We start from the raw sequence: 55916 nt of genomic DNA on the forward strand, positions 1-55916 counted from the left end.
GGATCCTCTATATCCCCAAAACACTCGATAAACCGTTCCAATCCGTGATCCTCTCCATAACGGGTGGATCATCTCAAGAATCCAAAAGTGGGCTGCTGGCAACAACAATATCGCGCCAAACATGCAGCTCCATATGCGATTCGCCTGCCCTTGAGGGGGAGATGCCTGGCAAGGCAGAGGGGGGTAAGCCGTGTATGAAAATGTATGCGTCGTGTACTCTGGATTCCGATTTAAGGAATTATGCAGCAGTTTCTACATTTGCCGCTGGGTGTCGCTTTAAGTGCGGGCACCAGCCAGTTTTTCGGCAAGATCACTGAAGGCTTTCTGAGCGCTTCTGTCGGCGGGATAGACATCGAGATAGTCTTGCCATGCCTTCATGGCTTTTTCATCGCTGCCGGAATCGGCGAGAATGGTCGCCAGCATTTGTAGGGCGGGGAAATAGCGGGGCTCAACTTTCAGCACTTCATTCAGATCGCTGACCGCTTTGCGCACATTGCCCAGACTGTAATTGAACGTGGCGCGTTTGGCCCAGCCATTGGGATTATCGGGCTCCAATACAATGACTTGATCCAGAAAATCCATGGCTGCTGCATTGCGCTTTTCCCGGCGCGCCTTGTCGGCCCATTGCATCAGCAGATCCGCAGTCGCACTGCCCGTATCGGCCCATTGGGTGACAAGATTGGCGGCAATGGTTTTGGCAATATCCGCGTTACGCTCACGCTTGAGATCCTCCAGCAGCTCTGCGGTGGATTTCGGCGTGCTGGAGCGGTCTTGCAGTCGCTCGACTGGTGGAGATGCGGGTTTGTTATCGTCAGCCCAGGCATAACCAAGGGTGCTGATCACAAGGATACAGGTCGATAGAATCAGAGAATGAACAGCATAAAAAAAGCGCATGAGAGATAATCTATCTCGCATGCGCTTTTAATCAAACTGAATTCTGCATTTCAGAGCCAAGCTGCGTGTTTGTTGGATAACGCAGCATCCCATAAAGGAGATAATTGGCAATCAGCCCTGACGAGCCTTGAAACGAGGGTTCATCTTGTTGATGATGTAAACACGGCCCTTGCGGCGAACCAAACGGTTGTCGCGGTGACGAGCCTTAAGCGCTTTCAGCGAATTCTTGATCTTCATTTTACGATCCGCACGGTTGCCAGGGAATGATTATATTCCGCCGGGAAGTAATAGATTGAAAGCACGCCTTGAGGCGCGCTGGTTCAGGGTTGGTGGCACATACCCCGGCTAAACCCTCTGTGTCAACCGCAAACGCTGCAAATCAACAGGGTGAAGCCGGTTTTTTGGGCTTATAACAGTTCGGTCACATGTCCCATTTTGCGGCCAGGGCGCGCTTCGGCTTTGCCATAGAGGTGCACAACCACGTTGCGCTTTGCCAGCCAGTCGGTGAGTGTGTCGATATCATTACCAATCAGATTGGTCATGATGCAATCCGAATGGCGGTTGGTGGCACCCAGCGGCAGGCCGGCGACGGCGCGGATATGCTGCTCGAACTGGGAGATCACGCAGGCGGCTTCCGTCCAGTGGCCGGAATTATGCACGCGCGGGGCCATTTCATTGGCAATCAGCGTGCCATCTGCCATCAGGAAAAACTCGATGCCGACAACACCAACATAATTCATGCCGGTCAGCAGCTTGGCCGCAGCGCCACGCGCTGCCTCTGCTGTTTTGGCAGAGATGTGAGCGGGCAGGGTTGATGTGTGCAAAATGCCATTGCGATGTACATTTTCAGCCGGGTCATAGCAGGCAATGTCGCCGTCTTTTGTTCTGGCAGCAATGATGGAGATCTCGCGCTCAAAGGCAATAAAGCCTTCGAGAATGAGCGGCACAGCACCGAGGGCCTCATAACCGCCGGTGGCGTCATCGCCTTTGCGATAAACCCGCTGACCTTTGCCATCATAGCCAAAACGCCGGGTTTTCAACACGCCTTGACCGCCAAAGTCAGCAAGGGCTGCTTCCAGATCGGCCTGACTGTCCACCGCGCGGAAAGGGGCAGTTGTAATGCCATTGGCGTTGAGAAACTGCTTTTCCAGCAGGCGATCTTGCGAGACTTCCAGCGCCTTTGCAGGCGGATAGACGGCAATGGTGCGCTCAAGCGCAGTCGCGGCCTCCACCGGCACATTCTCAAATTCATAGGTGATGACATCACATTGCGCGGCGAGCGCTTCAAGCGCGGCAGGGTCGGCATAATCTGCAACGATCTGCTGATTGGACACCTGTGCTGCCGGACAGTCGGCCTGCGGTTCCAGCACGATGGTCTTGATACCCAGTTTGGCGGCGGCCATGGCCAGCATGCGGCCAAGCTGGCCGCCGCCGATGATTCCAATTGTCTGAACGCTCATGGTGCCTCGTCGGTGGGGTAGTCTGCAACGGCAGCGGTCTGGGCAAAGGTCCAGTCTTCGAGCCGCTCAAAAAGATCTTCGTCATGCAGGGCCAGTACGCGGGCGGCCAAAAGGGCGGCATTGACGGCGCCGGCGCGGCCAATGGCCAGCGTGCCAACCGGAATGCCAGCCGGCATTTGCACAATCGAATAAAGACTGTCGAGGCCCGACATGGTTTTGGATTGCACCGGCACGCCAAACACCGGCAGCGAGGTCATCGAGGCCACCATGCCTGGCAGATGGGCAGCACCACCGGCACCGGCGATAATCACCTGAAAGCCCTCATCGCGGGCTCCCTTGGCAAAAGCCACCATACGATCCGGTGTGCGATGGGCGGAAACAATGCGCGCTTCATAGCTGACGCCAAGGGCATCCAGCGTGTCTGCGGCGTTTTTCATGGTTTCCCAGTCGGACTGGCTTCCCATGATGATGGCAACAGGTGGTCTTTCGTCGTGCATGGGCGGCCTTCTCCTCCTTAAGCACTTTGTGTCGGGCTCAGGCAATAATGTCGGGAATGATCTGATCTTCCAGAGATGTCAGCCTGTCTTTGATCGCAAGCTTCTTCTTCTTCATGCGCTGGATTCTTAGCGCATCACAGCCAACCGTGATCATCGCGTTGATGGCCGCGTCATAATCTTCGTGCTCCTGACGAAGACGTGCGAGCTGAAGCCTTGTATCTGCCTCTTCCTGATCCGCCATTGTGCTGTCCCCAATCTTGCTCTGCTGCATCTTCATCCGATGCAAATTGTGATCGCGCAAGCTCCTATCATTAAACAGCGGTAACGGGAAGTTAGCCGTAACCACGAAATTGCCGCTGTTATTCCTTGTTTTCACCTTAGACAATCGAAGCGGATCGTGTCACACTCCTGTCGTAAACCAAAGAGCTCCAGCGATGGAAGCTGGAGGTGGAAAAAAGGAAGGACGAAATCAGATGACCATTCAGGCTCATATTGAATCGCTTGCCAAGAAACATGAAGATTTGGAGGATAAGCTTCATGTTGCCCTTTCCTCACCCTCGACCGACGATGCCGAAATTTTGGAAATCAAGCGTAACAAGCTGCGCCTCAAGGATCAAATGCAAAAACTGAAGTCGACACGACATTGATCGTGCCGCATTTCGCATCTTGAATTGCGTTATGTCTTCTGGGTGCCTGTTGCAGTCTCAGTGTAATAAACATCAGGCACAAAGCTCTATTATAGCCGCAGTGGCGCTTATCATCATGACGGGTGAGCGCTTTTGGAGAGCATGACGCAACAGGCGAAAAATCGAGTTTAAATTATCAGGCTTCGAAGTGCTGATCGCCTTCGGAGCCTTTTTTCATTATCATGATCGATGACAGAAAATCGCGTCAGATGGCGTTGGTCAGGCCCAGAATTGATCGAGCCAAAGGTTGAGGCGGTTAAAGCCGGTATTGTTCACCGAGTAGACCCGCTTTGTGCCGTCATTGGCCACGGTGACCAGATTGCAATCCAGCAAAGCCTTGAGATGCTGCGACACAGCCGGGCGGCTGATGGGCAGGCCTTGCGCCAAGTCATTGACTGTTTTGGGGGAACGCCGCAACTGTTCCAGCAAGTAGCGGCGATTGGGGTCGGCAATTGCTGCGAAAGGATCTGTTGTGGTCATGCCGAAAAGCTACGCCAGGATATTTTATTAAGCAAGTCTAATTGTGTGAAATTCTAAATACAATTTTACCTCGATTTTTGCCTTTTTATGGTATGATGTCCTTCAGGCACAGCGGACAGAGGCGGGATGAAATTCTCGAGCCAATTGAAGGTGTTACAGCAGGGCCAATCCATCCCACAGCAGCTTCAGCCCGGCCAACAGTGTCGCACCATAAATCAGCGGATAAAAAACCTGCGGCTTGAGACGGCGCACAATGAAGGCTCCCGCCATGGCGGACAGAAAGGCAAGCGGTAAAAGCGTGAGCGATGCGGTGAAATTTTTAAGATCAAGCTGCCCCAGCGCCACATAGGGAATGATTTTAATGGTGTTGAGGATAGCGAAGAAGCGCACGCTGGTGCCGGTGTAGGCTCTCGGATCGAGCTTGAGGGGCAGGGCGTAAATCTCAAAGGGAGGGCCGCCTGCATGGGAGATGAAGCTGCCGTAGCCTGCAATCGTGCCCCACAGCCCGGCGCGAACGGGCCGCTGCGGTGCGGGTTTGATGTCATCGTGGCTTAAACCCTTCAGCCGATTGACAAAATAGCGGCCAGCGAAAACGACGGTGATGGTGCCCAGCACCAGCCGCATGGCATCCGCAGGAACGATGTTGGAGGTCATCCAGCCAAGCGCAATGCCGATGATGCCACCGGGCAGGAGTAAAAACAGGGTTTTGCGGTCATTGTGCTTGCGCCATGCATAGAGCGCCACCCAGTCCATCACGATCAGGATCGGCAGGAAAATCGCCGCCGCCTGCATGGGAGAAACCGCCAGCGCCAGAAGCGGAACACCCAGAAGACTGAAGGCACCACCCAGCCCGCCCTTGGAAAGGCCCACGAGGATGACGGCGGGAACAGCTGCGAGAAAGAAAGTCAGATCATGCAGCATCGGCGGTTTTCTTGGTTTTCGCTGGCATTGTATCGGTGTCCTGCGACTGAGGAGCGCTATGGCTTTTGCAATTCATGTTTACGGAATTATGCAAGAGTGTTGATCCTTGCGTCAGTCCGGTCTATCGAATTCCAACATGTGTGGCGAGACCTTTCGCCGACGCCAACAGAAAAGAAGACGGAAACCACCATGAGCAAACACGAAGACCGCTGCCGCCTGGTTCTCATCACCCCCCAGATGAGTGACGGGCCTGCGCTGGCCACGCTGGTGGGCGATGCTTTGCGCGGCGGTGATGTGGCGTCGGTGATTATTCCGCAATATGACCTCGACGATGGTGCCTTTCAGACGCTGGCTGAGGCGGTGGTGCCGGTGGTGCAAGCGGCGGGTGCCGCCGCACTGATTGTTGATAACAGCCGGGTTGCGGGCCGGGTGAAGGCCGATGGCCTGCATGTGATTGGCGATCGTGAGACTGTTACCGAGATGGTGGAAAAGTTTTCGCCCAAGCTGATTGTCGGGGCAGGGGGGGCTTCCGAGCGGCACACGGCGCTGGAAGTGGGTGAGGCCAACCCGGACTATATGTTCTTCGGCAAGCTGGATGGCGACATCAAGCCGGAAGCCCATTCGAAAAATCTGGCTTTGGGCGAATGGTGGGCGGCCATGGTGTCCATCCCCTGCATTGTCATGGGTGGTGCTGATCCTTCCTCTGCTCTGGCGGTTGCCGAAACCGGGGTTGAATTTGTGGCGCTGTCGAAGGCGGTTTTTGCCGATCCGGCGGCGGCGGCAAGCCTTGTGGCCAGAATAAATGCGGAGCTTGACGAAAAAGCGCCACGGTTTGCAGATTGAAACTCTGTATGACCTTTGATCCTGTCGGTAAATTGATGAGACTGTCTGCCTGCGCTGGCTTTTTGCTGGCGGCTTCAGGCATGGGCGCGATGGCGCAAAAGGCGGATGATCATGCAGGCCCGGCTGCAGGCCCGGCTACTGGGGCAGATGCCGCAATGGCGGATAAGGCAACGCAGCCGACAACGGGTGCCGATGCGGGCCGGATGCAAAGACCGGGCGCGGGCGAGGATAAGCCTTCCGCAGGTATCACGCTTATGGAGCGCATGGGCATTCCCCTGCCGCCGCTGCCGCCGGAAAAGCCTTACACCGGCAAGGTTGATCTGGCCTATGGTGCCTTTCAGCGCGGATTGTTTGGCACGGCATTTGATTATGCTTTGCCGCTTGCCGAAAAAGGCGATCCGGCCTCGGAGACTCTGATTGCTGAATTGATGAGCCGTGGCCTTGCGGTGAAAAAAGATATGAAGGGGGCTGCCTTCTGGTACGGCAAGGCCGCGAAAGATGGCGATCCGGCCGCCATGTTCAAATATGCGCTGATTGTGCTTGAAGGCGTGTATGCGCCCAAGGACACTGCGCTGGCGTATGATTATATGCATAAGGCCGCAGACGCTGGCAATGCCTCTGCGCAGTTTAACTGGGCGCAGATTCTGGTGTCGCAAAACCCCGGCGTTAAGGGGCTGCACCTGGCTTTGCCATATTATGAAAAATCGGCTGAACAGGGCATTGCGGATGCGCAATATGCCGTTGCCCAGATCTATCGCAATTTGCCGGATTTGCCGCAGGAAAAACGCGATATGGCCCGCGAATGGCTGGTTCGCGCCGCCCGCGCTGGTTTTGATACCGCGCAACTGGACATGGGTATCTGGCTGATCAATGGCATTATGGGGCCACAAAATCTTGACAATGGCTTCAACTGGCTGCGCATCGCGGCCAACCGTGGCAATGTTGCGGCCCAGAATCGTTTGGCCCATGTGTATGTTGCAGCCCTTGGCACACGGCCCGATCCGGTTGAGGCCGCCAAGTGGTTTATTCTGTCGCGCCGCGCTGGCCTGAACGATCCCAGCCTGGAAGACTTTTATATGGGCCTGCCGACAGCCCAGCAGAAACAGGCAATTGAGGCTGCCAACAAATATCGGGTTGGTCATAAATCGGCGCAAGTACAGGCCCCCGCCAGCAAGAACAAGGTACCTGCGCCAAAACCCGAACCTGCTCCGGCACCATCCAATGCCGCAGTGGGGCTTCCGGGTGTTTCTGTGCCGCCTGTTGGAGGCTATATGCCGGAAAATGATGCCCCGGATGATGAAAACACCAAGGTTGAGCCGCAAGCGCCCGGTGCCAAGTCTGCTACCCCTTGAATTTCGCCTTTTTTTGTGGTCTTGAACCGGCCAAACAACAGAAGCCACAGATGCAGGCTTTGGCTGCGACCGCTTTTTGCACGATGGTGGTCGGCGGCATATTTGCAAACAAGTTCTAAGGATACAATGTATGGCCCGCTCAGCCCTCCTTAATGTCATGGTTCAGTCGGCCATCAAGGCCGGTAAATCGCTTTCAAGAGACTTTGGCGAAGTTCAGAACCTTCAGGTTTCGGTGAAAGGCCCTGGCGATTTCGTCTCGCAAGCCGACATGAAGGCTGAAAAACTGCTGCGCGAAGAGCTGTTGAAGGTTCGCCCTACGTATGGCTTTCTGGGTGAAGAGAGCGAAGAAATCAAAGGCACCGATGGCGCGCATCGTTGGATTGTTGATCCGCTGGATGGCACAACCAATTTCTTGCACGGTATTCCGCATTTTGCTGTTTCCGTGGCACTGGAACGCAATGGCGAAATCGTCGCTGGCGTGATCTTCAATCCGGCCACCGATGAACTGTTCACCACGGAAAAAGGCGGCGGCGCGTTTATGAACGACCGCCGTATTCGCGTCGCAGCCCGCAAGGCGCTGTCGGATTGCGTGATTGGTTGCTCGGTGCCGCATCTGGGCCGGGGTAACCACGGCAAATCGCTGGTGGAAATCCGTCACGCCATGGGCGAAGTGGGTGGCATGCGCAGCTTTGGGGCGGCGGCCCTTGATCTGGCTTATGTTGCGGCAGGCCGTCTGGATGGCTATTGGCAGAGCGGTTTGAATGCCTGGGATATTGCTGCTGGCATTTTGCTGATTCGGGAAGCTGGCGGCTTTGTCAGCGATATGGCGGGCGGTAACGATGCCCTGACACGCGGCGATATTGTCGCTGGCAATGAATATATCAAGAAAGCTTTGCTGGACGTGGTTTCACGCCCGCTGCCATCGGCTTGATTTTTGCCAATTGATCGGCGCTCGTCAAAATGTTGGGATTTCGCTTCAATTTTATCCAAAGTTGACATAGCTTCCAGCCGAGTAAAAAAAGCGACAGCGAACCTGTGTGCGCCATATGTCTTGGCGCACGGTGCTGTGGGAGCTAGCATGGAGATGTGGCGCATATGACGGATCTGGATGTGGACGCACCGGAAGCGCGAGAGGCCCGCTACGGCTCGAAATTGTCGAGCCCAGCTCCTATCATTCTGACGATGCTGATTTTTCTGATCATCATCGGCTTCATTGCGGCCATTCTCTTTCGGCAGGCAGAGCATGCCTTCTTTACCAATCCCGGCTTGAACGGGTTGATTTTGGGCGTGCTGGCGGTTGGTATCCTGCTGATTTTCGGCCATGTCATTGGCCTGATCTCGGAAGTGCGCTGGTTTAATCACTATCAGGCTGTCGGCACGCTTGATAAAGTGTCGCGGGAGCCAACGCTTTTGGCTCCAATGCGTTCGCTGTTGGGCAAGCATCGCTCGGTTGCACTGTCTGCGGCTCTGCTGCGCTCAATTCTCGATTCTATTGCCACGCGCCTCGACGAATCGCGCGACACATCGCGCTATCTGATCGGTCTTTTGGTGTTTCTTGGCCTGCTCGGCACCTTCTGGGGCTTGATTGGCACGATTGGCTCGATCAGCGGCGTCATTCAGTCGCTGGATGCAGGCTCTGGCGGGCAGGGGAGTGACGTGCTGCAAACCCTGAAGAACGGCCTTGCGGCTCCACTTTCAGGCATGGGCACGGCGTTTTCGTCCTCGCTGCTTGGCCTTTCTGGTTCGCTCATTCTTGGCTTTTTGGATTTGCAGGCGGGCCGCGCCCAAAACCGCTTTTATACCGAGCTGGAAAACTGGCTGTCGTCTGTCACTGATGTGGGGGCAGAAGTGCGCACCGCACCGGATGGCGTGTCGGAGCAGACCATGAACCGCCTGCTGGAGCAGATGAAAGCCATCTCAACACAGCCAACTGCGGGCAATGATCGCCATGCGGCGGCTCTCGCCGGATTGGCAGAGGGGATTCAGGGGCTGGTGAAAAATATGCGCAACGAGCAGCAGATGCTGCGCGATTGGATTGAAGCGCAGCAAGAAGATGCGCGCGCCATGCGCAAAACGCTGGAGCGGTTGAACGACAAGCTTGGGAGCAAATAGCCATGGCTCTTGGGCGCAACCGCAGGCGTGAGCGCGGCGGCGATTATTGGCCCGGCTTTGTCGATGCGCTTTCGACATTGCTGATTGCCATCATGTTTTTGCTCACCGTATTTGTGGTGGCGCAATTTGTGCTCAGTCGCGAAATCTCCGGCAAGGATGAGGTGCTGAACCGCCTCAACAGTCAGATTGCCGAATTGACGCAAATGCTGGCTTTGGAAAAAAGCGGCAAGCAGGATTTGGAAGACACGCTGGCCAACCTGCAATCTTCCTTATCGTCTTCGGAAAGTGAGCGCAGCCGCCTGCAAGCGCTTTTGGATGCGGGCAGCGGCACGTCAGCGCAAGCGCAAGCGAAAATCAATGATTTGACCGGCAAGTTGAACGACGAAAAGCAGGTCAGCACCCGCGCCATGAGCCAGATTGAGTTGCTCAATCAGCAGATTGCAGCACTTCGGGCGCAGATTGCCGCCGTGGAGCAGGCGTTGCAGGCCTCGGAAGCCAAGGACAAGGAATCGCAGGTCAAAATCACCGATCTGGGTCGTCGCTTGAATGTGGCGCTTGCTCAGAAAGTGCAGGAGCTGAACCGCTATCGCTCTGACTTTTTTGGACGCTTGCGTGAGATTTTGTCGGATCGTCAGAATATCCGCATTGTCGGCGACCGTTTTGTCTTCCAGTCAGAAGTGCTGTTTCCGTCCGGCAGTGCCGATATGAACCCGAATGGTCAGGAAGAAATGACCAAGCTGGCCTCCGCCCTGATTGACCTGTCCAAGGAAATTCCCTCCGACATCAATTGGGTGCTGCGCGTCGATGGTCACACCGACAATGTGCAGATGTCGGGCAATGGTCGCTATGCTGACAATTGGGCGCTCTCGGCGGCGCGTGCGATCTCGGTGGTCAAATTCCTGATTTCCAAGGGTGTTCCAGCAGACCGACTGGCTGCGGCTGGCTTTGGTGAATATCAGCCAATTGCACCGGGCGATACACCCGAAGCGCGGGCGCAAAACCGTCGTATCGAACTGAAACTGACGGAACGATAGAGGCTTTTGGTCTCATGGCGCACGCGGTTTAGGGGTATGTGATAGAACCCCTCCCCAACCCTCCCCACGAGGGGGAGGGAGTACCTTGATTGCTTTGTCACTGTTGTGCTTTTCAATGATTTATGACGAAAATTCATAGTCTTGCGCAAAATTCAACGGACTCTCTCCCCCCCTCGTGGGGAGGGTTGGGGAGGGGCTTTTTTTGAACCACATATTGAACCAGCTCATTCCCTTGACCCTTGCGAAATTTTGACGTTCGCGTAAAAGTCAATCCATCAGGCCTTGGGAGGGGATGATGGACGGATTTGATGTGATCGTGGTGGGTGCTGGCCTTGCGGGGCTGGTGGCAGCGGTGGAGGCGGCGGAACGCAAGTTGAAAGTTTGCGTGCTCGATCAGGAGGGGGAGCAAAACCTTGGCGGACAGGCATTCTGGTCGCTCGGCGGGTTGTTTTTCATCAACAGTCCAGAGCAGCGCCTGATGCGCATACATGATAGCATGGATCTGGCGCGGCGCGATTGGCTTGGATCAGCCGCTTTTGATCGCGATGAGGATTTGTGGCCGCGCCGCTGGGCTGAGGCTTATTTGCATTTTGCCGCTGGCGAAAAACGAAGCTGGCTGCATCAGATGGGCATGCGCTGGTTTCCGGTGGTGGGCTGGGCAGAACGCGGCGGTGAGAAGGCGGATGGGCACGGCAATTCTGTGCCACGCTTTCACGTGACATGGGGGACGGGGCCGGGGGTGCTGGCACCTTTCGTCAAATGGGCACTAGCTTTGCAAGAGGCCGGATCGCTGACCTTCAAATTCCGCCATCAGGTGGATCGTCTCATCCGTCAGGGCGCAGCAGTCACCGGCGTTGCCGGCACCTCGCTCAAGGCCGATCCGGTGCTGCGCGGCCAGCGCAGCAGCCGCGAAGGGGTGGGTGAATTTGAGCTGAAGGCCGGGGCCGTGATTGTCACCTCCGGCGGCATTGGCGGTAACCACGATCTGGTGCGTCAAAACTGGCCTGTGGCACGGCTGGGCACGCCGCCTGCCAGCATGGTTTGCGGTGTGCCCGCCCATGTGGATGGGCGGATGATTGCCATTACAGAAGCCGCTGGCGGCAATGTTATCAACCGCGACCGCATGTGGCATTACACCGAGGGCGTGAAAAACCATGACCCGATCTGGCCCAATCACGGCATCCGCATTTTGCCCGGTCCCAGTTCATTTTGGTGTGATGCCGATGGGCGGCGTTTGCCAGCCCCCGCCATGCCGGGGTTTGACACGCTTGGCACGTTGAAAATATTGCGGGAGCGCGGCAGCGATTACAGCTGGTTCATTCTGACCAAGGCGATCATCAAGAAAGAGTTCGCGCTCTCCGGCTCCGAACAAAACCCTGATCTGACCGATAAAAATATCCCACTGCTGTTAAAACGTCTCGGCAAACAGCCAACGGGTCCTATTCAGGCCTTTATGGATCGCGGCGAGGACTTTGCTGTGCGCGATACGCTTGAAGAGCTGGTGGCCGCCATGAATGGCATCAGCGGCGAAAACCGGCTCAATGTCGAATATATCCGTACCCAAATTGAAGCGCGTGACGCGCAGATGAACAATCGTTTCAGCAAGGATGCGCAAGTGACGGCCATTCGCGGTGCGCGCAACTATCTGGGCGATAAACTGATGCGCACGGCCAAGCCGCATCGATTGCTGGACCCCGGCCAAGGGCCGCTGATTGCCGTGCGGCTGCATATCTTGACGCGCAAAACGCTTGGCGGGCTGCAAACGGATTTGAAAGGCAGGGTGCTGGATGAGCAAGGGCAGCCGGTGCCCGGCCTCTATGCGGCGGGCGAAGTCGCCGGTTTTGGCGGCGGCGGCATGCATGGCTATAATGCGCTGGAGGGCACGTTTTTGGGTGGCTGCCTGTTTTCTGGCCGGGTGGCCGGCCAGAATGTTGATGTTTGAACCGGCTTACTTGGCAGCAACAATGTCGTCTTCAATGGTCGTGTGAAATTGCAGGCGGGCCAGCTTGGCATAAAGGCCGCCCTGCTGGATCAGGCTTTGGTGAGTGCCCTGTTCCACCACCTGACCATCATCAACCACTAAAATGCGATCGGCTTTCAGCACGGTTGCAAGGCGGTGGGCAATCACAAGGGTGGTGCGATTTTCCATCAAGCCGTCCAAAGCTCTTTGCACCAGTGTTTCGCTTTCTGCATCCAGCGCCGATGTCGCCTCATCCAGCAGCAATACGGGGGCGTCTTTCAATATGGCACGGGCAATGGCAATGCGCTGGCGCTGACCACCGGAAAGCGTAATGCCGCGCTCGCCAACTTGCGTGTCATATCCTGCTTCAAGCCGGTCAATAAATTCAGCGGCTTGGGCAGCCTTGGCGGCTTCAATCACGGCTTCCCGGCTGGCGGAAGGATTGCCGAAGGCGATGTTATCGTGAATGGTGCCGGAAAAAATTGTCACTTCCTGTGGCACAATGGCCATGCGGGCGCGCAGGTCTTCCAACGCGACCTCGCGGATATCCATGCCGTCCAGACAGAGCTTGCCGCTGATGGGATCATAAAAGCGCAAGATCAGAGAAAAGATCGTGCTTTTGCCAGCACCTGAGGGGCCAACAATGGCCACCGTTTCGCCAGCGTCCACAGCAAAGCTCAAGCCTTTCAAGGCCGAGCGATTGGGGCGGCTGGGGTAGGAAAACTCAACATTTTCAAACCACACTTCACCCCGTGCTGGCGTGGGCAGGCTTTTGGGCTTTTCGGGCGAGCGCACGGCTGAAACTTCGGCTAGCAATTCGCTCAGGCGCTCGGCAGCACCGCCCGCCTGCATCAATTCGCCCCAGACCTCGGACAATTGCCCAAGTGAGCTGCCCGCCACAACTGAGTAGATCAAAAACTGTCCCAGCGTGCCGGGGGTCAGTGTGCCAGACAAAACGCCTTGTGCGCCATACCACAGCACCCCGACAATGCTGCTGAACACCATGGTAATGGCAACGCCTGTGAGCACGGCGCGCGAGCGCGTCGCAACTCGGGCGGCTTCAAAGGCCTCCTCGACGGCGGCACCATAGCGGGCATCGGCTGCCCTTTCGCCATTAAAGGCCTGCACGATGCGCGATGCGCCAATGCTTTCACCCGCAAACGCCGATGCGGCGGCGAGCTTGTCTTGCGCTGCGCGTGAGCGGCGGCGCACGGAGCGGCCAAATGCAATCAGTGGAAACACAATGATCGGAATGGCCACCAGCACCAGCACCGAGAGCCGGGGGCTGGTGTAAACCATCATGATGATGGCCCCAATGCACATGATGGTGTTGCGCAGCGCAACCGATGCACTGGCCCCGACGGCAGATTTGATCTGGGTGGCATCGGCGGTCAGGCGCGAAACAATCTCACCGGATTGATTGATGTCGAAAAAGGCTGGCGACAGGCGGCTGACATTGGCAAAGACTTCGCGGCGGATATCCGAGACGATCCGCTCACCAATGGTGATGACATAATAATAGCGCAGCGCGCTGGCGGCGGCCATGACAATGGCCAGCACAATCATCATGGCGAAATATTTGTTGATGAAGACGGAATCAGAAGAGGCAAAACCGTGATCAATCATGCGGCGCACGGCAAGCGGCAAGATCAAGGTGGTCACTGCGGCGAGGGCCAGAAAAAACAGGGCTGCAATCACCATGCCCCGATAGCGCATGAGATAGGGCGCAAGGCGGCCAAGAGGCTTGATGGACCGGCGTTTTTGAGGCTCTGATGCAGCAATTTCGGACAATGCGACGTTCTCCTCATCGGCCATGTCGACTGTTGCGTCGGGGGCCTTGTTATCTCCGTGACCTTCATGTATAGGCTGCCCATCAAATTGGGAAGCTTAGACATAAAATGTCTATGGCTTCATGTATTGAATTGGGTCGGCTGACGCAATTGCGGCAAATAGACCCCCCGGCACAGCAGGAAAAGCGTCATGAAGGCTAACATTCATCCAGACTACCACAAGATCAAGGTTGTTATGACCGACGGCACCGAATACGAAACCTTCTCCACATGGGGTTCCGAAGGTCAGGTCATGAACCTCGAAATCGATTGCAAGTCCCATCCAGCATGGACCGGCGGCAACCAGCAGCTTATGGACCGTGGTGGCCGTCTCTCCAAGTTCAACAAGCGTTTCGGCGGCCTCGGCCTCTAATTCTGCTGTTGCAGGATCCTTCTGGATCTTTGTTATTGGCCGGGTTCGTTTTATCGAACCCGGCCTTTTTGTTTCGTGTCACCGCGACAAAGTTGCGGTTTCAGGGGCGTTCTCTTCAGTCTATCAAGACCATGATAACGGGAGACTGAGCGCAATGACCACCATTCCTTTTACCACACTGGATGTCTTCACGGTTGAGCCTTTCAAGGGCAATCCGCTGGCGGTTATTCTGGATGGCCGCGCGCTAACCTCATTGCAAATGCAGGCGATTGCTGCTGAATTTGGCTATTCGGAAACCACATTTGTGCTGCCGCCCAAGGATGCCGCCAACACAGCCGAGGTGCGGATTTTTACGCCAGTCGCGGAAATTCCTTTTGCCGGTCATCCCAATGTCGGCACAGCCATTGCGCTGGCAAAGCAGGGCGAGCTATTCGGAAAGCCCTTAACCGATGAATTGCGCTTTGAAGAAAAGGCTGGCCTCGTCAACGTCCGGCTGACCCGAGATGACACCCAGCATTTGATTGCGACAATCCGGGCACCGCAGGCGTTGTCTGTCAGCGGTGCTCTCCCAACATCTCAGATTGCCAAGGCCATGTCGCTTCAAACAGACGATATTGTGGTGGCAAACCATAAGCCTTCATTTGTCTCGGTGGGGTTGAAATTTATTGCGGTTGAAGTGGCAGGGCTTGATGCCTTGGGGCGGGCCAGGCCAAGTCTTGATGCTTTGGCTCAGCTTGTGAAAGCCCATGAGACAGAGCAGACTGATGGCGCAACATTCCTTTATTGCCGGGTTGGTGATGATCATATTCGCGCCAGGATGTTTTCACCCTTTGATAATGTGCCGGAAGACCCGGCAACCGGCAGCGCATCGGCAGCTCTTGGTGCTTATCTTACCCAGCTATCACCGGTGCAGAGTATGACGCGCACCATTCTGGTGGAGCAGGGGGTGGAAATGGGACGCCGCAGTCTGATCACCATCACCGCTGAAAAGAGGGATGGTCAGATCGCATCTGTTGATATTTCAGGGCAAGCTGTCGCCGTGATGCAGGGGACCATTACGGTCTAAGCAGAAGCGTCAGACACCAGATGATGAAAGCGACAACGGCGAGCCGCCAGAAATCGCGGCGTCTGCGCAAGCCTGGCACGCCGAGAGGTCGAATGATCTGCACAGCCATGGCCAAAATGAAGAAAATTGAGATGGCCTTGATCATTTTTCGTATCCGGTGCTTTCAATAAATCCTTCCTTAGGGAGGACATGTTCTCTTCTTACGCTATATCTCGGTTTTGCGTTACTGTTGCGGTAGCCACGATGCAAGCACATTTGAGAAGTGGATAAAATGGCCAGAAAAATTTTCCCCGTTATCTCCCTATTGCTTGGCACGCTGTTTCTGTTTTTGGGAAATGGTCTGCATGGATTGCTTTTGCCGGTTCGCGGCTCCGCCGAGGGCTATTCCAACGAAGTTCTCGGCCTGCTCGGCACCTCTTGGGCCACCGGCTTTGTGCTTGGCTGTTTTGTGGCACCCAAAGTGGTGATGCGCATTGGCCATGTGCGCGCCTTTTCGAGTTTCATCGCTGTTATCGCTATCATCGCTCTGATGACGGGCATTGTCGTTGAGCAAACTTCCTGGGTGCTTTTGCGGGCGCTGACGGGCTTTTGCACGGCTGGCACATCCATGATTATTGAGAGCTGGCTGAATGAACGGGCCAGCAATGAGAGCCGTGGCGCGATTTTCTCCTTCTATATTTCTGTCACGCTGATGGGGGTTGTTGGTGGGCAGATGATGGTGGCCTTTGGCAATGTGCACACGCCCATCCTGTTCATGATTTGCGGCATACTTTATTGTCTGGCCATGCTGCCGACCACCTTGTCGAATGCGGCCTCTCCACGGCCTTTGAGTTCGGTCAAGCTGGATCTGCCCAGCCTGTTTCGCAATTCGCCCGTGTCTTTTGTCGGCATTTTATTGATCGGCATTGCCAATGGTGCTTTCGGCACGTTGGTTGCTGTGTTTGGCGCGCGCGTCGGCTTGCCGGATGTTACAATTGCAGCGATGCTGAGCATCACGATTTTTGCAGGGGCTGCGGCGCAGTTTCCCGCAGGTCGCCTGTCCGACAAGATTGATCGGCGTTATGTGCTGGCGGGCATTGCGGTGGTTGCGGTGGTTGCGGCGCTGGTTTTGCTGATTGTGCAGCCAGCAACAGCTATTTTCCTCATTCCGATTGTCGCCATTTATGGTGCGGCGGCCAATTCGCTCTATCCCATTGCGGTGGCCCATGCCAATGACTATGCCGACAGCGGAGATTTCGTCAAAGTGTCCGGCGGGCTGCTGTTGCTCTATGGTATCGGCACAATTATCGGGCCGACCATTGGCGGTCCGGTGATGACCCATCTTGGGCCGCACGCCCTGTTTATTGTTACCGCCATTGCCCATGCCTTGCTGGTCGCCTATGCGATTTTCCGAAGCAGATTGCGTCCTGCCTTGTCGCCGGAAGAGAAAGACAATTTTGCCCATGCCCATGGCCCGCTTTCGACCATGACGGCCACGCCGCAATCGGTCAATCTCGACCCAAGGTCAGATCGCGCTGAAATGGGGGATGATACCAAGGAGAATGGATAATGTCATTTGACCCAGATCGACCCATCAAAAAGCCGGAGCATGAGGTGGGTTGTGACCTTTCCCTGCTGTCTGTGGATGAGCTGAAAAAAAGAATCACTTTGCTGGAAGACGAAATAATCCGCCTCAAAATGGCCTGTGACAGTAAAGAAGCAGGTAAAAAGGCGGCAGAATCGCTGTTTAAGGCCTCGAAGTAGTCCGATTTGGATCGAAATATTACAACAGGTCTTGAAGCAGAGATGCGGAAAATCGCGTCTTGGTGGTGCAGAAACAGGCGCTTTCATGCATAGCAGGATACAGTATTAACCAAAAATTATGCATTATATGAGAATTTATAAACTATCCGGTTCTTCTGGATGCAGACTTTTTCCCATTTTAGGAAAATAGTCTGATTTTTCTCCCTGTTTTACCTTGAGAGCCGCTTTTGCGGCTCTTTTTTTACGTCAGCCGACTTTCAGCAAAACTGTGGGAATTAACCTTTTCTTAAGAAACGACTTGCGGATTTGCGCTATTGGTAGCATCTTAAAGTCCAAGCAATGATACTTAAAAAAGTCCAAACAGCGGTGGATGTTTTCATGCAGCGAGGACTGGGCTTTCTTTTAGGTCGCGCTACCTTAATTAGTGATGCGTAGGACAGGGGTTAATGTCGATGTCAGAACTCGGATTGAATACGGTTAGCTTTGCAGGCCGCGCAGCCGCGTCGCCGCAGTTCAAGGTAACCTATGCTGAGGGAATGGGTCTCGTGGAAGAGACCGCCGCCTATCTGGATGGTCCGGGCCGCTCGGCGGCCAAGGTTTTGCCCCGGATGGCATCTGTGCTGTATGCGGCCGAATCCATGCGGCTGACCACACGCCTGATGCAGATGGCCTCATGGTTGCTGTTGCAGCGCGCTGTGAACAATGGTGAGATGTCGCGCGATCAGGTGATCTCTGAAAAGAGCAAGGTGCGCCTGGATGGCTTCAATGTGGATCGCAATGCTCCGGGCTGGAACGATCTGCCAGAAGCGTTTCGGGATCTGATTGAGCGCTCGCTGCGCCTGCAAAATCGCATTGCGCTTTTGGATCGTGAAATTTATCGCCCAAGCGATCCGTCGATCGTTCCTGACAATCAAAACAGCGTGCAGGCCCAGCTCAACCTGTTGCGCACGGCGTTTGACGCCAGCTGATCATCGACAAAACCCCTGTCGGTATAAAACCCGGTTCTGCGAGGCAGTGCCGGGTTTTTCTTTGTTCACGGTGTTCAGATAACCGCCCTGTGTTTGACAAAAGGCAAAAGGGCACCGTGGCAGTTTAAATCTGCTGCATAATTCCTGTAATCGATTCCTGTTCAAGGAATTTTGCAGTCATGCCCGGAATGTATTGGATGTGTTCACAATGCTTCCACAGCCAGGGTATCTTGTAAAATTTTACAGCGTTCTTTGTACTCTTTATGTGATGATATGCGCTGTAATTGTTCAATCAATGGATTTTTTCTTTATTTCCTTTTGCAACCTATTGATGAAGAATCTCAATATTTTGAAAATTTACTTTTTATTAGCTTGAATAATTATAATTAAATTCAAATTTACATCTATTTTGTCGGAGCTGGGGCGCAGATGACAAGTATTAATACAAATACGGCGGCTATTTCAGCTTTGTCGAGCTTGCGACAAACTGATAATAGTTTGAATGGTATTCAAGACAGGATTTCGACAGGTTATCGCGTTGCAAAGGCGGCGGACAATGCTTCCTATTGGTCGATCGGAACGACCATGAAAAGCGATGATAAAGCAATGGCTGCTGTGGGTGACAGTCTGTCGATCGCCGATGCGCTGGTTGATACGGCCTACACGGGTACGAAAGCCGTTATTGGCTATGTCAATGAAATTAAAGCGCGGCTGGTGTCTGCCCGTGAACCCGGTGTTGACAGAGACAAGGTCGGCAAAGAGATCACGGAATTAAAGTCGCAGATTGTCTCGACAATCAAGTCGTCGTCATTCAATGGCCAGAACTGGCTGTATGATGGTACTTCGAACACGGGTCCGGTTACGGACAATCAATTGACTGCCGCGTTTGTGCGTGGCGCAAACAATGTGGTTGGCGTCGGCACCCTGACGGTAAAGGCTCCGATCAATGCCAGCGGCGGCGCTGGTATGTTGATCAGTGATCGTGCCGATTTCAATGGCTTGCTGACATTGCGAAAGTCTGTGTCTCAAGGCGACGGATTTGGCGGCACGACGACCAAGAACTATTTTCTGATTCGGTCGCAGGCGGGTTCTGCGGGCAACGAGGTTACGCTTTCAAACAGCACAGCGGATGTTGATGTTGACGGCATGGTCAGCGCAATCGACTATTACGCGGAAACGTTGACCGATTATGCCGCCGATCTGGGCGCGGCAAAATCCCGTATCGCCTTGCAGACAAAGTTCAATAATGATTTGCGCGATGCAGTCCATATTGGCGTGGGCAAGCTGATTGATGCTGACATGGACAGCGAGTCAGCCAAGCTTAAGGCGACCCAAACGCAAAAGCAGTTGGGCATTCAGGCACTTTCCATTGCAAACAGCGCGGGCGATTCCGTCCTGTCGCTGTTCCGCTAACCGCCTTTTGTTTGAGAAAATCAAAACGCCGCTCCCGTGAAAGAGCGGCGTTTTGATGTAAAGCAATCCGTTGACAATTGGGTTGACGCAGAAAGCCAGTTCTTTCGTCACCAAGCGGAAAAGCCGAATTTGGCTTTCCCGAGGCTCTCGTCGTCAGTGACGTGCAAAAGCCAAATCATCAAGCGGCTTTTTCGAGGTCTTTCTTCCATGTGCCTCTGGCAGCAAGGCTGTTCATTTCGGCGCGATGGGCAAAGGCGCGCTGACCGGCGGCCACATTTTCCGAGCGACCGCCCCAGGCCTTCAATGCGCTGTCTTGCAGGGCGCGGCCGTAAGAATAGGTGAGCACCCAAGGCATGTCATAATTGGCATTCATGGCTGAGAGATGGGCGCTGGCTTCTTCCGTGCTCTGGCCGCCAGACAGGAAGGCAATGCCGGGAACGGAGGAGGGGACCGTGGCTTTCAGCACCTTGACGGTCTGTTCGGCAACCTGCTCAACCGAGGCTTTGCGGGCATTCTTGCCATCAATCACCATGTTGGGCTTGAGGATCATGCCTTCGAGCTTGACGCGGGCGTCATAGAGATCTGCAAACACGGTGCGCAAAACCCATTCGGTCACTTCGGCGCATTTGGCAATGTCATGAGTGCCGGGTGCTCCATCCATCAGCACTTCAGGCTCAACGATTGGTACAATACCCGCTTCCTGACACAGGGCGGCATAATAGGCCAGCGCCTGAGAATTGGCCTTGATGGAACCCCATGTCGGCAGGCCATCGGCAATGGCAATCACACCGCGCCATTTGGCAAAGCGTGCACCGGCCTTGTAATAGGTGGCGAGCCGTTCGCGCAGACCATCGAGACCTTCCGTCAGGGTTTCCCCCGGAAAACCGGCCATTGGCTTGGCACCGATATCAACCTTGATGCCGGGAATTGCGCCTGCGGCCTTGATGATGTCCACGAACGGCGTGCCGTCGGCTGCTTTTTGAAACAGCGTTTCTTCATAGAGAATAACGCCGGAGATGCATTTTTTCATCGCCTCATCAGCGCGGAACAACATTTCGCGATAATCGCGACGGCTGGTTTCGGTGGATTCCAGCCCGATTGTGTCAAAACGCTTTTTGATTGTGGAAGTGGATTCGTCTGCTGCCAGCAGCCCCTTGCCCTCTGCCATCATCTGGACGGCGATGTCTTCAAGTCTCTCACTCATATCCATTCTCCCGAAAACGTTACTACGGAATATCGCGTAACAGAAGATTATGGCATGGGAAATGGGGGCTTAAGTCATTGAAACGATTGAAATGATTTCAATCGTTTTAAAATTCAAACTTTTTTTTAAAAAATTAGACGCGACATTTTGTTCCATGTCGCGTCCAGTTTATTTTCACCCGTCAGGCTTTCAGGCCTGCTTGGTCAAAACCGTCACACCCGGCAATTCCTTGCCTTCCATCCATTCCAGAAAGGCACCGCCTGCGGTGGAGACGTAAGAGAAGTCGTCGGCCACGCCTGCGTGGTTAAGAGCAGAGACGGTATCGCCGCCGCCAGCCACAGAGACCAGCTTGCCGTCTTCAGTGCATTGGGCAGCATGCTTGGCGGCAGAAACCGTTGCTGCGTCAAAGGGCGGAATTTCAAATGCGCCAAACGGGCCGTTCCACACCAGCGTTGCGGCCTTGGAAATCCAGTCATTGACGACAGAGACCGACTTGGGGCCAACGTCCAGCATCATGGCATCCGATGGGATTGCAGAAACATCGACGGTCTCATTGGCGGCATTGGCCTTGAACTCGCGGGCAACCACGCCATCCACCGGCAGCACAATGGTGCAGCCCGACGCTTCGGCCTTCGTCATGATCTGTCTTGCGGTGTCTGTCAGATCGTGTTCGCAGAGCGATTTGCCAACATCAATGCCCTGAGCTGCCAAAAACGTATTGGCCATGCCGCCGCCGATCACCAGTGCATCAACCTTGTTGACGAGATTCATCAACAGATCGATCTTGGACGACACTTTCGCGCCCCCCACAATGGCAACCACCGGATGGGCTGGCTCGCCAAGGCCCTTTTGAAGGGCTTCAAGTTCGGCCTGCATGGTGCGGCCAGCATAGGCAGGCAGAATATGGGCCAGACCCTCGGTTGAGGCATGGGCGCGGTGGGCGGCAGAAAAGGCGTCATTGACGTAAATATCGCCATTTTTGGCCAGCTCGTTGGTGAAGCCTGCGTCGTTCTTTTCTTCGCCCTTATGGAACCGGGTGTTTTCCAACAGCAAGATATCGCCATTGTTCATGGCGGCAACAGCGGTGGCTGCGGCCTCGCCAATGCAGTCGCTGGCGAAAGCTACGGCCTGATCCAGAACTTCTTCCACGGCAGCCACGATCTGGCTCAACGACATGTCGGCAACAACTTCGCCCTTGGGGCGGCCAAAATGGGCGAGCAAAATAACCTTTGCGCCCTTGGCCGACAGTTCCTTGATGGTGGGGGCGACACGTTCAATGCGGGTGGCATCGGTGACTTTGCCCTCGGAAACCGGAACGTTGAGGTCAACGCGCAAAAGCACGCGCTTTCCTGCGATGTCGGAGAGGTCGTCAAGTGTTTTGAAAGCAGGCATGGTCAGTTTCCCGTTTTGAAAGAGATACGGTGTTGCGAGCGGACCTTACACCGGTGACGGTGAGAGGCAAGGTTGTTGCGAGATGATCAGTTCCAGAAATCCGGAATGGTTTCGGCAAGTCTTGGACCAATGCGCAAGGGCGCAATCTTTTCGGCAAGGCCCGTGCTGTCAGAAATTTCCACACCCACGCCGCAAATGGTGGCGGGGCCGTGGGCTGCCTCAAACCGGCCTTTCGGCATTTTGGAAATAAAGCGGTTCAGCGGCTCTTCCTTTTCCATGCCGAGCGACGAATCATAGTCACCACACATGCCAGCGTCTGACATATAGGCGGTGCCGCCATTCAGAATTTGATGATCCGCTGTTGGCACATGGGTGTGGGTGCCCACCACGAAACTGGCGCGGCCATCGACAAAATGGCCAAAACACTGTTTTTCGCTGGTGGCTTCGGCGTGGAAATCGAAAATAATGGCGTCAGCCTGCTCCTTGAGCGGGCATGCGGCCAGAATAGCTTCAGCCGATTTGAAGGGGTCGTCCAGTTCGGGATGCATGAACACCCGGCCCATGATATTGGCCACCAGCACACGCGCGCCATTGCGGGCATAAAACAGGCCGGAGCCTTTGCCCGGTGTGCCTGCGGGGTAATTGGCCGGTCGCAGGAATTGGTCGTGGCGGGTGCAGAAGGTGACGGCTTCTTTTTGATCCCAAACGTGATTGCCGGTGGTGACCACATCGGCCCCGGCATTGATGGTTTCGAGATAGATATCCTCGGTGATGCCAAAGCCGCCAGCGGCATTCTCACCATTTACAATCACAAAATCCAGTTTCAGATCGGCAATCAGGCCGGGCAATTTTTCCCAGACAGTCGTTCTGCCGGTTTTGCCTACCATATCACCCAGAAAAAGCAGCCGCATTCCATCATCCAGTCAGGTCTTGAAGTTTTTATATCCACTTTCCGTCAAAATGGCATGCAAAGCGACGTCATGGGGTTCATGGGGCACATTTGCCACTTCCTGGCAGTCAAATGCAATGCCGATCAGCGTCGGATTGCAACCTTTCTCATGCAAACGGGCAATTGCCCGGTCATAGTGACCCGCACCGTAACCAATGCGATTGCCCCGGCTGTCAAAGGCAGACAGAGGGACCAGCAGAATATCGGGATCAACCACGGCGGCGTCCGGGCCGGGGCCACGGGTACCAAAGCCGGTGCTGACAAGATCCGTGCCGGGCTGCCATTGGCGGAAGCAAATGGTTTGCCGATCCAGCACCACCGGCAGGCACAGGTGCGCGCCCCTTTCGCTCAGCCTGTGCATCAGGGGTTGAAGGTCGACTTCGGAGCGGATGGGCAGAAAAGCCGCAATGATTGTGCCCGGCGAAAAGGCGATGGCGGCCTCGCCATGGGCAGCAATCTCCTTCGAAAAAGCGTGTCGCATTTCGGCCGTGAGGGCGTCTCGACGCATGAGACTGGCCTCGCGAAGAGCGGCTTTTGCGGCTTTCATGGCATTTTTCCCTATTTTTTTATGGGCATTTAGCGCTTTTCTGGTGTGTTGCAGTGCAAAATACAACACTGCATTAAGACTCTGCCGGTACTTTTTTTGATGATTGTTAGAAAACTTCTTGGGGACTCGTCATGAAGATCTTATCCCGCTTCGGTCTCGTGGGGACCTTGACCGCAGCCACATGTGTCATCTTGATCCTCTGTCTTGGTGCTGTTGCCTGGACAAGCTCATCACTGATTGAAGATAAGATAACGGCTGATGCCATCAATAGCCAGAATTCAAATCTGCGGGTTGCCGCGACGATTTTTGCGCGGGATGTGCCTGGCCTTAAAGTGAGCTGGACAGCGTCTGGCGATGTGGATCGGATAACGGCAGATAAATTGCCGAGTGAATTTAACTCTCACGAGATGATCGATTCGATTGGTCGCATGACCGGCGAAACCGCAACCTTGTTCACACTGGACCCTGCGACAAACGGCTATATCCGTCGCACGACGAATATCATCAAGCCAGATGGTGCGCGGGCCGTTGGCACGGCACTGGACCCCAAGGGCGCTGTTTTGCCCGTTATCCAGCGCGGTGAGGTGTATCGTGGCAAGGCTGTTATTCTCGGCAAGCCTTATTACACCGTTTACCAGCCGATTTTCTCCTCCACCGGCACGGTCATTGGTATCCTCTATGCCGGCGTGCGTGAGGCGGAGATTGCCAGTATCGCTGATCAATTTGCCCGCTCGATTGGCCTGACAGCAGTGATTGCTCTGATCTTGTCCATTGTCGTGATGATTGTCCTCACGCGGCGCATCATGGCTCCAATTGAGACCCTGACCGTGACGGCTGAAAACATGGCGGGGGGCGATATCAAGAGGGATGTTCCCCATCAGGATCTGAAAAACGAAATTGGTGCCATGGCGCGGGCCCTGAATGTGTTTCGCCACAATGCTCAAAGCAAGGTGTTGCTGGAACGCGAGGCCGAGGAAAACCGCGCGCTGAGCGAACAGGAAGCAGCCCAGCGCGCCGCTGAGAAGGATGCAGAAGCGGCCCGCCGTCGTGTGTGTGCCGATGCGTTGGCGCAGGCTTTGAACCGTCTCAGCACAGGTGATCTCACGGTGCGGATTGAGCAGCCGTTTACCCCTGAACTGGAACAATTGAAGGCCGACTTCAATAATTCTGTGGCCAAGTTGAGCCAGACTTTTGGCTGCCTGCGTCAGGAAGTGATGTCGGTCGAGGCCAATGGCAATGAAATGCGCAGCGCAGCGACCGAACTGGCTGGCCGCACTGAGCAGCAGGCGGCCTCCCTTGAGGAAACATCCGCAGCCTTGCAGCAGATCACCACCACCGTGCGCAGTGCCGCCGAGCGGGCGCAGGAGGCCTCAAAGCTGGCGGAAGGTGCAAAAAGCAGCACCGAAGGGTCCGCCGAGGTTGTTTCCAAGGCCGTGGACGCCATGGGCCGCATTGAGCAGGCCTCCAACGAGATTTCCAAGATCATCAATGTGATCGACGAAATCGCTTTCCAGACCAATCTGCTGGCCTTGAATGCCGGTGTTGAGGCGGCCCGCGCGGGCGAGGCGGGTAAAGGGTTTGCCGTGGTTGCGCAGGAAGTGCGTGAGCTTGCCCAGCGCTCGGCCAATGCTGCAAAGGACATCAAGGCACTGATTACCAAATCTGGCGATGAAGTGGCTGGCGGTGTGAAGCTGGTGCGCGAAACCGGCGATGCATTGGGCACCATTTCTGATCAGGTTTCCAAAATCAACGGTTTGATTGCTGAAATTGCCACATCGTCGCGTGAGCAGACCACCGGCCTTCAGGAAATCAACACAGCCGTCAATCAGATGGACCAGTTTACCCAGAAGAATGCGGCCATGGTGGAGGAAACCACAGCAGTGACCCATAAGCTGGCAGAAAGCGCCAGCGCTGCCGTTGGCCTGCTGGGTCAATTCACGGTGCCGGGCCAAAGTTTTGCTGCAACACCGGCAAAAGCACCCGGCGTGCCAAGCCAGCGGCCCATGCCCGCCCGCGCCTCAGCTCCTGTTGCGTCCAAGTCGTTGCCAGCCAGCATCAAGCCTGCGCAGCCAACGTCAAAAGCCATCAACTCGCCAGCGCGCTCCATGCTTGGCAAGCTCTCTAGCGCCTTTGGCGGCAGCGCACCGGCCAGTCCACAAGCAAATTCTGCCTCAAGTGCGAACTGGGAAGAGTTTTAAGACATCAAAAGGCCCGGATGGAAATATCCGGGCCTTCATTGATTATAGGTCCGGCTTAGCGGTTGTCGCCTTGCGCACCATTTCGGCCATATCAGCGGCTGAATCACTGCCTTTTGCCTCCAGCCCGGCAATAACGCCGTTGTAATCGGCGGCGTTGCGGTTTTGGCTTACCTTGAGCTTGCCTTCAATCGCGGTAATGCTCAGCTCAATGCCGACGATTCCGCGCATCTGGGCGGCAACAAAACTCTCTGGCGCATCCTGCACCGCCCAAGGCTTTGCTTCATCGGCCTCTTGCTGGTCAGTCAAAGCTGTTAACTGCTGAATGAGCCAGTCCGGGTCTTGATGGATGCTGGCTTTGCCGCGCACCTGCACAGTCTGGTAATTCCAGGTGGGCACGACTTTGCCGGTTTCCTGCTTTGTCGCATACCAGTTGGGGGTGATGTAATGGTGATTGCCCATAAAACTGACCAGCACCTCATCGCCAGCCTCAATGGCTTTCCATTGCGCATTGGCGCGCGCCATATGGGCTAAAAGACAGTCGGTGCCGCCTTCATTCTGGCTGCGTCGGACAATGAAGGGCAGGGGATTGGCAATCAGGCCAGCACTGCCAGCAGAGATCAGCAATCCAAGCGGATGGTGGCTGATAAAGCTGAAGAGCTCTTCCGTGTCGTTTACGCGAAAATGGGGAGGTTGATACATGGTCGTTCTCTTGCACCCGCTCGATGCGGTGTCGTGATGGCTGCTAAAAGGCCATTTTGCCCAAGCTGTGCCAAACAACAAGAAAAACAACGGATCATCAAAACAATGAATAGGTGCGATCCACACAACCGATGGATTTTGTCGATCCTGGGAGCCTACAAAGTAGGTGGGTGCCATATATCCTGACCCACGGGTCAAGACAGGGACAGCTCCCTCAAGATCGGGTATGGCCCCAGGGATTGTGTAATCCTGTCGAGAGGCGCAGATCGCTTCTGATATATAGGCGCAATTTGTGCAATGTACCAGTGGCATCAAGCCTGCGGCGGCGGATTATTTTGTGATGTATCCGCGCGGCTTACATCGTGCTTGTATGGCTGATCAGGTCGTAGGCGCTGCGGGCTTGGCCATCAGCTTTCTGGTAATGCCATTGAGCTGTTCCGTCAGCTCCATAATCGCTTTCAGCAGGGCTTCTTCGCGGTTGCTGGCCCCGGCGGATGAGTTTTCAAAGGCGCTGAGACGGCGCTTAAGGTCGGATAACTCATCCATCACCATGATACCAGCCATGACGGTGACCCGAAGATCACCGATTTCACCAAACTGGCTTTTCAGATGTCCCACATAGCGGTCAAACTGGGTGGCGAGATCAATCAGGTGCTCTTGCTGTCCCTCTTCGCAGGCCATGCGATAGGGCTTTCCATCAATGTTGACCGTGACTTGTGCCATGCCTATCCGGGTTTCTCTCAAGCTGATGCGCAGCTGGACTTTAACGGTCCAGCACCGCTCTGATGGTTTCCATGGCGGTCACCAACCGGCGGGAAACCTCACGGTTGACCTCTTCCAGCCGGTTTGCCCGAAATTGCGACTGATCAAGCTCCTGCGCCAGGCGCTCACGATCAGCATGCACGCGCCGCACCTCGTGCTCAACCTCGCTGTTGCTGCGTTGGGCCTCAAGGCGCATGTCAATGGCATTTTCCAGGCCGGAAATGGCCTGACGCAATGCACTGAGCGCGACTGCTGTTTTGTCCGTTACCATTGTCATTGCCCCGGCTTATTGAAAAAGGCTAGCCGAATCGACCCCTTGGAACACAAACTTCGTTCGGTACACTAGCCATCGGATTTGGCCGCCGTCAACAAAAGCCCGCAATTGTCGGCATTGTGGCTGTGGACGGAGCCGCGTCTTGTGTTCGCCCGGTTTGCTTCAACCTTAGACTCTGTTCAAATTTAAGGCAGAAATAGAAATATTGTCATCAATACAGCCAAGATTTGACCGATTTTATTGACTTGCCTGTCCCAACTGATAAGGATCAGCCGCTTTCTGACGTTCGCCGGGACGGCGGCGTCCATCGAGACCCGGAACAGGCGGAACACTCATGATTTCTCCCGAACAACACAACCGGATGGCCAATGCGATCCGCTTTTTGTCTATGGATGCGGTTGAAAAGGCCAATTCTGGTCATCCCGGCATGCCGATGGGCATGGCCGATGTTGCCACCGTCCTCTTTACACGCTTTTTGAAATTCGACCCCAAAGCTCCAAAGTGGGCCAACCGCGACCGGTTTGTGCTCTCGGCAGGCCATGGTTCGATGCTGTTGTATTCGCTGCTCTATTTGACCGGCTATGAAGACATCACCATCGATGACATCAAGAATTTCCGCCAGATCGGCGCAAAAACCGCTGGTCACCCCGAATACGGCCATATCGAAGGCATTGAAACCACCACTGGCCCGCTCGGTCAGGGCATTGCCAATGCTGTGGGTATGGCGATTGCCGAAAAGAAGCTTGCTGCTGATTTCGGTGCCACTTTGATGAACCACCACACCTATGTCATCGCTGGCGACGGCTGCCTGATGGAAGGGATCAGCCAGGAAGCCATTTCGCTGGCAGGCCACCTCAAGCTGAACAAGCTGATCGTGCTGTGGGATGACAACGGCATTTCCATCGATGGCGCGATCTCGCTGGCCGACAGCACCGATCAACACGCCCGTTTCCGCGCCTCCGGCTGGGAAACCATGGCGGTTGACGGTCATGATCAGGAAGCGGTTGCGGCCGCGATTGCCGCCGCCCATACGTCCGAGAAGCCGACCATGATTGCCTGCAAAACCGTGATCGGTTTTGGCTCGCCCAACAAGGCTGGCACCCACAAGGTTCATGGCTCGCCGCTTGGTGCCGATGAAATTGCCGCCACCCGCAAGGCGCTTGGCTGGGCAGAAGAAGCCTTTGTTGTGCCCTCTGACGTGCTGGATGCCTGGCGCGAAGCCGGCAGTCGTGGTGCAAGCGCCCATGCCGAATGGACACAGCTTCTCGATGCTTCGCCAAAGAAGGGCGAATTCCTGCGCCGTTTTGAAGGCAAGCTGCCTGAGGGCTTTGATGCGGCGATTGATGCCTACAAGAAGAAGCTGGCAGACACAAAGCCTGTTCTGGCCACCCGCAAGTCCTCAGAGGATGCGCTGGAGGTCATCAATGGCGTCGTGCTGGAAACCTTGGGCGGCTCTGCCGACCTGACTGGCTCCAACAACACCAAGACCAGCCAGACGGCCTCCATCACGCCGCATGATTTCACCGGCCGCTATGTCCATTGGGGCATTCGCGAGCACGGCATGGCAGCAGCCATGAACGGCATTGCGTTGCACGGTGGTCTGATCCCTTACTCTGGCGGCTTTTTGATCTTCTCGGATTATTGCCGTCCGTCGATCCGTCTGGCCTCCCTGATGGGCATTCGTGTCATTCACGTTTTGACCCATGATTCGATTGGTCTGGGCGAAGATGGCCCGACCCACCAGCCGGTGGAGCAGATGGCCGCCCTGCGCGCCATTCCAAACCTGATGATGTTCCGCCCTGCGGACGCCACAGAAGTTGCCGAATGCTGGCAGATTGCCCTGACCCATCAGGACCGTCCATCGGGCCTGGCGCTGACCCGTCAGAATCTGATCGCCGCCCGCACCGAATATTCGGCAGAAAACCTCTCCGCCAAGGGTGCCTATGAGCTTTTGGGTGCAGATGATGCCAAGGTATCGATCTTTGCCACCGGCTCTGAAGTGGAGCTGGCGATTAAGGCGCGCGAGGTTCTCACCTCCAAGGGGATTGCGACCCGTGTTGTGTCGGTGCCATGCTTTGAGCTGTTCTTTGAGCAACCAGAAGAATACCGTGCGGCGGTGATTGGCAATGCTCCGGTCAAGATTGGTGTTGAAGCGGCAATCCGTCAGGGCTGGGATGAGATCATTGGATCTGACGGCACCTTTATCGGCATGTCCTCTTTTGGTGCTTCCGGCCCTTACAAGGAGCTGTACAAGCACTTTGGCATTACGGTTGAAGCGGTTGTGGAAGCTGCCGAAGCCAAGCTGGCCTGAGACTCGAGTGGTCTGAGATCCAAGCCTGATAAAAACCATTGCCCCGGACGAAATTGTGATCCGGGGCCGATTTGAGAAGCGGGAGTTACTGTAATGACTGTAAAAGTAGCCATTAACGGCTTTGGTCGTATCGGTCGCAATGTACTGCGCGGTATCATCGAGTCTGGCCGCACCGACATTGAAGTCGTGGCGATCAACGATCTTGGCCCGGTTGAAACCAACGCGCACCTGCTGCGCTACGACAGCGTTCACGGCCGTTTCCCGGCAACCGTTGCCGTTGAAGGCGACAGCATTGTCATCAATGGCGGCAAGCCAATCAAGGTGACAGCGGTTCGCGATCCCAAGGATCTGCCATGGGCTGGCGTTGACATTGCCATGGAATGCACCGGCATTTTCACCTCCAAGGAAAAGGCATCGCTGCATCTTTCCAACGGTTCCAAGCGCGTTCTGGTGTCGGCTCCGGCTGACGGTGCCGACAAGACCATCGTTTACGGTGTGAACCACGGCACGCTGACCAAGGATGATCTGGTTGTTTCCAACGCATCCTGCACGACCAACTGCCTGGCTCCGGTTGCCTATGTCCTGCAAAAGGCATTCGGCATCGAAAAGGGCTACATGACCACGATCCACTCTTACACCGGCGACCAGCCAACGCTGGACACCATGCATAAGGATTTGCATCGCGCTCGTGCCGCAGCGCTTTCGATGATCCCAACCTCCACCGGCGCTGCCAAGGCTGTTGGTCTGGTTCTGCCAGAATTGAAGGGCAAGCTGGATGGTTCTGCTATCCGCGTTCCAACCCCGAATGTCTCTGTTGTCGATCTGAAATTCGTGCCTTCGCGCAATGTTACGGCTGAAGAAGTCAACGCTGCTGTCAAGGCTGCGGCTGAAGGCGAGCTGAAGGGCATTTTGGCCTATACCGAAGAGCCGCTGGTATCGATCGACTTCAACCACGACAGCCATTCGTCGAGCTTCTCTGGCGATCAGACCAAGGTTATGGACGGCAACTTCGTTCGTATCCTGACCTGGTATGACAACGAATGGGGCTTCTCCAACCGTATGGCTGATACGGCTGTTGCCATGGGCAAGCTGATCTAATCTTCTATTCTGTGGATTTATCTGAAAGGCAGATCGGGAAACCGGTCTGCCTTTTTCATTTTGTAATTTTGCCCTACTCTGATCATGATTATTCTTGATGATCGATCTTGGCAATTCTGCCCTTGTTCTTCGCTCGGTTGTGTTGGCGCTGTATTGCTGTGGTCGCAAAACTGTGGCGCGGCGCTGTCGCGTTTGGAATGAAACGTGACGCATCGCGGTGGTCGGGAATATGTTATGGCTTTTTTTGAAATTAATGCAGAAATTTAAGAGTGTTAGAGCATTTCTTAGCATTAGGATATAAGAGGGTCTGCAAAGGGCTTTTGGTGTGCGGCAGGAGTAGGGGGTAAAGAGGTTGGAACACTTTTATATTGTCACGCTGGTTTTGACCGCGCTGATTTTATTTGCTGCTTTTTCCAGCCTGATTGCTTTTCGCTTTGGCGCGCCTTTGCTGCTTCTGTTTCTGGTCATCGGCCTTTTGGCAGGTGTGGATGGCCTTGGCATTCACTTCGACAATCATTCGGTGGCCTACACCATTGGCTCGCTGGCTCTTGCGGTTATTCTGTTTGATTCCGGCTATACCACGTCTTTGCAATCGTTTCGTCAGGCCGCGGCACCTTCCATCACCATGGCCACGCTTGGCGTTGTGCTCACCACCTTGATTTTCGGTTTGATGGCCAGTTGGGCGCTGAATTTGAAGTTGCTGGAAGGCCTGCTGCTGGGCTCAATTGTGGCATCCACCGATGCAGCGGCGGTGTTTTTTCTGCTTCGTGTCGGCGGCGTCAATATTCGCGACAAGGTGCGATCAACGCTGGAAGTTGAATCGGGCACCAACGATCCCATGGCCATCTTCCTCACCATGGCGCTGGTGGAGATGGTTTCGGCGGGCAAGGATCACACCAGTCTCGATTGGAGCGTGCTGCGCCTGTTTGTCGAGCAGATGGGCATGGGCCTGGCGCTTGGGCTGATTGGCGGCGCATTGATTGTGCTGATCGTCAAAAAAATCCCGATTGATCGGGGCCTTTTGCCCATTATTGTGCTGGCCCTGTCCATGGTGGTGTTTTCTTACACCGGCGTGATTGGTGGCAGTGGCTTTCTGGCCGTGTATGTGGCGGGTATTTATGCCGGCAATCGGAATATGCCGGGCAAAGCGGCCATCGCGCGCTTTCAGGAGGGCATGACCTGGCTTGCGCAGATCATCATGTTTCTGGTGCTTGGCCTGTTGGCGACACCTTCGCATTTTCTCAAGATTCTGCTGCCAGCGATGTTTCTTGGGCTGTTTTTGGTGTTTATCGCCCGTCCCATGGCGGTCTGGCTCTGCCTGATACCCTTTGATTATACCCGGCAGGAAAAGCGGTTTATTTCCTGGGTCGGTTTGCGCGGCGCGGTATCCATTTTGCTGGGTATCCTGCCGATCCTTGGTTCGCTCAAGGGCGGTGAAGTCTATTTCAACACGGCGTTCATTGTCGTGATGATTTCGCTGGTGTTGCAAGGCTGGACCATCAAGCCCATGGCCAAACGGCTGGGTCTGATTATTCCACCGCGAATCGGTGCGATTGACAAGGTGGAACTTGATCTGCCGGGTGCCGCCAACCACGAATTGCTGTCCTATCGCGTCGTTGCTGATAGTCCGGTGCTGAGTGGTGCGCGCATTCCGCGCTGGGCCATGCCATCACTGGTGATTCGCGACGGCAAATCCATGCGCTACCAATATGCGGGCCGCCTTCGTGAAAATGATCAGGTCTATCTGTTCATTGCGCCCGGCTATTCGCGGCTTCTCGACCGGTTGTTTGCCAGCAAGGCTCCGGTGCATGACGATGACAGCGAATTTTTTGGCACATTCACCATCTCGCCCACCCGTCCCCTGGCCGAGGTGGATGCGGCCTATGGGCCGGGATTGTTTTCTGAGAGCGACAAGGCCAAGACGCTGGGCGAATATATGAATGCCAAGCTTGGTGGTGTCGCAGAATATGCCGATCGTGTGCGTCTTGGTCATATCATCCTGATCGTGCGCGATCTTGATGAGCATGGCCATATTGCATCGGTGGGTGTTTCGATGGAGGCTGTTGATCCAACCGATAATTCACCGCCATTCCTCAGCCTGCGTGGCATGGCAAAATGGCTGATTGGCCTTCGTTATCGCTGGCATAACGGTAGGGCGGCCTGAACCGGCCTCTGCGGCAGCGCGCGTCTGCCGCACAGAAGTTTTAAGGGGTGGCATGGTAATCGGGTTCAGGCAAAGTTGAGATGACGATGCACGCCGACATCCGGCATTTTGCTTTCATCATAATTGGCCTTGGCAATTTCCCAGCCAAATTTCAGCGGATTGCCGGTTGAGGCCCAGATTTCGGCATCATCGACATGCATGGCCAGCATGGTAAGCAATGGATCATTCTTGCCGCCCTCATACCAGGCTTCAACGATAGAGCTCCAGTGCTCATCAATTTTGGCTTCGTCCTTGCGCAACTCGATCACACCAGACAGGCAGGCGTGGTAATCATGGTGCTTGCCAATCACGCAAAAATGCGCCCGGCTGCCGGGGCGGATGGCCTTGGCCAGCTCGGAATCTGTCTTGGTAAAAAACCAGATCGTGTTGGTCTTTGGGTCGCTGTAGGGAGCCATGGGCTGCATGTGTTTGCTGGAGCCTTCCAGGCCAAGCATGCCAGCATGAACCGCGTCGATCTCTTTCCAAAGCTGATTGGCAGGCGCTTCGTTCGCTTGGTCGATATTGGCCATGATCTGTCCTTTCGTTTTCTCTGAAATTCATGGGACTAACGGTGGACAGCAGCTATTGTTCCACTCCAGATCCATGCCGTGAACAGGTTGGGACTATCGCCCCCTTGAACGATGGGCTTTCGCCGCTTATAAGGACGCCAATTCCGAAAATGTAAGACGGCAGGGGTCCCATGGCTGGCCATTCACAGTTTAAAAACATCATGCATCGCAAGGGCAAGCAGGATGCTGTGCGCTCTAAAATGTTCTCCAAGCTTGCGCGTGAAATCACGGTTGCAGCCAAAACCGGCTTGCCCGATGTCAACATGAACGCGCGTTTGCGTCTGGCTGTTCAAAATGCCAAGGCGCAGTCCATGCCCAAGGATAATATTGAACGGGCGATCAAGAAGGCATCGGCAGCCGACGGCGAGAACTATGAAGAAATCCGCTACGAAGGCTATGGCCCCGGCGGTGTTGCCGTTATCGTTGAAGCCTTGACCGACAACCGTAACCGCACGGCCTCCAGCGTTCGCTCCACCTTTTCCAAGGCCGGTGGTGCGCTTGGCGAAACCGGCTCGGTGTCTTTCTCCTTCGATAAGGTTGGCGAAATCACCTATAAGGCCTCTGTTGGCGATGCCGATAAGGTGATGGAAGCGGCGATTGAAGCTGGCGCTGAAGATGTGACAAGCGACGAAGACGGTCACACCATCATCTGCGGCTTCGAAGACATCAACGAAGTGTCCAAGACGCTGGAAGGTGTTCTGGGCGAAGCCGAATCCGTCAAGGCCATCTGGCGGCCACAAAATACGGTGCCGGTGGATGAGGAAAAGGCGCAGTCGCTGATGAAGCTGATTGATACGCTGGAAGATGATGATGACGTGCAGAACGTCTATTCCAACTTCGAAATGTCTGACGAAGTAATGGCCAAGCTGTCGGCTTGATCGAATATAGTCTGATAAAAACCGGCGGTGAGAGATCACCGCCGTCAGACTGCTGACAAAACCTAAATTTATCCTCGACGTCATGCTCGGCCTTGTGCCGAGCATCTAACCACGTTTATTTCGTATTAAAAGTCAATTACTTGGCTGATCACGGCAGATCCTCGGGACAGGCCCGAGGATGACGAAACGTCGAGCAAGAGGTTTGTCAATAAGCTGACGGCGGTGAGAGATCACCGCCGTTTTTTTATTTGTGCTTTCGAAAAATTTTTAGGCCGCAACCTCGCGGGTGTTGGCAATCACGCCAATCAGATCATTGACGATGCGCTCGATCTGGCTGCGGTCGTCACCTTCAGCCATGACCCGAATGAGCGGCTCTGTGCCCGAAGGACGAATAACAAGGCGACCGTTTTTGGCAAGCTCGCTCTCGGCATCGGCAATCGCCTGGCGCACATAGCTGTCTTCCAGCGGCTTGCCGCCGGAAATGCGCACATTGCGCAACAGCTGCGGCACGGGCTCGAAGCGATTGCAGATCTCGCTTACGGTTTTACCCGTGCGCTTTACGGCAGCGAGAATTTGCAGTGCGGCAACAAGGCCATCGCCGGTGGTGCCGAAATCCGACATGACGATATGGCCGGATTGCTCACCACCAATGTTGAAACCATGCTGGCGCATATGCTCCACGACATAGCGGTCACCCACCTTGGTGCGCGCCAGTGTCAGGCCCTTGCCAGCCATAAAACGTTCCAGACCGAGATTGGACATCACGGTTGCGACAATGCCGCCACCACGCAAGGTCTGGTCATTGGCCCAGCTCTCGCCGATAACCGCCATCAATTGGTCACCATCAATCACCGTGCCGGTTTCATCGACAATGATCACCCGATCGGCATCGCCATCCAGTGCAATGCCAATATCGGCGCGCACTTCATGCACCTTCTTCTGCAAGGCGGCGGGGTGGGTGGAGCCGCATTCGAGATTGATATTCATACCGTTAGGCTCGTTGCCAATGGTGATCACCTCGGCACCCAATTCCCAAAGCGCAGTCGGTGCCACTTTATAGGCCGCACCATGGGCGCAATCGATGGCAATGCGCAATCCGTTCAGCGTCACATCGCGGGGCAGGGTGCGTTTGACAAATTCGATGTAGCGATAAATATCGCCATCCACACGCTTGGCACGGCCAATCTCATGAGCTTTGGCCAAGGGCAGGGGGGCTTCCTGATCCAGCAGCACTTCAATTTGCTGCTCCAACTCGTCCGACAGTTTAAAGCCGTCCGGGCCAAACAGCTTGATGCCATTGTCGGCAAAGGGATTGTGCGAGGCCGAAATCATCACGCCAATGTCGGCGCGAAGAGAGCGCGTCAGCATGGCAACGGCAGGGGTCGGGATCGGGCCGAGCAGAAACACATCAAGGCCTGCTGCGGTAAAACCGGCCACAAGCGCGTTTTCCAGCATATAGCCGGAAAGGCGGGTGTCTTTGCCGATCACCACGCGATGGCGATGCTGGCCACGACGAAAAATGGTGCCCACGGCAATGCCCACCTTCATGGCAATATCGGGCGTCATCGGAAACACGTTGGATTGGCCGCGAATACCATCGGTGCCGAAATAACGTCGTGTCATACTGTCTCCTGCGTTCTTCTGTGGCGATCAGATGCAATGGTGCATCGATCAGCGTCTGTTATCTCAGTCCTTGCCGGATGCGCTCTTATAATGTGGCGCATGCCAGATTGGACACGTGCGGCGGCAAGATTTGCACACCTGTTTCAAGTCTTGGCGGTGTCATGCCACAGATTATGGATTTGTTCACTTAAATTACCGTCAACATTGAATATATGCCGTTACCAATTCCCAACGGTTGCTCTTTTGATCGTTGCGTCCGGAAATGATGCAAAACGAAAGCCGCCCGATGAGGGGCGGCTTGTTTATTGTCGAAGAGATTGGCCTTAATGGGGCTGCGGCTCCAGATCGGTATCGGGTTCCTCGCCACCCTTGGGCGTGTCTTTCTTGCCTGTGGTTGGCACAGCGCTGCCGCGGACAGGGCCATCCTCACCGCTGTCGCGGGTTGGCTTGATGCCCTTGAGCAAGGCTTTGATTTCATCGCCTGACAGGGTTTCATATTCCAGCAGGCCTTCAGCCAGAATAACAAACTCGTCATGCTTCTCGGTCAGAATACGACGGGCTTCCGCATAGGCTTCTTCGATCAGGCGGCGAACTTCGGTGTCGATCTTCTGGGCTGTTGCCTCAGATACGTTCTTGGATTGCGATACCGAATGGCCAAGGAACACTTCCTGTTGGTTTTCACCATAGGCAACCTGACCAAGCACGTCAGAAAAGCCCCATTGGGTCACCATTGCGCGGGCAAGCTTGGTTGCCTGCTCAATATCCGATGATGCGCCCGATGTGATGTTTTCCTTGCCGAAGGTGATTTCCTCGGCAATACGGCCGCCCATCATGATCACCAGACGCGACACCATCCACTTATAGCTCATGGAATAGCGGTCGCCTTCCGGCAGCTGCATCACCATGCCAAGCGCGCGGCCACGCGGAATAATGGTGGCCTTGTGCAGCGGGTCAGCAACCGGCACGTTCAGCGCCGTAATCGCATGGCCAGCTTCATGATAAGCGGTCAGCTTCTTTTCGGCTTCGGTCATGGCAGACGAGCGACGCTCGGCACCCATCATGATCTTGTCCTTGGCATCTTCAAACTCGGCCATGGTCACCACGCGCTTGTTGCGACGGGCTGCCATCAGGGCTGCTTCGTTGACGAGGTTCATCAGATCCGCACCAGAGAAGCCGGGTGTGCCACGGGCCAGAACCTTGAGATCGACATTCGGAGCCAGCGGCACATTACGGGCATGCACCTTCAAAATGCGCTCACGACCGATGATGTCCGGGTTCGGCACCACAACCTGACGGTCGAAACGGCCTGGACGCAGAAGCGCAGGGTCAAGCACGTCGGGACGGTTGGTAGCGGCAATCAGGATAATGCCTTCATTGGCCTCAAAGCCGTCCATCTCCACCAGCAACTGGTTGAGGGTCTGTTCGCGCTCGTCGTTACCGCCGCCGAGACCTGCACCACGATGGCGACCAACCGCATCAATTTCGTCGATGAAGATGATGCAAGGCGCGTTCTTCTTGGCTTGTTCAAACATGTCGCGAACGCGGCTTGCACCGACGCCCACAAACATTTCCACGAAATCCGAGCCGGAAATGGTGAAGAACGGCACATTGGCTTCACCAGCGACCGAGCGGGCGAGAAGCGTCTTACCCGTGCCGGGAGGGCCAACCAGCAGAACGCCGCGTGGAATTTTACCACCCAGACGCTGGAATTTCTGCGGATCACGCAGGAATTCGACGATTTCTTCCAGATCCTGCTTGGCTTCATCAACGCCAGCCACATCGTCAAAGGTCACGCGACCATGCGCTTCGGTCAGCAGCTTGGCCTTGGACTTGCCAAAGCCCATGGCACCGCGCGAGCCGCCCTGCATCTGCCGCATGAAAAACAGCCAGACACCGAGAATCAGCAGCATGGGCAAAAGTGTGCCGATGTAGCTGAGGAAACCAGATGAGCCATCCGATTCAGGACGGGCCAGAATGGTGACATTCTTGGCCTGAAGTTTGTTCAGCAGGTTGTCATCAATCACAGGCGCGTAGGTCTGGAAGGAGGCGGCATTGTCAATATAGCTGCCCACAATGCGATTACCGGTAATGGTGACGTCACGCACGCTGCCAGAGTCAACCTTGCTCAAAAACTGCGAATAGGGGACCTCGCGTGAACTTGTTTGCGACGGCGACGTCTGGAACATGCTGAAAAGCGCCACCAGCAACAGTGCTATGATCGCCCACAGCGCGAGATTTCTAAAATTTGGGTTCATCGAACTCCCCAGAGAAAATGCCTGGCGCAATGCGGCGCCTTATTGTCAGACTATAACATAGGTTTCTGAAAGCGCCTTGCCAAGGACAAGCACGAAGCAACTCTCGTTTTCCGTCAATAAGATCTAAAAATCAGCGGGAAAAAATGGTTTTGCCGCGAAAAGATCGGCTAGAGCACATGCAAGAGGCCGCTCAAAGCCAGGCAGGAAGCCAAAGTATTGCGAAATGACGGGCTGGCAATCGGCGTCAAGGTGGCTGATGGCTGTCAGGGTATCGCCATTTTTGTAAAGTTGCGGCTGTGATTGCTGGCCCAATGCGACAATCGAGGCAGGCAGTTCTTTGCCATCCATCATCAGCCTCTGTGTGCTTGCCGTGACGCGCAATTCGGCCTTGAAAGAATTGTGGATCTGCCAGCGACCATCCCACACCGCAGTTTCATTCGGCGCGAGGGTGATGGCTTGATATCCACGCGCTTCCCGCACCAGCAAAAGCCCCTGCCGGTAGCGATGGGCAAGGCAGCGGCCAAGCGTGATGCGCGCGCCGCTTGGGCGTTGAAACAGCGCCAGCAATTGCAGGAGGGATTGCTCCCCCGGACCATGGCTTTGGCCGCCCACGGCTGCCACCAAAGCCTGTAGCGCATGGCGCAGCACCCGAGAATGGGCCTGCCATGCCGCTTGATCGATGGCGATCACGCCCGCCACTGGCCTGTGCACGTGAGCTTCAATGAGCTTTGCTGCCTGCCGGGAAAGCTCTTCGCGGCGCTCCTGACGTGGCAGATTGGGGTCATCGGCTGTTCTCAAATGCGCGCGCATACGGGCGCGCTCATAGTGGCTGTTGGTATTGGAAGGATCGTCCACCCAGCTGTGGCCTTGACGGGTGAGAAAATCGCGAATCATTTGCCGCCGACAGGACAACAGCGGGCGATAGATCCAGATCTGATTGCGATAAAGCACGCGATCTGCCATGCCCGACAGGCCGGGCGCATCTTCAGCGGCGTTGCGCTGTTTGCGCATGGCAATGGTTTCATGCTGGTCATCAAGTGTGTGGCCGGTGACAATTGCGTTGGCCCCAAGCGCTCTTGCGGCATCTGCCAGCAGTTCGTATCGCGCCTCGCGGGCGGCGGCGGAAATGCCCGTGGCGGGCTTTGGCCCGTCCCAGCGACGGATCAGATGGGCAATGCCCAATTGCGCGCAAAGACTGGCAACGCCTTGGGCTTCTGTTGCCGATTCCTCTCGCAATCCATGGTCAATGGTGGCCGCTGCCAGAGTGATGTGAGAATGCAGGTTTAGCTGTTGATGCAGCGCGATCAAAAGTCCTTTGGAATCACTGCCGCCGGAGATGGCAACAAGCAAGCGATACGGACCGGCAATCCTGTTTAAAAAACGCTCAATCGTGGCGTTCAATGTGTTATCAGAGGCGTCATCAAACGGCGCGAGATCGGCGGACATCATCCGCAGGCGAGGCGTTTTTGCTCGCTGGCAGATTTGCTTTGCACTGCCTTGGAGGCATCGGGATAGCGCTTGTTGACCTCGCGCAAGGTGGCGCAAGCGGTGTCTTTATTGCCCAGAGCGGCAAGCGACATACCAAGTTTCAGCAGAATTTCAGGCCCTTTGGAGGATTTTCCATGGGTCTGGTAGGCTTTCAAAAAGGTCTCGGCGGCGTCTTTATAGCGCTCTTGCGAATATTGGGCTTCGCCCAGCCAGAAGCTTGCATCCGCTGCCCGTGCACTTTTGGGATAGCGGGTAATATAATCCTTGAATTCACCTTCGGCTGCTTTGTAATCGCCCGACAGCACGTGGCTATAGGCAACCTGATAAAGGTCTTTTTCGCTGCCAACCGAAGCGGTGTCATTGGCAGTTGTGGGGGCAGTTGTGGGAGCCCCTCCGGCACCTGCGCGGCCTGCGCCATTATCGCCCGTTGTGCCATTCAGGGTCGCACCAATGGGATTGCCATTGCTATCCATATCGATGGAACCCAGCGTTGTCGGGCCGGGGGCATCATTATTGGCCTGACGAGAAGCCGCAGGCGGATTAGTCGTGGAACCATCAATAATTGCGCCGACATTATCAGTTGAAGATGGTTGCCGTGAGGCTACCGCCGGGCTGGATTGGCCCGGGGTGCTTGCGTCACTTCTTTTTTTTTCCAGCTCCTGGAATCGGAATTCATTATCCTGCTGCGCCTTGCGGATGGTTTCCTGCATCTGCAACAGCTGATAGCTCATATCCTCAATCCGGCCATTGAGCTGGCGGATTTCGTCTTCCAATTGCTGAATCTGAACCGTGTTATCGCTCGCCGCCTGTTGCACCTGTTGCACCGGCAAAGAATTTGTCGGCGTATATTGTGGTGCTTTATGACCGAAGAGCGAAAAGGCCATGGCGCTTTCGTTTGCTTGGGGGCCGAGCAGGGCTGCTAAACCAACCATCCCAGCCACGACAAGTCTCTTCATCGTTTGAATTCCCCTGTTGCGTTGCCCTTGGCATCGTAACGCATCTGCGCTTCGACACCCCCATTTCAAAATCGTCACAGCGCTGACGTTTCAAAAAAATCTGAAAAACACACTGTAACACTCTCTCCATGCTGCATGACTTTTGCCTTAAATCGATGCCGATGTAAGGAATTATGCAGGAGATTGCATTTTGCAAAGCACTCTTGCGTGAAAACACTGCCATTTTGCAAGTGAAGCTTTCTCTTGACATGCAAAAGGCAACGGAAGTTCGGCTAAAATGTGGAGAAAATAAAAGGGCGACCCGAGGGCCGCCCTTTTCATGGCAAATATTATCGTGCGCTTTTCGCTTACATGCCACCAAGAACGGTAACCGCACGGCGGTTCTGGTTCCAGCACGATGCGTCATCGCAAGCAGCAACAGGACGCTCTTTGCCGTAGGAGATGGTCTTGATACGGCTGGCAGGAATGCCCTTGGACACCAGGAAGGCCTTGGTCGCAGATGCACGGCGTGCACCCAATGCAAGGTTGTATTCGCGGGTGCCGCGCTCATCCGAGTGGCCTTCAACAGTGATTGGGTACTGCGAATAACGCTGCAACCATTGTGCCTGACGGGTCAGGGTCTGCTGGGCGTCGGCGCGGATCGACGAGCTGTCCGTGTCGAAGAAAATGCGGTCGCCGACGTTCACAGTGAAGTCCTGGGTCGAGCCGGGGGTCGATGCGCCACCGGCACCGTTCAGGCCAAGCTCCGAGGCGCTGTTGGGCAGGTTCTTCTTGGAAGCGCAACCAGCCAACGCCAATGTCAGGGTGAGGGCAACAATTGCGGGGTTGCTGGCGAGCTTCTGCATGCGGCTTACTGCCGGGTTCAAAGTGCGGCTCATCGCCGATCTCCTTGCGTGATGAATTAAGGTTGCCGAACGCTAACCAATAATGGTTACTCTTTTGACAATCCTTATGGTTAATTTTTTATGAATGATGTTGCAAGCGCGTGATGTGCAACCGCCGGGTCGAAACCCGGCGGCTGGCAGTTTACCTATTCCAGAAGAGGAGACCAGGCCGGGTCAGAGGCGTAGCCGGGTGTTTTGATGACCTGCTCGTTGTAGCCGGTCAGATCAATTGTGTGCAGTTGTGGGCCACCAGCGCCAGCTGCGTCTGCGAAATACATGATCACGCGGCCGTTCGGTGCCCAGGTCGGGCCTTCGTTATGGAAGCCTGTGGTCAGCAGGCGTTCGCCTGAGCCGTCGGTTTTCATCACGCCAATCGAGAATTTGCCACCTGCCTGCTTGGTAAAGGCAATCAGATCGCCACGCGGCGACCAGACCGGTGTGGAATAAGAGCCTTCACCAAAGGAAATGCGGGTCTGGCCTGAGCCGTCTGCGTTCATCACGTACAGTTGCTGACGGCCGCCACGGTCGCTTTCAAATACGATCCGCTTGCCATCTGGCGAGTAGGAGGGCGATGTATCGATCGCAGCCGTGCTGGTCAGGCGTGTGGTCGTGCGCGAGCGCAGGTCCATGGTGTAGATATTGGCATTGCCGCCTTCCTGAAGGCTCATGATCACGCGTTGGCCATCGGGCGAAAAGCGCGGTGCAAAGGTCATGCCGGGGAAATTGCCCACCACTTCACGCTGTCCTGTTTCCAGTTGCAGCAGGTAGACGCGGGGCTGGTTGCCCTCAAAAGACATGTAGGTGATTTCCTGCCGGTTCGGCGAGAAACGCGGTGTCAGCACGATATTGGCATTGTTGGTCAACATGCGCACGTTGGCACCATCCTGATCCATGATGGCCAGCTGCTGCTTGCGGGCCAGCTTTGTGCCGCTCTCAGACACAAACACGATGCGGGTGTCGAAATAGCCCTTTTCGCCGGTGATGCGCTCATAGATCGCGTCAGCAATGATATGGGCCACACGCCGCCAGTTTTCCGGCTGGGTATAAAACTGCTGGCCGCTCATCTGCTTGCCAGCGTAGGTATCCCAGAGGCGAAACTCGGCGCGCAAACGGCCATCCGCCTCCTGATTGATGCGGCCAACCACCAGAGCCTGCGCGTTGAGCACAGTCCAGTTCTGCATGTTGGGTTGCTGATCAGGATTGATGTTCTTATCAATGAAGGCAGCGTGATTGACCGGCGCAAACAGGCCAGAGCGCTTGAGATCGGCCTCGACAACGGCCGAAATCTGCGCACCAATGCCGTTCTTGGAGACAAAATCCGGTATGGCAATCGGCATGGGTGCCACATTGCCCTTGTTGATGTTGATCTCAACAAGCGCCATGGCCGGTGTCGAGAAGGTGCAGACCATGCCGGCTAGCACAATTAGTATACGTAGGAGTGGGAATGTTTTCATAGAGGAAAGCCTTTCAGCTCTTACATGAATTGGCTCGGGTCGAAATTCACGACAACCTCAGACCAGGCATCGTATTTATCGGCGGGCAGGTTCTTGAACGGGGCGGATTTCAAGATAGCGCGGCGTGCGCTACCAATCATAACTTGTTGCGACGACGGTGAGCCGCCGGTGGCGGTCACTTCTGGTTCACCAATGATGTTGCCGGATTCATCCAGCTTGAAATGGGCGCGAATCACCATGCCTTGCGTATCGGACATGCCAGCAATCACCGACCAGTTGTTCTGGATCTGGCCACGCAAGGCGTCCATTTCGCTTTGGCTCAAGGTGGAGCCGCCTGTGGTTTTCTTGCCGCCAAGGGCAGCCTGATCCTTGGAGCGCTTGGCTCCGCCGCCCGCAGCATCGGTCTTGTTCAAAAGGGCTGCGATTTCATCGGCATTGAAATCACTTTCCTTCGAGGCTTTCGCTTTCGCAGCCTGCTGGTTCTTATCGGCCTTTTTCACATCCGGCGCTTTGGCAGCTTCGGTCTTTGGCTTGGCTTCCGGCTCGGGCTTCGGCTTCATGCTCGGCAAAGGCACGCTTGAGGGCAGCGGAATGTCTTCCGCCTTCGCCACTTCCTGCGGCTTTTGCTCAGGCTTAGCCTCAGGTTTGGCTTCCGGCTTCACTTCGGGCTTGGGTGTCGGCTTTGGCTCTGCAAGCGGAATGGGGACGTCTTTGGGAACAGGAACGCTCTCCTTGGAAGGCGCAACAGCGGTCTCTTCCTTGGCAATTTCCTTGACATCGTTGTTTTCATTGTCCGGTGTCGGCTTGACCTGATCGACCTTTTCAGGAGCCGCGGCCACTTCTTCCTTTGACGGCCGTTTGTTGGGCGTCGGCGGCGTCTTCATGTCGACGTCGTTGTCGCCCATGTTTTCGGCATTTTCGACAACATTCGGCTTTTTGGTGGGCGTAGGCGCAGATTTCTCGCGCTTGGGGGCCTTTTTGTCGCCCTGCTGAATCTGGGTCAGCTCGGAAATTGGAACGAGTTCAACCGGCAGGGCTTCGACGTCGGCCACCTGCATCGGTTCTGGCGCATGCAGCGTCAGCAGCGCCAGTGCCAGCGCTGTTGCGTGTAAAATCGCGGATGTGACGATACTGCCTTTCATCGCGAAAGATCACTTGTCTTGTTGTGGCGCGGTCACAAGGCCGATATTCTTGTAGCCAGCGGAGGAAATCAGCGCCATGACTTTCATCACAGTGCCATAGGCAGTGGCGGTATCACCGCGCACATAGATGCGTTCATTGTAGCCGGTGGTGGCAATGGCTTGCAGCTTGGCAACCACTTCATCAACGGCAATGGGTGTTTCCTGAAGGAAAACCTCACCCTTGGCATTGACCGAAATGGTAATGGGCTGCGTGTCGGAATTCATGGCGCTTGCCTTGGTTTCCGGCAGATCAATTGGCACGCCCACGGTCATCATTGGTGCCGCCACCATGAAGATGATCAGCAGCACGAGCATAACGTCAACCAGAGGTGTGACGTTGATCTCGCTTACCAGACCCCGTTTGCCACCCCCGCGACGTCTTGATCCACGGCGACCACCGCCTCCGCCACCGCCACCACCTGCTGACATACCCATAAGATTATCCCCTTCGCCAGGCTGTTATTCTGCGGCCTGACGGGGCTGCAATTTTTCATCAATCTGGCGCGAAAGAATGCCGGAAAACTCGTCAGCAAAGCCCTCCATGCGGGACGAGAGCTTGGCTGCCTCACCAGAAAACTTATTGAAGGCAATAACCGCCGGGATAGCAGCAACAAGGCCAATGGCGGTTGCCAGAAGCGCTTCAGCAATACCGGGGGCCACAACCGCAAGATTGGTGGATTTGGAACCGGCAATGGCCTGGAAAGACGTCATGATACCGACAACGGTACCGAACAGGCCGATAAACGGACCGGCAGAGCCGATGGTTGCCAGCGAGCCAAGGCGAGCCTCAAAGGATTCTGCCTCGCGCGCCATGGTCACATCCATGGCCCGGTCGATACGCATTTGCAAACCGATGGGCGAGCGCGCGCCGCGCTCAAAGCTTTTTTTCCATTCGCGCATGGCGGCCACAAAAATGGCGGCAAGGCCCGAATTGTTGCGCTCGGCCAGACTGCGATAAAGCTCTTCCAAAGACTGACCAGACCAGAAGACCTGCTCAAACTGGCTGAACTGCCGACGTGCCTTGGCAAAGCTGATGTATTTGTCGATGACAATGGCCCATGTCCAGACAGATGCACCCAAAAGCCCGAGCATAACCAGTTTCACAATAAAGCCAGCCTGCATAAACAATGCCCAAAGGCTGACATCATGCGTCGCGGCTGCTAATCCTGCTTGTTCCATTGTTACCGTTCCTGAAATCCAACCGCCCGGACAAGATCGCTTGGCCGCGCAAACTCTCGTTTCCTCACCCTCATTGGTGACAAAGCGAGCTCATGCATGAAATCACCGCATAATTTTGTCTCAAGCTGATGTCAGCCCAAGTTTCATGCAGCAAAACTCTGTTGCAAAATGTGCGCGGACCCTGGCAATCTTTCCCCAAAGCACCCAAACTGCCTTTTCAACCGGAATTTTGGTCAAAGGAAGGCGTGCGGCGCACAAATCACCGCAGCGCCATTAAGACATCATTATCCTTAATGTTTGGTTATCAAGGGTGGCTTCCACATCAAGTTCTGTCGATTGTCTGGGCAATTGCGGCAGCCAATCAAGCGGGAAGCAGCGCGCACCTTGTTAAAGCGCAGTCGAGCCTAGGAATTTATCCGCGATTGTGTCGGGCAGGCGACGCGGACGGCCATGCTTGTTGATGACGGCAATCACCACTTTTGCATCAATCAATCGGCGATCTGCGGCATTGATGGTTTGACGCAGAACCATTTTGGCACCACCGGCCTTTTCGGTGATGGTTTCAATGGTCAAAATATCGTCCATGCGGGCCGGGCTTTTGAAATCCAGCTCCATGCGATGAACCACAAACACCAGTCCTTCTTCATCGGCGTCAATCAAATCACTTTGCTGGCAACCAAGGCAGCGCAGATAATCGGTGCGGCCGCGCTCCAGAAAATGTAAGTAACGTGCGTGATAGACCAGACCTGAAAAATCGGTGTCTTCATAATAGACCCGCTGGGTGAGGCGATGGCCACCGTCAATCAGGTGGCCGCTGAGCGAAAATGCGTCTGTCATGATCGGTCTTTCAATGGTGGAGATCGGCTTCTGTCCAGCCAAGGATTTGCATCACATCCACACGGTCTTCAAAATCATTGGTGGTAATAAATTCGTCGAGTTGTGGTGGTTTGACACTGGTTCCGGCCAGCATGGCATGGACCTGACCGCGATGGTGGGTCTGATGGTGTAAAAGGTGGAAAAGAAGATCATCGCAGCGTTCAATCTGCAATCGTGTGCCGCGATGCACGGTGATCTGGCTGGCAAGTGCCTCGGCTGTGAGGGCATCTGAGAAGCGTAAAAGCCGCTGATCCACAGCGGACTGGGCCTCGCGCAAAGCATTAATCGTGTCAAATGGCTCTTCAACGTCAAACGCCGCCAGACCCAGCGTGCCGCCTTCCAGGGCATCCACATAGAACCAGTCAACGATCAGAATGTGGTTGAGGGTTGCCTTGATGGAGGGAAAAAAGCTGACGCGCGGCGCTTCAAACTCGCCGGGTTGAAGCTGCGCACAGGCAGCCAGCAGCCGTGCATTTGCCAAGGCATTGTTGCGTGCCATCTTGCGAAAGATACGGCAGGGATCGAAGGTCATGATCGAGGTTCTCCTTCATCAACAATCAGGTGCTCAACACGCTCTGGCAAACGGCCCATAGAGCGGCCCAGAAAGGCTGGCCGAATATCAAAAGCCTTGAAGGCGGCTTCGGTGGCTGGCACCCAGCGAAACAGCACCTCCGCTGGTCCGTCTATCACCCGATGCACAATCTCATCCGTGTGGAAGGGCAAGGCGCGTTCGACTTGCAACAGATAATAGAAGCCAAGCTCGTGCGCTTTATAACCCTCATAGGAAAAGAAGCTCTCGACGGTCCAAAGCAGACGTTCAATCTTGACCGTGCGGTCAATCTCCTCCTGCATTTCACGGATGATGGTTTGTTCGCTGCTCTCGCCAATCTCGGCCCGCCCGCCCGGCAAGGCCCAGTAGCAATCATCCACACCCCTTTGCACCAGCAGATGATTGTCTTGAAAGATCAAGCCCGCTACGCGAAAGGAGAATAATTGCGGCTTTTTATCCAGCCGGATCATATGGCGCTGGTCGGTCATTTGTCGTCCAGATTTCCATCATGCCACACCAGATGGCGCACGGTTTGCGGAAGATTCTCAATCTCATCAGCGATAAAATAGGGTGGAATATCAAGTTTTTTCAAGGAATCCGGCGTGGCAGGCACCCATTTGAACTCCAGCGCGTTCTTGCCATCCTGAATGCGGTGGATGATCTCGCTCTCGTGAAACGCCAGTGTGTCAGGCAGATGCATCAGATAATAGAGGCCGAATTCATGCCAGTCACGACCTTCATAATGAAAGAAGTTTTCGACACTCCACAGCAGCCGATCCACTTTTGCTTTCAGCCCCAGCTCTTCCATCATTTCGCGCTGCAAGGTGTCAGCCGAGGCTTCGCCCACTTCCGCGCGTCCACCGGGAAAAGTCCAGAATTTTTCGTGGCTTGCACGATGCACCAGCACATGGCCGTTGCGAAAGGCAAGGCCCGCCACCCGCATTTGAAAGGTGCGGGTCTTTTGCTTGATACGGATGCGGTTATCCACGGTTTTAGCCAAGGTCGATCACCAAAATTTCAGGCGGCGAGCCAAAGCGCACCGGCGCAATAGAGCAGCCAAGGCCGCCAGAGACAATCAGGTTGCGGCCATCTTCCACTTTATGGCCATAGACGTAGCGCGAGCCAAAGCGCGATGGCACCACCGGCGTCCAGCCAAACAGATTGACCTGACCACCATGGGTATGGCCCGAGAGCGTCAACGACACGCGCTCCGGCACTTTCGGGAAAATATCGGGTTCATGAGCCAGCAGAATCACCGGCGCATCATCGGTAATTTGCGCCATTGTGCCGGGCAAATCGTCCAACCCGCGCTGGGTGTGGCGACCGGTGAGATAGGCCCATTGGTCTTCCAGTCCGGCAATCCAGAAGGGGTGTTCGTCTGTGCCAAGCTTTACGGCGGTGTTGGAATGCACCGTTATGCCTTCGGCGCGCAAAGCTTTATGGGCCACCGTTTCTTTCAGCCGCAGCTTTTGGGCCTCCGGGTCTTGCCACCAATCGTGGTTGCCAAAAATGGCGTGCACCCCATAGGGGGCTTTGAGGCGAGAAATGGCCTTGGCCCATTCTGCCGGTGGCACAACACCTGTCACCAACTTCATGCCCGACATATAATCGCCCAGCAGCACAATCACATCGCCGCCCAGCGTATTGGCATAATCGCAAATGCTGGCAATACGCTCGGCAGGCATCCACGGCTCGCAGGCGTGAAAATCGGCCAGCGCCACAATCCGCAATTTTTGGCCCTTGGGCCAATGGGGCGGGGTGAGCTTATACGGCGTTGCTTCAAGCCGCAGCAATGGCTCTACCGCACCGGCATAACCGCCGAGGGTCAGAATACCAGCCGCAGTGCCTGCCAGCAGTTTGAAAAAGGTCCGTCGTGTAATCACTCAGTCATCCTCAAGGGTGAGGCGAAATTGCGCGGCTTCCAAATCCTTCGGCGGCTGCAAGCCCAGATGTTTCCACGCGGTTGGGGTCAGAATACGGCCACGCGGGGTGCGCTGAATAAAACCCTGTTGAATCATATAGGGCTCGATAATGTCTTCAATCGCGTCACGCGGCTCGGACAGGCCAGCGGCGATGGTGTCAATGCCCACCGGCCCGCCAGCAAAATTCACCGCAATCATATTCAGATAGCGCGTGTCGAGCTGATCAAGACCCATATTGTCGACCAGCAGGCGGGTCAAAGCCTCGTCGGCGATCTCGCGGGTAACAGCTGGGGCGCGGGCCACTTCGGTAAAATCGCGCACCCGGCGCAAAAGCCGCCCGGCAATGCGCGGCGTGCCACGGGCGCGGCGGGCAATTTCGCGCGCGCCATCATCGGTCATGCCAAGGCCCATGAGGAGCGCACCGCGCCGCACGATCAATTCCAGCTCATCAACGGTGTAGAAAGACAGCCGCACCGGAATGCCAAAGCGGTCGCGCAGTGGCGTGGTCAGCAGGCCAATACGGGTGGTGGCAGCCACAAGGGTGAATTTCGACAGATCGATTTTCACCGACCGTGCCGAGGGGCCTTCGCCAATGATCAGATCGAGCTGAAAATCCTCCATGGCCGGATAGAGAATTTCTTCGACAGCCGGATTGAGCCGATGAATCTCATCGATAAACAGCACATCGCGCTCTTCCAGATTGGTCAAAAGAGCGGCCAGATCGCCCGCCTTGGCAATCACCGGGCCAGAGGTGGAGCGAAAGTTGACGCCCAGCTCCTTGGCCATGATTTGCGCAAGCGTGGTCTTGCCCAGCCCCGGAGGGCCAACGAACAACACATGGTCGAGCGCTTCGCCCCGGTTTTTGGCGGCTTCAATGAAGATTTTCAAGTTCGCGCGGGCCTCGGCTTGCCCGGTAAAATCATCCAGCGTCTGCGGACGCATGGTGGCATCAAAATCCTCACCCCGTTTGTCCGGCGAAATCAGGCGGGGTTCTTCGGTCATGCGGGACGTTCCAAGGGCTTATTCTTCCGGCTGTATCGTTGGCCGGCATGTGCTGGCGCATACGATTCTGGTCATCATAGGTAACAATATCAGGATTGTGGCGATAACAAAACGGTTGTGAAGACGCGACACAAGCCATCAGGCATAGGTGATCAACGCGACAATTCCTTCAGGCCAAGGCGGATCAGCTTGGCGCTATCCGCATCTTCCCCACCATTTTTGAGGGCGGCAGCCACAGCATTGGCGGCCTGATCTCGCGAGTAGCCAAGATTGGTGAGCGCAGAGACGGCATCGGAGACCGGTGCAGAAGCCACACCTTCACCAATTTCCTGTTTCAGGCCAATATTGCTGGCAGTATCGCCAGTAAAGGCCGGGGCCTTGTTTTTCAGCTCCGTCACAATACGCACCGCCACTTTCGGCCCAACGCCAGGGGCGCGCGAAATCGACGGCTTGTCTTGCAGCGCAATGGCATTGGCAAGCTCAGACGGGGTGAGGGTGGAGAGCACCCCAAGCGCCACTTTTGCCCCAACCCCTTGCACGCTTTGCAAAAGATTGAACCATTCGCGCTCAAGAGCGGTCATGAAGCCAAACAGTTTGAGCTGATCTTCACGCACATAGGTTTCAATAAACAGCACAACGGCTTCGCCGGGCGAGCCCAGCCGTGACAGCGTGCGGGCTGCGCAAAACACCACATAGCACACGCCATGCACATCAATCAGCACATAGTCGTCACCAATTTCGTCAATCGTGCCTTTGAGTTTGCCAATCATGGAGCGCATCCGGTTGGAGTGATAACGAGAAACAATGGCATGGATTATCCTGCCATGGCTTTGCGCATGCGGTCTGCGCTTCGGTTATGGGCGTGGCAAATGGCAATGGCAAGCGCGTCTGCGGCGTCATTGCCTTTGAACTCGGCCTTGGGCATTAAAATTTTCACCATCATGTGAATTTGCTGCTTTTCGCCATGACCCACGCCGATGACGGATTTTTTCACCGCATTCGGCGCGTATTCAGCCACCAGAAGACCAGCGCGGGCGGGCACCAGCATGGCAATGCCACGCGCCTGACCCAGCTTGAGCGTGGCCACGGCGTCTTTGTTGACGAAGGTTTGTTCAACAGCCGCTTCATGGGGTTGGTGGGTGTGCACCACCTCGGCCAGACCATCGTGCAACTGGCAAAGCCGTGAGGCCAGATCCATATCGCCATCCGACGTCACCGTGCCGGAGGCAATGAAGCGCAGGGAATTGCCCAGCGTTTCTATAATGCCCCAGCCGGTTCGCCTTAGTCCCGGATCTATACCAATAATACGAATTGCTGCTGTCATCGAAAATCCTGTTGCATCGGACTGAAGGGGACGAACCGCCTGTCGGACCTCATGCGATACGCGGCTAAAATAGTCTGATTTGCACCAGAATTGCCAGCAAAATGTGAACAAAACAAAAACATTGCTGTGTGAATTCTTCTCGCAAGACCGCTGGTAATCGCGCCGTGATGACTTACCTAAGGTTCAACGATGTTTATAAATGGAGTAATGGCCATGGCGTCCATCCCTTTTTCGGTTCTGGATCTCTCTCCGATTGGTGAAGGGCAGAGCGTGTCGGATGCATTGGAAGCATCGCGCCGCATGGCTGTGACAGCCGAATCGCTCGGCTATCAACGTTTCTGGCTGGCAGAGCATCACGGCATGCCCGGCATCGCCAGTGCCGCCACCGCTGTGGTGATTGGCCATGTGGGCGCTGCCACCAAAACCATTCGTATCGGTTCTGGTGGCGTCATGCTGCCAAACCATTCGCCCATGGTGATTGCCGAACAGTTTGGCACGCTGGCAGCACTGTTTCCGGGCCGGGTTGATCTTGGCCTTGGGCGTGCGCCGGGAACCGATATGCGCACAGCCCAAGCGCTGCGTCGCAATCTGGATGCGGGTGCCGAGAATTTTCCGCGCGATGTGCAGGAGTTGCAATTGCTGCTTGGTCCGGTGCGCGAAGGGCAGGGCCTGATTGCTGTGCCCGGTGCCAATAGCGATGTCTCGGTCTGGCTGCTGGGGTCCAGTCTCTATAGTGCGCATCTGGCGGCGGCGCTGGGCCTGCCTTATGCCTTTGCCTCGCATTTTGCGCCTGATCAACTGTTTGAGGCCATTTCGATTTATCGGGATCGGTTCCAGCCCTCTGAAACACTGGCGGAACCCTATATGATTGTCGGCGTCATGGCGGCGCTGGCAGACACAGATCAGGAAGCGCAACGGCTGTTCACCTCGGCACAACAGCAGTTTATCAACCTGCGGCGCAATGTGCGCGGGGCGTTTCCAAAACCTGTTGAGACAATGGATGGTCTTTGGAGCGAAATGGAGTGCTTTGGCGTCGAGCACACCTTGCAGCACGCTGTTGTTGGCTCACCCGCCACCGCAAGAGAGAAGGTCGCGCGTTTCTTGAAGGATACCGGCGCGGATGAATTGATTATTTCCACGCCCATTCATGATATTGAGGCCCGCCTGCATTCGCTCAAGCTGTTTGCCGGGCTGAAAGACCCTGTGCGACAAAGCGCGCTTGTTGATGCGTGACGAGACAGCTTTTCGACAAATGATGGCTAACATAATTTTAAATTCTCTGGTTAATACACAAGATTAATGACGAATTAACCATTCGGCTTCATTGTTCTGGCAAGAAAAGAGCCTGCGCGCTCGATGTTGGTGTTTTGGAGCCCTGATGATGAAAAACAGTTTTCGATGGCTGGTCTTGGCTGGTCTGGTCGCAGGCCCTGCGGCCGCGGCCGACCTTTACCAACCTGAGCCTGTGCCGCAATATGCGCCTGAAGTGCGGGTCGCTGAAGTGTCCGGCCTGTATTTGCGTGGCGATATTGGCTATTCTTTCAACAAGTTGCGTGGCGCGAATTATTTTCAAGGCTCAAATGCCTCGCTGGTGGATTTCGACCGCCATGATCTGAAAAACAGCTATTCGCTGGGGGCTGGTGTTGGCTATCAGATCAACAGCCGGCTGCGCACGGATCTGACCTTTGACTATCTGGGCAAGTCCGATTTCCATGGCGCTACCCGAGGCACCTGCGGCGTTGGCAATGGCACACTTGCCTGCACATCCGCCGATCTGACCTCCATGCAGGCCTATACGCTGATGGCCAATGCCTATGTGGATCTCGGCACGTATGCGTCCGTGACGCCTTATGTGGGGGCCGGTATCGGTGGTTCCTACGTAAAGTGGAACGATCTTAAAAACACATCCTGTGCCGACAATGGTGCTGGTTGCGATGCGACGGAAACCCATGATGGTCGGGGAAGCTGGCGCTTTGCCTATCAATTGATGGCAGGTGCCTCGATTGATATCACCTGCGACTGGAAAGCCGATGTCGGCTATCGCTTCCGCCAGACAACAGGTGGCGATATGTTCGGCTATAAGGCCAATGGCGGTCCGGGTCGTGACAAGGGTTTCTACAGCCACGATCTGCATGTTGGCGCGCGCTACCAGTTTGGTGGCTGCCCGCAGCCTGTGGCCTACGAGCCACCACCGCAGCCTTTGGTTTATAAGTAAAATCGAAGCTTTCGATGCACAAATGAAAACCCCGGCATGGGTGAAATGCCGGGGTTTTGCTGTTGGGGGAATGTCTTGATCAAAACTCGCGTTTGATCAGGGCCCGATCCACCGAGAAGGCACCGCCGCCAAAGGCTGCATAAAACAGGGCAGCGCCAGCCCAGAACATGGATGCCAACTCGGCTTTGCTCTGAACCTGTTCGAGAAATACGTGCCCCCCATCGGCCAGACGCATGAGGCCATTCGGCGTAAACAACACCGCACCATTGGCCTTCAGAGCGGCAATGCCCTCAGGTGTCAGGAATGCCTGACCGTAGGGGTGCGTGTAATGAAACCACAAAGTAACCAGCAGCATAATGCCATTGGCCAAGGCTATCGGCCGGGTCAGAAGGCCAACCGCGATCATGAAGCCGCCGATGAACTGCATGACAGCCAGCATGGGAGAAAATAGCCAGCCGGGGTGGAAGCCAAGGCTTTCCACAAAGCCCACCTGCGCCATGGGAGAAAGGAATTTGGGGTAGCCTTCAACCATGAGCATAACGCCAGCGGCAACGCGGAAGGCGGTAAAAGCAAGCGGCTGCGCAAAAGTTTCGTAGAAGTTTTGCATGAAAGGAAGAATGAAGCGGCTCTCAGCGATCTTCTTTTCGCTGGTGTAAGTTGCTTGTAAAGTCATGGGTCACCTTTTATCCCGATTATGGTTTCAATCTAGGTGAATGCCCGGCAGGATTGTTGATTCAAATCAACCATTCAAAATGATTGCTCAAACCTTTTTGCGTAAAAGATGTGATTGGCTCTGCGGCAGAAGTGATACGCTGTCCTTTGTGTGCCATATAGGGTGCTCGGTGCTGTCATCGATTGCATTGGTTATTGTGCTTCGCAATCAATGGTGAATTGATAGGTTGTTGAATTCAGGTAGGTTTGCGTTCATGAAGAGAAATGCGACCCGCCTGCGTGTGCAAAAGGCGTAATCCCTGGCGGGCTGATTTCAAAAATTGTCGTGTCATTGCAATTATGGTGTTGGTTTTATGAAGGCTCTGCTTGCTTTTTGTGTTTGGCCGGGTGTGTTTGTTTTTGGCCTGATCGGCTCCTATTTTGCATTCGCAAGCCCCCATCCGATTTTGGCATTTGTTATCGTCTATTTCATCGCCTTCGGTCTGCTGGCGCTGTTTGAGCGGATACTGCCTTATGAGCAGGTCTGGCTCGCCAATGATGGTGAAACCTTCAATGATGTGGCCCATACATTGCTGACCAAGGGGCTGGTGGAGGCGCTGTCCGGCCTCTCGGCCATTTTCCCCATGCTGGCGGCGCAGATCCTGCGGCCCTTGGCAGGGCTTGAATTTGGCATTTGGCCCAACAGTTGGCCGATGTTTTTTCAAGTGGTTCTGGCTGTTGTGGTGGCAGAGTTCGGCCTTTACTGGGCGCATCGAATTGCCCATGAGCGGCTGTTTTTCTGGCGCTTTCATGCGCTGCATCACAGCGTAACCCGTCTTTGGGTGGTCAACACCGGACGCTTTCATTTCATGGATTCGCTGTTCAAGATCGCCCTCAGTCAAGCGCCGCTTTACCTGCTGGGCGCGCCGGTTGCGGTGTTTTTGTGGGTTGGTGCGGTTACGGCCTTCATTGGCATTTTGACTCACTGCAATGTGGCTGTGCGCACCGGCATTCTGGATTATGTGTTCAGCACGCCGCGTCTGCACCGCTGGCATCATTCCAAGGATTTGCGCGAGGGCAACACCAATTACGGTGAGAATATCGTGATTTTCGATATGATTTTCGGCACGTTTTACAATCCCGACCGGCCGTCCTCCACGGATATTGGTATCAGTGGAACCATTGCAAACGGGTTTGTGTCGCAATTGGCCCAGCCGTTTACCCGCAAAGGGGTTTCGGAAATTCTGGGACGCAAGCCGCGGAGTGACAACTGATTTTTTACGTTGGATAATATCATGCAACCATGATCGGTTCCGAACCTCGTTGGGCTTATACGTAGAGATTGAATTTATGCCGTCGTATCTCAGTTCAAGGTTGATTATAAAAATATAATCGCGCCATTTCTCCAAAAAGTTGCTGCGAGGTATTGCATCTAATTAGTATTTACTTCTTCATCTGTGATGATTTTAATTAGTGTGATCAATGGAGTACTTGCATGAAACACATAGGTGCCACAATTCTCCTTCGAGAAAACTCATCTCGCGGATATGAGGTAAAAAAATTCCTCAATCAAACAATTGAAATTATTGATGAGGATAGCATTTTTTCAATGAGTGTGGATGGTCGTCTTAGTCACGCCGA

At 55.1% G+C, this 55916-nt stretch carries 56 protein-coding genes, 1 other RNA gene and 1 pseudogene (1 of these 58 running past the window's edge); 22 read left to right on the plus strand and 36 right to left on the minus strand.

The window, feature by feature from the left end; translation table 11 throughout:
• Window positions 1-276 precede the first annotated feature (276 nt).
• The 5 genes from E6C51_RS00005 to E6C51_RS00025 form a co-directional block, all read right to left on the minus strand.
• Entirely contained in the window at window positions 277-894 is a 618-nt protein-coding gene (locus E6C51_RS00005; protein ID WP_190234615.1) for a tetratricopeptide repeat protein, read from the minus strand.
• A 111-nt stretch (window positions 895-1005) separates the two neighbouring features.
• Window positions 1006-1131, minus strand: a complete 126-nt coding sequence (gene ykgO / locus E6C51_RS00010; protein WP_007607121.1) for a type B 50S ribosomal protein L36 — start codon at window positions 1129-1131, stop codon at window positions 1006-1008.
• Between the two features lie 170 nt (window positions 1132-1301).
• The gene (locus E6C51_RS00015; RefSeq protein WP_190234616.1) at window positions 1302-2354 is read right to left on the minus strand and encodes a 5-(carboxyamino)imidazole ribonucleotide synthase; all 1053 of its coding nucleotides are present in this window, start codon (window positions 2352-2354) and stop codon (window positions 1302-1304) included.
• Window positions 2351-2851: a 5-(carboxyamino)imidazole ribonucleotide mutase gene (purE, locus tag E6C51_RS00020; RefSeq protein WP_146932805.1), complete on the minus strand. Its 501-nt coding sequence runs from the start codon at window positions 2849-2851 to the stop codon at window positions 2351-2353. Before purE ends, E6C51_RS00015 begins: the two co-directional genes overlap by 4 nt.
• 37 nt (window positions 2852-2888) lie before the next feature.
• A complete protein-coding gene (locus E6C51_RS00025) occupies window positions 2889-3092 on the minus strand; it encodes a YdcH family protein (RefSeq protein ID WP_146932807.1) in 204 nt (67 codons plus the stop codon).
• 232 nt (window positions 3093-3324) lie between these two features.
• On the opposite strand from E6C51_RS00025, the gene E6C51_RS00030 reads away from it, so the two are divergent.
• A complete protein-coding gene (locus E6C51_RS00030) occupies window positions 3325-3498 on the plus strand; it encodes a YdcH family protein (RefSeq protein ID WP_146933808.1) in 174 nt (57 codons plus the stop codon).
• A gap of 258 nt (window positions 3499-3756) precedes the next feature.
• On the opposite strand, the gene E6C51_RS00035 is transcribed toward E6C51_RS00030, so the two are convergent.
• Together E6C51_RS00035 and E6C51_RS00040 are read right to left on the minus strand one after the other, a co-directional pair.
• Window positions 3757-4017: an ArsR/SmtB family transcription factor gene (locus E6C51_RS00035; protein WP_146932809.1), complete on the minus strand. Its 261-nt coding sequence runs from the start codon at window positions 4015-4017 to the stop codon at window positions 3757-3759.
• Window positions 4018-4170: 153 nt separating this feature from the next.
• Complete coding sequence (locus E6C51_RS00040) at window positions 4171-4938, minus strand: sulfite exporter TauE/SafE family protein (RefSeq protein WP_190234617.1); 768 nt, start codon at window positions 4936-4938, stop codon at window positions 4171-4173.
• Between the two features lie 189 nt (window positions 4939-5127).
• Here E6C51_RS00040 and E6C51_RS00045 point away from each other — a divergent pair, with 189 nt between their 5' ends.
• The 6 genes and pseudogenes from E6C51_RS00045 (at window position 5128) to E6C51_RS00070 (ending at window position 12221) form a co-directional block, all read left to right on the plus strand.
• Window positions 5128-5781: a thiamine phosphate synthase gene (locus E6C51_RS00045; protein WP_190234618.1), complete on the plus strand. Its 654-nt coding sequence runs from the start codon at window positions 5128-5130 to the stop codon at window positions 5779-5781.
• A gap of 80 nt (window positions 5782-5861) precedes the next feature.
• Window positions 5862-6914: pseudogene (locus E6C51_RS00050) on the plus strand (tetratricopeptide repeat protein); the annotation flags it as partial.
• 349 nt (window positions 6915-7263) lie between these two features.
• Window positions 7264-8064 (plus strand): inositol monophosphatase family protein, encoded by an 801-nt coding sequence (locus E6C51_RS00055; RefSeq protein ID WP_146932815.1) that lies wholly within the window; start codon window positions 7264-7266, stop codon window positions 8062-8064.
• Between the two features lie 164 nt (window positions 8065-8228).
• Window positions 8229-9245, plus strand: a complete 1017-nt coding sequence (locus E6C51_RS00060) for a flagellar motor protein MotA (protein ID WP_190234619.1) — start codon at window positions 8229-8231, stop codon at window positions 9243-9245.
• A 2-nt stretch (window positions 9246-9247) separates the two neighbouring features.
• Window positions 9248-10279: a peptidoglycan -binding protein gene (locus tag E6C51_RS00065; RefSeq protein ID WP_146932818.1), complete on the plus strand. Its 1032-nt coding sequence runs from the start codon at window positions 9248-9250 to the stop codon at window positions 10277-10279.
• A 295-nt stretch (window positions 10280-10574) separates the two neighbouring features.
• Window positions 10575-12221 carry an FAD-binding dehydrogenase gene (locus E6C51_RS00070; protein WP_190234620.1) on the plus strand — a complete coding sequence of 549 codons (1647 nt, stop codon included), beginning with the start codon at window positions 10575-10577 and terminating at the stop codon, window positions 12219-12221.
• Between the two features lie 6 nt (window positions 12222-12227).
• On the opposite strand, the gene E6C51_RS00075 is transcribed toward E6C51_RS00070, so the two are convergent.
• Window positions 12228-14030: an ABC transporter transmembrane domain-containing protein gene (locus tag E6C51_RS00075; protein WP_190234621.1), complete on the minus strand. Its 1803-nt coding sequence runs from the start codon at window positions 14028-14030 to the stop codon at window positions 12228-12230.
• Window positions 14031-14219: 189 nt separating this feature from the next.
• On the opposite strand from E6C51_RS00075, the gene rpmE reads away from it, so the two are divergent.
• A complete protein-coding gene (gene rpmE, locus E6C51_RS00080; RefSeq protein WP_075639598.1) occupies window positions 14220-14441 on the plus strand; it encodes a 50S ribosomal protein L31 in 222 nt (73 codons plus the stop codon).
• Between the two features lie 154 nt (window positions 14442-14595).
• Window positions 14596-15507 (plus strand): PhzF family phenazine biosynthesis protein, encoded by a 912-nt coding sequence (locus E6C51_RS00085; RefSeq protein ID WP_190234622.1) that lies wholly within the window; start codon window positions 14596-14598, stop codon window positions 15505-15507.
• Here E6C51_RS00085 and E6C51_RS00090 read toward each other — a convergent pair.
• On the minus strand, window positions 15497-15652 hold the full coding sequence (locus tag E6C51_RS00090; RefSeq protein WP_186827705.1) for a hypothetical protein: 156 nt from the start codon (window positions 15650-15652) through the stop codon (window positions 15497-15499). The genes E6C51_RS00085 and E6C51_RS00090 overlap by 11 nt on opposite strands.
• A 126-nt stretch (window positions 15653-15778) precedes the next feature.
• Here E6C51_RS00090 and E6C51_RS00095 point away from each other — a divergent pair, with 126 nt between their 5' ends.
• The 4 genes from E6C51_RS00095 (at window position 15779) to E6C51_RS00110 (ending at window position 19631) form a co-directional block, all read left to right on the plus strand.
• On the plus strand, window positions 15779-17056 hold the full coding sequence (locus tag E6C51_RS00095) for an MFS transporter (RefSeq protein WP_146932826.1): 1278 nt from the start codon (window positions 15779-15781) through the stop codon (window positions 17054-17056).
• A complete protein-coding gene (locus tag E6C51_RS00100) occupies window positions 17056-17250 on the plus strand; it encodes a DUF1192 domain-containing protein (protein WP_146932828.1) in 195 nt (64 codons plus the stop codon). The genes E6C51_RS00095 and E6C51_RS00100 overlap by 1 nt, the downstream gene beginning before the upstream one ends.
• Before the next feature lie 452 nt (window positions 17251-17702).
• Complete coding sequence (gene rcdA / locus E6C51_RS00105; protein WP_146932830.1) at window positions 17703-18218, plus strand: protease adaptor protein RcdA; 516 nt, start codon at window positions 17703-17705, stop codon at window positions 18216-18218.
• A 429-nt stretch (window positions 18219-18647) separates the two neighbouring features.
• Entirely contained in the window at window positions 18648-19631 is a 984-nt protein-coding gene (locus E6C51_RS00110) for a flagellin N-terminal helical domain-containing protein (protein WP_146932832.1), read from the plus strand.
• A gap of 178 nt (window positions 19632-19809) precedes the next feature.
• Here the strand turns inward: E6C51_RS00110 and E6C51_RS00115 are convergent, their stop codons facing one another.
• From E6C51_RS00115 to E6C51_RS00130, 4 genes are all read right to left on the minus strand, one after another.
• Entirely contained in the window at window positions 19810-20835 is a 1026-nt protein-coding gene (locus E6C51_RS00115) for a class I fructose-bisphosphate aldolase (RefSeq protein ID WP_190234623.1), read from the minus strand.
• 189 nt (window positions 20836-21024) lie between these two features.
• Entirely contained in the window at window positions 21025-22227 is a 1203-nt protein-coding gene (locus E6C51_RS00120) for a phosphoglycerate kinase (RefSeq protein ID WP_190234624.1), read from the minus strand.
• A gap of 86 nt (window positions 22228-22313) precedes the next feature.
• Window positions 22314-23138 carry a TIGR00282 family metallophosphoesterase gene (locus tag E6C51_RS00125; protein ID WP_190234625.1) on the minus strand — a complete coding sequence of 275 codons (825 nt, stop codon included), beginning with the start codon at window positions 23136-23138 and terminating at the stop codon, window positions 22314-22316.
• A 12-nt stretch (window positions 23139-23150) separates the two neighbouring features.
• On the minus strand, window positions 23151-23723 hold the full coding sequence (locus tag E6C51_RS00130; RefSeq protein WP_190234626.1) for a 5-formyltetrahydrofolate cyclo-ligase: 573 nt from the start codon (window positions 23721-23723) through the stop codon (window positions 23151-23153).
• Between the two features lie 131 nt (window positions 23724-23854).
• On the opposite strand from E6C51_RS00130, the gene E6C51_RS00135 reads away from it, so the two are divergent.
• On the plus strand, window positions 23855-25921 hold the full coding sequence (locus E6C51_RS00135; RefSeq protein ID WP_190234627.1) for a methyl-accepting chemotaxis protein: 2067 nt from the start codon (window positions 23855-23857) through the stop codon (window positions 25919-25921).
• 42 nt (window positions 25922-25963) lie between these two features.
• On the opposite strand, the gene E6C51_RS00140 is transcribed toward E6C51_RS00135, so the two are convergent.
• The 4 genes from E6C51_RS00140 to E6C51_RS00155 all read right to left on the minus strand — a co-directional run bounded on the left by E6C51_RS00140 (window position 25964) and on the right by E6C51_RS00155 (window position 27653).
• Window positions 25964-26620, minus strand: a complete 657-nt coding sequence (locus E6C51_RS00140; RefSeq protein ID WP_190234628.1) for an FMN-binding negative transcriptional regulator — start codon at window positions 26618-26620, stop codon at window positions 25964-25966.
• A gap of 113 nt (window positions 26621-26733) precedes the next feature.
• Window positions 26734-26891: non-coding RNA, 6S RNA (ssrS, locus tag E6C51_RS00145), on the minus strand.
• 107 nt (window positions 26892-26998) lie between these two features.
• On the minus strand, window positions 26999-27343 hold the full coding sequence (locus tag E6C51_RS00150; RefSeq protein WP_146932842.1) for a cell division protein ZapA: 345 nt from the start codon (window positions 27341-27343) through the stop codon (window positions 26999-27001).
• Window positions 27344-27383: 40 nt separating this feature from the next.
• Window positions 27384-27653, minus strand: a complete 270-nt coding sequence (locus E6C51_RS00155) for a DUF4164 domain-containing protein (RefSeq protein WP_146932844.1) — start codon at window positions 27651-27653, stop codon at window positions 27384-27386.
• Between the two features lie 337 nt (window positions 27654-27990).
• Here E6C51_RS00155 and tkt point away from each other — a divergent pair, with 337 nt between their 5' ends.
• From tkt to E6C51_RS00170, 3 genes are all read left to right on the plus strand, one after another.
• A complete protein-coding gene (gene tkt / locus E6C51_RS00160) occupies window positions 27991-29967 on the plus strand; it encodes a transketolase (protein ID WP_190234629.1) in 1977 nt (658 codons plus the stop codon).
• A gap of 93 nt (window positions 29968-30060) precedes the next feature.
• Complete coding sequence (gap, locus tag E6C51_RS00165) at window positions 30061-31065, plus strand: type I glyceraldehyde-3-phosphate dehydrogenase (protein ID WP_146932848.1); 1005 nt, start codon at window positions 30061-30063, stop codon at window positions 31063-31065.
• 352 nt (window positions 31066-31417) lie between these two features.
• The gene (locus E6C51_RS00170) at window positions 31418-33229 is read left to right on the plus strand and encodes a potassium/proton antiporter (RefSeq protein ID WP_146932850.1); all 1812 of its coding nucleotides are present in this window, start codon (window positions 31418-31420) and stop codon (window positions 33227-33229) included.
• 65 nt (window positions 33230-33294) lie between these two features.
• Here E6C51_RS00170 and E6C51_RS00175 read toward each other — a convergent pair whose 3' ends face one another.
• Window positions 33295-33798 (minus strand): pyridoxamine 5'-phosphate oxidase family protein, encoded by a 504-nt coding sequence (locus E6C51_RS00175; RefSeq protein WP_190234630.1) that lies wholly within the window; start codon window positions 33796-33798, stop codon window positions 33295-33297.
• A 170-nt stretch (window positions 33799-33968) separates the two neighbouring features.
• On the opposite strand from E6C51_RS00175, the gene E6C51_RS00180 reads away from it, so the two are divergent.
• Window positions 33969-34715: a YebC/PmpR family DNA-binding transcriptional regulator gene (locus tag E6C51_RS00180; RefSeq protein ID WP_146932854.1), complete on the plus strand. Its 747-nt coding sequence runs from the start codon at window positions 33969-33971 to the stop codon at window positions 34713-34715.
• Between the two features lie 267 nt (window positions 34716-34982).
• Here E6C51_RS00180 and glmM read toward each other — a convergent pair whose 3' ends face one another.
• From glmM to ruvC, 17 genes are all read right to left on the minus strand, one after another.
• Window positions 34983-36338, minus strand: a complete 1356-nt coding sequence (glmM, locus tag E6C51_RS00185; protein ID WP_190234631.1) for a phosphoglucosamine mutase — start codon at window positions 36336-36338, stop codon at window positions 34983-34985.
• A gap of 323 nt (window positions 36339-36661) precedes the next feature.
• A complete protein-coding gene (gene ftsH / locus E6C51_RS00190; RefSeq protein WP_190234632.1) occupies window positions 36662-38593 on the minus strand; it encodes an ATP-dependent zinc metalloprotease FtsH in 1932 nt (643 codons plus the stop codon).
• Between the two features lie 123 nt (window positions 38594-38716).
• Window positions 38717-40039, minus strand: a complete 1323-nt coding sequence (gene tilS / locus E6C51_RS20300; protein ID WP_190234633.1) for a tRNA lysidine(34) synthetase TilS — start codon at window positions 40037-40039, stop codon at window positions 38717-38719.
• Complete coding sequence (gene ybgF, locus E6C51_RS00200; protein ID WP_146932861.1) at window positions 40039-41037, minus strand: tol-pal system protein YbgF; 999 nt, start codon at window positions 41035-41037, stop codon at window positions 40039-40041. Before ybgF ends, tilS begins: the two co-directional genes overlap by 1 nt.
• Before the next feature lie 347 nt (window positions 41038-41384).
• Entirely contained in the window at window positions 41385-41915 is a 531-nt protein-coding gene (pal, locus tag E6C51_RS00205) for a peptidoglycan-associated lipoprotein Pal (protein ID WP_146932863.1), read from the minus strand.
• Between the two features lie 152 nt (window positions 41916-42067).
• The gene (gene tolB, locus E6C51_RS00210) at window positions 42068-43375 is read right to left on the minus strand and encodes a Tol-Pal system beta propeller repeat protein TolB (RefSeq protein WP_146932865.1); all 1308 of its coding nucleotides are present in this window, start codon (window positions 43373-43375) and stop codon (window positions 42068-42070) included.
• 20 nt (window positions 43376-43395) lie between these two features.
• The gene (gene tolA / locus E6C51_RS00215; protein ID WP_190234634.1) at window positions 43396-44517 is read right to left on the minus strand and encodes a cell envelope integrity protein TolA; all 1122 of its coding nucleotides are present in this window, start codon (window positions 44515-44517) and stop codon (window positions 43396-43398) included.
• A 9-nt stretch (window positions 44518-44526) separates the two neighbouring features.
• Entirely contained in the window at window positions 44527-44991 is a 465-nt protein-coding gene (gene tolR / locus E6C51_RS00220) for a protein TolR (protein WP_146932869.1), read from the minus strand.
• A gap of 24 nt (window positions 44992-45015) precedes the next feature.
• The gene (gene tolQ / locus E6C51_RS00225) at window positions 45016-45735 is read right to left on the minus strand and encodes a protein TolQ (RefSeq protein WP_146932871.1); all 720 of its coding nucleotides are present in this window, start codon (window positions 45733-45735) and stop codon (window positions 45016-45018) included.
• A gap of 387 nt (window positions 45736-46122) precedes the next feature.
• On the minus strand, window positions 46123-46572 hold the full coding sequence (gene ybgC, locus E6C51_RS00230) for a tol-pal system-associated acyl-CoA thioesterase (RefSeq protein ID WP_146932873.1): 450 nt from the start codon (window positions 46570-46572) through the stop codon (window positions 46123-46125).
• A gap of 10 nt (window positions 46573-46582) precedes the next feature.
• On the minus strand, window positions 46583-47146 hold the full coding sequence (locus E6C51_RS00235) for a DinB family protein (protein ID WP_190235056.1): 564 nt from the start codon (window positions 47144-47146) through the stop codon (window positions 46583-46585).
• Entirely contained in the window at window positions 47140-47649 is a 510-nt protein-coding gene (locus tag E6C51_RS00240; RefSeq protein WP_190234635.1) for an NUDIX hydrolase, read from the minus strand. The genes E6C51_RS00235 and E6C51_RS00240 overlap by 7 nt, the downstream gene beginning before the upstream one ends.
• A complete protein-coding gene (locus E6C51_RS00245) occupies window positions 47646-48104 on the minus strand; it encodes an NUDIX hydrolase (protein ID WP_190235057.1) in 459 nt (152 codons plus the stop codon). The genes E6C51_RS00240 and E6C51_RS00245 overlap by 4 nt, the downstream gene beginning before the upstream one ends.
• Window positions 48105-48153: 49 nt before the next feature.
• Window positions 48154-49044, minus strand: a complete 891-nt coding sequence (locus E6C51_RS00250; protein WP_190234636.1) for a metallophosphoesterase — start codon at window positions 49042-49044, stop codon at window positions 48154-48156.
• The gene (ruvB, locus tag E6C51_RS00255; RefSeq protein ID WP_190234637.1) at window positions 49045-50085 is read right to left on the minus strand and encodes a Holliday junction branch migration DNA helicase RuvB; all 1041 of its coding nucleotides are present in this window, start codon (window positions 50083-50085) and stop codon (window positions 49045-49047) included.
• A 152-nt stretch (window positions 50086-50237) separates the two neighbouring features.
• On the minus strand, window positions 50238-50855 hold the full coding sequence (gene ruvA / locus E6C51_RS00260) for a Holliday junction branch migration protein RuvA (RefSeq protein WP_190234638.1): 618 nt from the start codon (window positions 50853-50855) through the stop codon (window positions 50238-50240).
• A 44-nt stretch (window positions 50856-50899) separates the two neighbouring features.
• A complete protein-coding gene (gene ruvC, locus E6C51_RS00265) occupies window positions 50900-51409 on the minus strand; it encodes a crossover junction endodeoxyribonuclease RuvC (RefSeq protein ID WP_075639630.1) in 510 nt (169 codons plus the stop codon).
• 213 nt (window positions 51410-51622) lie between these two features.
• Between ruvC and E6C51_RS00270 the strand changes: the two genes are divergently transcribed.
• Both E6C51_RS00270 and E6C51_RS00275 read left to right on the plus strand, forming a co-directional pair.
• On the plus strand, window positions 51623-52642 hold the full coding sequence (locus E6C51_RS00270; protein ID WP_190234639.1) for an LLM class flavin-dependent oxidoreductase: 1020 nt from the start codon (window positions 51623-51625) through the stop codon (window positions 52640-52642).
• A 148-nt stretch (window positions 52643-52790) separates the two neighbouring features.
• Entirely contained in the window at window positions 52791-53624 is an 834-nt protein-coding gene (locus tag E6C51_RS00275) for an outer membrane protein (RefSeq protein ID WP_190235058.1), read from the plus strand.
• A gap of 79 nt (window positions 53625-53703) precedes the next feature.
• Here the strand turns inward: E6C51_RS00275 and E6C51_RS00280 are convergent, their stop codons facing one another.
• Window positions 53704-54297 carry a DoxX family protein gene (locus E6C51_RS00280; RefSeq protein WP_190234640.1) on the minus strand — a complete coding sequence of 198 codons (594 nt, stop codon included), beginning with the start codon at window positions 54295-54297 and terminating at the stop codon, window positions 53704-53706.
• A gap of 352 nt (window positions 54298-54649) precedes the next feature.
• Between E6C51_RS00280 and E6C51_RS00285 the strand changes: the two genes are divergently transcribed.
• Both E6C51_RS00285 and E6C51_RS00290 read left to right on the plus strand, forming a co-directional pair.
• The gene (locus tag E6C51_RS00285; protein ID WP_190234641.1) at window positions 54650-55549 is read left to right on the plus strand and encodes a sterol desaturase family protein; all 900 of its coding nucleotides are present in this window, start codon (window positions 54650-54652) and stop codon (window positions 55547-55549) included.
• Between the two features lie 221 nt (window positions 55550-55770).
• Window positions 55771-55916: the beginning of a hypothetical protein gene (locus tag E6C51_RS00290; protein ID WP_190234642.1), read on the plus strand. It continues 169 nt past the right edge of the window; 146 of the gene's 315 nt are visible here — the first part of the coding sequence; it begins with the start codon at window positions 55771-55773; the stop codon falls past the right edge of the window.

The organism is Gillisella terrae (genome assembly GCF_004801395.1).
Lineage (GTDB): Bacteria > Pseudomonadota > Alphaproteobacteria > Rhizobiales > Rhizobiaceae > Allorhizobium > Allorhizobium terrae.

What these genes read in the sequence shown, in the direction of transcription:
- E6C51_RS00095 (WP_146932826.1), top strand. Translation starts at nt 15,779, where the DNA reads ATGGCCAGAAAAATTTTCCCCGTTATCTCCCTATTGCTTGGCACGCTG.
- ybgF (WP_146932861.1), bottom strand. Translation starts at nt 41,037, where the DNA reads ATGAAGAGACTTGTCGTGGCTGGGATGGTTGGTTTAGCAGCCCTGCTC.
- E6C51_RS00070 (WP_190234620.1), top strand. Translation starts at nt 10,575, where the DNA reads ATGGACGGATTTGATGTGATCGTGGTGGGTGCTGGCCTTGCGGGGCTG.
- E6C51_RS00130 (WP_190234626.1), bottom strand. Translation starts at nt 23,723, where the DNA reads ATGAAAGCCGCAAAAGCCGCTCTTCGCGAGGCCAGTCTCATGCGTCGA.
- glmM (WP_190234631.1), bottom strand. Translation starts at nt 36,338, where the DNA reads ATGACACGACGTTATTTCGGCACCGATGGTATTCGCGGCCAATCCAAC.
- E6C51_RS00135 (WP_190234627.1), top strand. Translation starts at nt 23,855, where the DNA reads ATGAAGATCTTATCCCGCTTCGGTCTCGTGGGGACCTTGACCGCAGCC.
- ruvB (WP_190234637.1), bottom strand. Translation starts at nt 50,085, where the DNA reads ATGACCGAAGAACCCCGCCTGATTTCGCCGGACAAACGGGGTGAGGAT.
- ruvC (WP_075639630.1), bottom strand. Translation starts at nt 51,409, where the DNA reads ATGACAGCAGCAATTCGTATTATTGGTATAGATCCGGGACTAAGGCGA.
- E6C51_RS00015 (WP_190234616.1), bottom strand. Translation starts at nt 2,354, where the DNA reads ATGAGCGTTCAGACAATTGGAATCATCGGCGGCGGCCAGCTTGGCCGC.
- E6C51_RS00040 (WP_190234617.1), bottom strand. Translation starts at nt 4,938, where the DNA reads ATGCTGCATGATCTGACTTTCTTTCTCGCAGCTGTTCCCGCCGTCATC.
- E6C51_RS00155 (WP_146932844.1), bottom strand. Translation starts at nt 27,653, where the DNA reads ATGGTAACGGACAAAACAGCAGTCGCGCTCAGTGCATTGCGTCAGGCC.
- E6C51_RS00275 (WP_190235058.1), top strand. Translation starts at nt 52,791, where the DNA reads ATGAAAAACAGTTTTCGATGGCTGGTCTTGGCTGGTCTGGTCGCAGGC.
- pal (WP_146932863.1), bottom strand. Translation starts at nt 41,915, where the DNA reads ATGAGCCGCACTTTGAACCCGGCAGTAAGCCGCATGCAGAAGCTCGCC.
- E6C51_RS00110 (WP_146932832.1), top strand. Translation starts at nt 18,648, where the DNA reads ATGACAAGTATTAATACAAATACGGCGGCTATTTCAGCTTTGTCGAGC.
- E6C51_RS00245 (WP_190235057.1), bottom strand. Translation starts at nt 48,104, where the DNA reads ATGCGGGTGGCGGGCCTTGCCTTTCGCAACGGCCATGTGCTGGTGCAT.
- E6C51_RS00100 (WP_146932828.1), top strand. Translation starts at nt 17,056, where the DNA reads ATGTCATTTGACCCAGATCGACCCATCAAAAAGCCGGAGCATGAGGTG.
- purE (WP_146932805.1), bottom strand. Translation starts at nt 2,851, where the DNA reads ATGCACGACGAAAGACCACCTGTTGCCATCATCATGGGAAGCCAGTCC.
- E6C51_RS00045 (WP_190234618.1), top strand. Translation starts at nt 5,128, where the DNA reads ATGAGCAAACACGAAGACCGCTGCCGCCTGGTTCTCATCACCCCCCAG.
- E6C51_RS00030 (WP_146933808.1), top strand. Translation starts at nt 3,325, where the DNA reads ATGACCATTCAGGCTCATATTGAATCGCTTGCCAAGAAACATGAAGAT.
- E6C51_RS00005 (WP_190234615.1), bottom strand. Translation starts at nt 894, where the DNA reads ATGCGCTTTTTTTATGCTGTTCATTCTCTGATTCTATCGACCTGTATC.
- E6C51_RS00035 (WP_146932809.1), bottom strand. Translation starts at nt 4,017, where the DNA reads ATGACCACAACAGATCCTTTCGCAGCAATTGCCGACCCCAATCGCCGC.
- tolQ (WP_146932871.1), bottom strand. Translation starts at nt 45,735, where the DNA reads ATGGAACAAGCAGGATTAGCAGCCGCGACGCATGATGTCAGCCTTTGG.
- E6C51_RS00175 (WP_190234630.1), bottom strand. Translation starts at nt 33,798, where the DNA reads ATGGCCAATATCGACCAAGCGAACGAAGCGCCTGCCAATCAGCTTTGG.
- E6C51_RS00140 (WP_190234628.1), bottom strand. Translation starts at nt 26,620, where the DNA reads ATGTATCAACCTCCCCATTTTCGCGTAAACGACACGGAAGAGCTCTTC.
- ftsH (WP_190234632.1), bottom strand. Translation starts at nt 38,593, where the DNA reads ATGAACCCAAATTTTAGAAATCTCGCGCTGTGGGCGATCATAGCACTG.
- tolB (WP_146932865.1), bottom strand. Translation starts at nt 43,375, where the DNA reads ATGAAAACATTCCCACTCCTACGTATACTAATTGTGCTAGCCGGCATG.
- E6C51_RS00240 (WP_190234635.1), bottom strand. Translation starts at nt 47,649, where the DNA reads ATGACCGACCAGCGCCATATGATCCGGCTGGATAAAAAGCCGCAATTA.
- E6C51_RS00120 (WP_190234624.1), bottom strand. Translation starts at nt 22,227, where the DNA reads ATGCCTGCTTTCAAAACACTTGACGACCTCTCCGACATCGCAGGAAAG.
- gap (WP_146932848.1), top strand. Translation starts at nt 30,061, where the DNA reads ATGACTGTAAAAGTAGCCATTAACGGCTTTGGTCGTATCGGTCGCAAT.
- E6C51_RS00025 (WP_146932807.1), bottom strand. Translation starts at nt 3,092, where the DNA reads ATGGCGGATCAGGAAGAGGCAGATACAAGGCTTCAGCTCGCACGTCTT.
- E6C51_RS00055 (WP_146932815.1), top strand. Translation starts at nt 7,264, where the DNA reads ATGGCCCGCTCAGCCCTCCTTAATGTCATGGTTCAGTCGGCCATCAAG.
- E6C51_RS00060 (WP_190234619.1), top strand. Translation starts at nt 8,229, where the DNA reads ATGACGGATCTGGATGTGGACGCACCGGAAGCGCGAGAGGCCCGCTAC.
- E6C51_RS00285 (WP_190234641.1), top strand. Translation starts at nt 54,650, where the DNA reads ATGAAGGCTCTGCTTGCTTTTTGTGTTTGGCCGGGTGTGTTTGTTTTT.
- E6C51_RS00125 (WP_190234625.1), bottom strand. Translation starts at nt 23,138, where the DNA reads ATGCGGCTGCTTTTTCTGGGTGATATGGTAGGCAAAACCGGCAGAACG.
- E6C51_RS00090 (WP_186827705.1), bottom strand. Translation starts at nt 15,652, where the DNA reads ATGATCAAGGCCATCTCAATTTTCTTCATTTTGGCCATGGCTGTGCAG.
- E6C51_RS00280 (WP_190234640.1), bottom strand. Translation starts at nt 54,297, where the DNA reads ATGACTTTACAAGCAACTTACACCAGCGAAAAGAAGATCGCTGAGAGC.
- rcdA (WP_146932830.1), top strand. Translation starts at nt 17,703, where the DNA reads ATGTCAGAACTCGGATTGAATACGGTTAGCTTTGCAGGCCGCGCAGCC.
- tkt (WP_190234629.1), top strand. Translation starts at nt 27,991, where the DNA reads ATGATTTCTCCCGAACAACACAACCGGATGGCCAATGCGATCCGCTTT.
- E6C51_RS00085 (WP_190234622.1), top strand. Translation starts at nt 14,596, where the DNA reads ATGACCACCATTCCTTTTACCACACTGGATGTCTTCACGGTTGAGCCT.
- tolR (WP_146932869.1), bottom strand. Translation starts at nt 44,991, where the DNA reads ATGGGTATGTCAGCAGGTGGTGGCGGTGGCGGAGGCGGTGGTCGCCGT.
- ykgO (WP_007607121.1), bottom strand. Translation starts at nt 1,131, where the DNA reads ATGAAGATCAAGAATTCGCTGAAAGCGCTTAAGGCTCGTCACCGCGAC.
- E6C51_RS00150 (WP_146932842.1), bottom strand. Translation starts at nt 27,343, where the DNA reads ATGGCACAAGTCACGGTCAACATTGATGGAAAGCCCTATCGCATGGCC.
- tolA (WP_190234634.1), bottom strand. Translation starts at nt 44,517, where the DNA reads ATGAAAGGCAGTATCGTCACATCCGCGATTTTACACGCAACAGCGCTG.
- E6C51_RS00065 (WP_146932818.1), top strand. Translation starts at nt 9,248, where the DNA reads ATGGCTCTTGGGCGCAACCGCAGGCGTGAGCGCGGCGGCGATTATTGG.
- E6C51_RS00180 (WP_146932854.1), top strand. Translation starts at nt 33,969, where the DNA reads ATGGCTGGCCATTCACAGTTTAAAAACATCATGCATCGCAAGGGCAAG.
- ruvA (WP_190234638.1), bottom strand. Translation starts at nt 50,855, where the DNA reads ATGATTGGCAAACTCAAAGGCACGATTGACGAAATTGGTGACGACTAT.
- rpmE (WP_075639598.1), top strand. Translation starts at nt 14,220, where the DNA reads ATGAAGGCTAACATTCATCCAGACTACCACAAGATCAAGGTTGTTATG.
- E6C51_RS00270 (WP_190234639.1), top strand. Translation starts at nt 51,623, where the DNA reads ATGGCGTCCATCCCTTTTTCGGTTCTGGATCTCTCTCCGATTGGTGAA.
- ybgC (WP_146932873.1), bottom strand. Translation starts at nt 46,572, where the DNA reads ATGACAGACGCATTTTCGCTCAGCGGCCACCTGATTGACGGTGGCCAT.
- tilS (WP_190234633.1), bottom strand. Translation starts at nt 40,039, where the DNA reads ATGTCCGCCGATCTCGCGCCGTTTGATGACGCCTCTGATAACACATTG.
- E6C51_RS00115 (WP_190234623.1), bottom strand. Translation starts at nt 20,835, where the DNA reads ATGAGTGAGAGACTTGAAGACATCGCCGTCCAGATGATGGCAGAGGGC.